The sequence below is a fragment of the Rhizobium sp. AG855 genome, from assembly GCF_003610655.1.
Taxonomy (GTDB): domain Bacteria; phylum Pseudomonadota; class Alphaproteobacteria; order Rhizobiales; family Rhizobiaceae; genus Allorhizobium; species Allorhizobium wuzhouense.
Genome location: NZ_RAQG01000004.1, coordinates 459617 through 517159 on the forward strand (window position 1 = coordinate 459617; position 57543 = coordinate 517159).

Sequence of the window (57543 nt, forward strand, 5' to 3'; positions counted from 1 at the left end):
CGACCCCCTCACTTGCGATTTCCGATGTTTAGCCGTGGCTTGCTCTCGCCTAATTCCTCTCAGAGCCTTCGCGCGGCGTCGCGCTCAGGCCTCCGTTCGCTGAAATCGATTCACTGGATCGATTTCTGGCCTTCGGCCACCGCTCCGAAGTCTCCCCCACCAAGGGGGGCATGGAGCCCGAGATTGGCTTGTGTCTGGATCCTCGGGTCAAGCCCGAGGATGACGACCTCTCGGGGAGATAGGGGTATCCTCCGCAGACGTTATCCGCAGACGTATCCGGTGAAGACAGTAGCGGAGGATACCAGTCGCTCCCCCACACTCCGTCATCCTCGGGCTTGACCCGAGGATCCAGACACAAGCCTTCCGAGGCCAGACGGTCACGCCAGACAGCGCCATTCCCCGGAAAAAAAAGGGGGATGAATTCCAAACATTTCCCAACAAAATCAAACCCCGGCACATTTTTTCATCCCCCACCCTTTTTCCTGTTTTAGACTCAACCCCGTCCCGCCCTCGGATACACCTGACGATGCGATGTCAGGCGAGGCGGGGCCGGCGCCGGGGGCGAGTGCTGTCGCAGGCACAGACCCCCGGCCCGCTGCAACGGTCTCCCTCCGGACGAAGGGCTTGACGAGGGTGATGGGGTCGGATGCCCCAAAGCCTGGATACCCTGATCGGAAGGACGTGCCTCAGAGGCACACAGACAAGGCGCCCGCGCTGTCGCGAACACCCAGACAGCGGGGCGGAGAAAACGGCGGGGATGACGGCCTGAGCCGCAAATGGCCAGACGATCATCCCCCGGGCGAGGGTCCCGGTCGGAATGGTGCACCATCCGGCGGGAACCTCCCGGGCCACCGGCCAGGCTGAAGCGTCATCTCGTGTGATGCCGCAGCCGGACCCGCGCCCGGTCATCCTCGGTCCTCGGGTCAAGCCCGAGGATGACGAGGACCGTCGCCGCCTTGCCAGAGAGACGCATGCAGCGGGAATAGACGCCGAACGGGGCGCCGGAAGGAGCCACATATACTACTTAGACAGGTTGCTTCTGGCGCCTCGTCCGAGACAAGCATGCCCACACCCGGAGGGAGAGATCCCGACCGGCGGCGAAGCTTGGGTTTTTTGACATTGAGATATCCCCTCACCCTGAGGTGCCGGGCAACGCCCGGCCTCGAAGGGCGAGGCTACCAGCGCCACCCCTCATGCTGAGGTGGGAGCGAAGCGACATCAGAAGCACGAGGCCACCAGTGCAGGATGCTTCGAGGCCCGCGCTTGACGCGGGCACCTCAGCATGAGGGAGCCGAGACACAAGCGCGGAGCCCATCTCCCCGCAAGCGCGGAGATACCTCGCCGCCTACCTATTCTTCCCCGGCACCCACAAGATATCCGCCTTCCCGCCATCATTGGCATGCCGCGCCGCGACAAACAGAAAATCCGAGAGACGGTTCACATATTTCAGCGCCGGCTCGCCCACCTCCTCGCCGTCGAAGCGGGAGAGTTCGACCATGATGCGTTCGGCACGCCGCGCCGTGGTGCGGGCGAGGTGCAGATAGGCGGCGGCCGGCGTGCCGCCGGGCAGGATGAAGGATTTCAAGGGATCGAGATCGGCGTTGAGCTGGTCGATTTCCTTCTCGATCCGGTCGACCTGCGCCTCGATCACGCGCAGCGGTTCATAGGTCAGCACTTCCCCGGTTTCGGGGGCGGCCAGATCGGCGCCGAGGTCGAAGAGGTCGTTCTGGATGCGCAACAGCATGGCGTCCAGCTCCGGCATGTCAGCCGTGTGCAACCGGGCGATGCCGATTGCCGAATTGGTCTCGTCGATCGTGCCATAGGCGTCGACGCGCAGGTCGTGCTTCAGTCGGCGCGGGCCGGTGACCAGTGCCGTGGTGCCGTCGTCGCCGGTACGGGTGTAGATCTTGTTGAGCTTGACCATGGGGTCAGCGTCCTCCGCCGGTCAGCCAGAGCGTCAGCATGATCAGCGCAATCGCGATCGCCTGCAGCACGATGCGGGCTTGCATCAGCTTGTTGGAGGTGTTGCCGTCGCCGCCCTTCATCATGTTGAAGAGGCCTCTGACGAGGACGAGGGCGACAAGCCCCATGACGATGATGGCGAGGACATAGGTGAATGTGGACATGAGTTCGGATGAGCCTTTGTTCGTCGCCGGTCAGTCCAGCGAGCGCATCAGTCGATAGAAGAGATCTGCCGGCAGCCAGCGCTTGATGAGCGCGCCCTGTTTCGCCGGCTTGGTCACGAGATAATGTGGGCGGGCACGCTTGGCGGTCAAGGCGTGGATGAGGACTTTGTAGACGGCCTCTGGCCCCAGTTTGTGGCGGTTGATCGGCCCTGTGCCATCAAGTCGCGCCAGTTGCCGACGGTAGTCCACGGCATGGACGGAGTTTTCCAGGTCGATCGCCTCACGGATATGGGCGAGCGCATTGGCGGTGAAGCGGCTTTCGATCGGGCCGGGTTCGATCAGGCTCACCTGGACGCCCGACCCTTCGAGCTCCATCCGGAGCGTCAGCGACAGCCCTTCCAGCGCGAATTTCGATGCCGTATAGGCGCCGCGCCAGCGATAGGGCACGATCCCGAGGATCGAGGAACATTGCACGATGCGGCCTTCTCCTTGTGCCCGCATGGCCGGGATCACCCGACGCGTCAGATCATGCCAGCCGAACAGATTCGTCTCGAACTGGGCGCGGAGCGCCTCGGTCGGCAGGTCTTCGACAGCACCCGGCTGGCCATAGGCGCCGTTGTTGAACAGCGCATCGAGCCTTCCGCCGGTGCGCTCGAAGACGGTTGCGACCAGGGCCTCGATGCTGGCAGGATCGGTGTAATCCATGATCAGGGTTTCGATGCCCTGATCGGCCAAGGGCGCGACATGCTCCGCCTTGCGCACCGTCGCAAAGACCCGCCAGCCGTCGTGCTTCAAGGCTTGGGCACAATAGGCGCCAATGCCGGAGGAGCAGCCCGTGACGATGATGCTTTTCACCTTCGACCTCGTCTTTCCCTATACAAACGGGGATGGGTTTCCCATATTCGCCCGCAGCTTACAATCGGACTTGTCGCAATCGCACTTGTTCGTCAGAGGAGACTGGATGCCGTCATTCTTTCGCAGGCTCTACAAGGTCACATTCGACGCCCTCTGGCATTTCACGCTGGATGACGGCTGGGCCATGGCAAGCCATGTGGCGCTCTCGGCGATCCTGGCGCTCTTTCCCTTCCTGATCTTCGGCACGGCGCTGGCGAGTTTTCTCGGCGCCGACCAGTTTGCCGAGACCGCCGTGCACCTGATCTTCGACACCTGGCCGGAGACCATTGCCAAGCCGCTATCCGACCAGGTCGTGCAGGTCTTGACCATCCCGCGTGGCGGGCTGTTGACGGTATCGGTTCTCGCGGCTGCCTATTTCGCCTCGAACGGCGTCGAGGCGCTCAGGATCTCGCTCAACCGGGCCTATCGCGTCGTCGAGACGCGGCCCTGGTACGTCACCCGGCTGGTCAGCTTCGGCTTCGTGCTGGGGGCGGTCATCGTGCTGGCATTGATCAGCCTGCTTCTCGTCGCGGTTCCCGTGGCGCTTGCCTTTGCCGAGCGCTATTTCCCGCTTCTCAAGAATTTCCTGCTGACGGTGGCAAACTGGCGCATCTATGGCACCGTTGCTTTCCTGGTGGTCGGCCTGATGGTGTTTCATCTCGGCCTGCCGGATGGTCGCCGGCGGGTCATCGACGTTTTGCCCGGCGTGCTGCTGACCCTGGTTCTGTGGCTCGTCGGCGCGCTGGTATTCGGTTACTACCTCGGCACATTTGCCAATTATGCCGCCACCTATGCCGGTCTCGCCTCGATCATGGTTGTGCTGGTCTTCCTCTACATGGTCAGCGCCATCTTCATCATCGGAGCCGAGTTCAATGCGGCGCTGATGAAGTTCCAGGTGGTGCCGGTGAAGGGCCAGCCGAATATCGGGATCTCAAATCCCGACCAGGGCGCGGATATCTGAAGGCGTCTTGCCCTCGGCGCGAAGGGCTGCCAGCGCCGTGTCGCCGGCGCTCTTCGACAGCTTGCGGCCGTCGGCTCCAAGGATCAGTCGGTGGTGATGGTAGACAGGCTGCGGCAGGCCGAGAAGGTGCTGCAGCAGGCGATGCACCGAGGTCGCGTGGAAGAGGTCGAGACCGCGCACCACGTGGGTTACGCCCTGCGCCGCGTCATCCACGGTGACAGCCAGGTGGTAGCTCGCAGGCGCGTCCGAGCGCCACAGCACCACATCGCCCCAGGCGGCGGGATCGGCTGATATTTCGCCCCGGTCCCCGTCGCCGGTTTCCGTCCAGGTGAGCGGATGCCCGGCCGCAGCCAGCGCCTTTGCCATGTCGAGCCGAAGCGCGTGGCGCTCGGTGGTCGCCAGTTTTTCCGCCCGCTCTTCGGATGACAGGCCACGCTCTTCGGTTGGATAGAGCGGCGCACCATCGGGATCGCGGGGCCATCTGCCGCCGTTTTCCTCGGCTGCTGCGACCCTCGCCTTCACCTCGCCGCGCGTGAGGAATGAGGGATAGACGAGACCCCTGGCGATCAACGTGTCGAGAGCGGTACGATATTGGTCGAAATGCTCCGACTGGCGGCGCACGGGGCGTTCGTAGGCCAGGCCCAGCCAATCGAGATCGTCGTAGATCGCCTGCTCCAGCGCCTGATTGCAGCGGGTGAGATCGATATCCTCGATGCGCAGCAGCAGCCGGCCCTTCGCCTCCGCTGCCATCTCGGCATTCACCAGGGCCGAGAGGGCATGGCCGAGATGCAGCCGGCCGTTCGGGCTCGGTGCAAAGCGGAAGACGGGGGTTTGACGGGGCGGTGCGGTCATGATTTTCCTTCGCATGAGACGCAGACGAGGAAAAGGGGAGGGGCGCCGATGATCATCCGCAACGAGGCGGATCTGGCCGAGGGGCTCGCCCAGCTTCTGGAGCGCGACCCGCGACTGTCCGCGATCGCCGACGGCTGTGGCCCGCTGCCGCTCCGACTCTCGCCGCCGGGCTTTGCCGGGCTCGCCTCGATCATCGTGTCGCAGATGGTATCGCGAGCGAGCGCCGATGCGATCTGGCGGCGGATGACGGCGGTGCTGGGCCTGCGACCGACGGCCGAGGACTTCCTCGGCCTGCCGCCCGAGGTGGTCGCGACCTTCGGCCTGTCGCGCGGCAAGCTGGTGGCGCTCGAAGCGGCGGCGAAAGCGGATCTCGGGGGCCCCTTCCGTCTCGATGAACTGGCTTTTCTCCCGGCGGACCAGGCGATGGCGGCGCTCACGGCGTTGAAGGGGGTCGGTCCCTGGACCGCAGAGGTCTACCTGATGTTCTGCGGCGGCCATCCGGACATTTTTCCGGTGGGCGACGTGGCCCTCAGGATTGCCGTCGGGGCCGTGTTCTTTGGCGGTGCGCGGCCGCAGCCTGAAGCCGTTGCCGCCGTTGCAGAGGGCTGGTCCCCGGTGCGCTCGGTCGCGGCGCGGCTGTTCTGGGCGCATTATGCGGGGCTGACGGGCAGGGTTGCCCTGCCGCGATGATATGTCGCCGGACATGACTTTCGGCATGTGCAAAGCCCGGAAAACAAGGGGGTTCGGCCGCATAAACGGCCGCGATAAAGCGACGCGGCGCGTCCTGAAAATTCAGGCTTCACAATGCTGTAACAACGGACCTAATATAGAAGGGCAGATGCCGAATCGATCAGGAGTACGCCTTGACGATTGCAGTTTCTCCCCAGGCCCTGCCGGCGCTCGTCCTGAATGCCGACTACAGGCCACTGAGTTATTATCCCTTGTCGCTCTGGTCCTGGCAGGACGCGATCAAGGCGGTCTTCCTCGACCGTGTGAACATCATCGCCGAGTATGAACATTCCGTCTGCTCGCCGAGTTTCTCGATGCGGCTGCCGAGCGTGGTCAGCCTCAAGACCTATGTTCAGCCGACCCGGAACCCGGCCTTCACCCGCTTCAACGTCTTCCTGCGCGACAAGTTCGAATGCCAGTATTGCGGCTCGCCCGACGACCTGACCTTCGACCACGTCATCCCGCGCGCCCATGGCGGCGAGACGACCTGGGAAAATGTCGTGGCGGCCTGCTCGCCCTGCAATCTGCGAAAAGGGTCCAAGCTGCCGAAACAGGCGCAGATGTTCCCGCATCAGAAGCCTTACCGGCCGACGGTGCAGGACCTGCACAACAATGGCCGGCTGTTCCCGCCGAACTACCTGCATGAAAGCTGGGTCGACTATCTGTACTGGGATACCGAACTGCAGCCGTAAGCAAGGGGCAGGCGGGGCCGTGCTTAGGCTTGTCCCGTGAACGACCGGCGGCTTGTCCTGCCGGCCTTCGTTTGCTGCTTATGCAGCCCGCTTGCGGACAACGCCCCAGATCGCGAGGGCGGCCAATGCCGCGCTCGTCAGCACGTTCCAGCCCGCGAAAGACAGGCCGAGGACCCTGAGCGTCGCTTCCGTGCAGGAGGGCGCCTTGGTGGCGTTCAGCGCATCCAGCACATTGACCGGCGTGTCGCCGCCGGTGGCGCCGATGGTGCAGCTCGCGGGTCCCTCCCAGAATTTCCACTCGACACCCGAATGATAGATGCCGAGCCCCATGCCGACCAGCATCAGGGCTGCGATGGCCAGAAACAGCAGTTTCGTGACAACAGGCGGCAGGCGCAGGATCGAGGAGAGCACGGCCGCCAGACCGACGCCGATGCCGATGTAATAGGGATTGCGCTGCATCAGGCAGAGCGCACAGGGAATATAGCCGCCGATATGCTCAAAGCCGAGGGCCGAGCCGACGACCAGAGCCATGCCAAAGGTCAGCAGGATCGCAAGGGCTGTATCGGAACGCAGGAATGCGGGATGGGTGTTCATCGCGATGACTTTCAGAGGATGACCTTGACCAGGTAGAAGCCGCCCAGGAGCAGCACCATGAAGAGGGTGAAAAGAAGGCCGAGATATTTTTCGATGAAGAGCCGGATCGGTTCGCCGTAGAGCTTCAGCAGGAAGGCGACGAGCACAAAGCGCGCGGCGCGGCCGATGATGCTGACGATGGTGAAGACGAGAAAGTTGAGGCCGGTGGCACCCGAAAAGATTGTCAGGACCTTGTACGGAAAGGGTGTGACGGCGGCAAACAGGACACCCCAGCCGCCCCAGCTGTTGTACCACTGCGCCACCTGGTCGAAGGCGTCTTCCTTGCCGTAGAGGGCGAGGATCGGCCGGCCGATGGCTTCGAAGAGAAACATGCCGATGGCATAGCCGAGAAAGGCGCCGAGCACGGACGAAACCGTGCAGACCACGGCAAGCCGTAACCAATGGTCGCGCCTTGCGAGCACCATCGGGATCAACAGGACATCGGGCGGGATCGGAAAGAACGAACTTTCGATAAAGGAGACGCCGGCCAGTGCTTTTTCGGCATGACGGGTGCCGGCCAGTGACATGGTCCAGTCGTAGATGCGACGCAGCATGAGATATTCCGTGGCGAGATGTTCGGGCGTTTTATGGGACCGCGCCGCGCCTGTAAATGCTCCCGCTGTTTCCCGGTCCGGAGCCCCGGAACATTTGCGTGATGGACCTCGACCAAAAAGGCTGTTGACCGGAGCCCAAGCCTTCGTATAGTCCGGCGCTGTCATCCGATGCTCATGTGCCCCGTTGGCGGAATTGGTAGACGCGCCTGACTCAAAATCAGGTTCCGAGAGGAGTGCTGGTTCGATTCCGGCACGGGGCACCACTTTGCGACGCAGCTCCGCAATCCAGTGAAGTATAATATGCTGTTTTTCTGATTGATTTTCAGTGAATTATTGGAGAACGTATTCGCTGTTTCTATGCGATTATGTATTGCGCATTCTATCTAAAAAAATATCTGAATTGATCAGTGACTAAATTTGTATACCAGTGCAAATGCCGGAGTGTTTTTTCAAGTCCCTCAAATCCGTATTTCAGTTGCAATACAACGGAAGCCTCAAAATTGAATTCCCCGGCTGCTGAATGGACTGGCTTATTTGTTTTGTGTTCTATGACCACAGTTCCTATTGCTAGAGGGCCAAGATAAACTGTGATGTCGGGCGGGACATTGGACGAAGCGTCTTCTTCTGAAAAAAATTCAACTCGACTAGATAAATTTATGGACTCAGATGGAATTATTGTTGGAAATATGGGTATGCGATGTTTGTCATTGTTGCTTAAATCTCTAAGCAATACAAGGGGATCTGTATTTGGATTTCCTTCCACGTCTGGTTTGAGTCGTTGAAACGGCTGTAATTTTTCAATTAATATAACTGCATCTAAAGGTAATTGTTGCAGATATTTTTTGGCTTGTTTGGAGAACTCTTCATGAGTTTCGCAAATAGGAAATTGAATTGAATTCCTCTTTGCGGGTGGGTCTAGAACTATTCTGGCTAAAGCATATACTAGATTGTCCAATGCAGTTCGCAAATTGTGTATGCATTCTCCTGTTATCAGTCCAAATTTCTCCAAATATTCTATGTTCGATATATTCTCAATAACTAATCTTGTTCCTAATCTGCCTTCGCGCATTTCTAAGCGTGCTTTTATAGGTTTTGCATCACCCCATTCTGATATTAATTTTGATAGTTCATTTATCTTCTCTTCAGCTCGCCGAATTTTCAGTTCAACTGGCGATATGAAGTTTTGCATATTTTTGCCTGTTTCGACTATTGCTGGCTTAGCTTGTTGCGTTCAATAAAGATAAATAATCCAGCCCTGATTTTTGAAATCCAGTGCTGGCTTTTATCGTCACGAAACAAATGTGTAGCCCAAAATTTCGTCCTCTACGACACTCCAATTCTGCTCTTACATTCTGACATGCTTGAAATGGGGGATTGCTTCGCAGCGCACCCCTTCACCGGTCTCACCCTTCACTTACAAAGACCGCCCGGCTCTTTCGGTTCACACCAGCGTGGTGTCCTCAACGACGAAGTCGAGATAGGTCATCGCGAGGTTCTTCGAGATGGTGGCGAACTGGATGGCGGCTGCGCCGCCGGCGCCGTCGGCATCGTAGAGCAATATGCCGGAGGTCTTGTTGTAGATGATGTGGTCGTTGGCATCGAGTGCCTGGGTGCCGGTGACGAATTCCGCCGCTGACAGCTGGCCCGTTGACAGGGCGGAGAAGATCGCCTTGTCGAGCACGATCGTGTCGTCCACCACCTTGAAGTCCTTGATGGCATCGACATTCGCGGCAGAAAGCGCCGTGGAGAAGACGAAGCTGTCCTTGCCGTTGCCGCCGGTCAGCGAATCCTTGCCAAGCCCGCCGTCGAGGCGGTCGTCGCCATTGTTGCCGGTCAAGGTGTTGGAGGCGGCATTGCCGATCAGCACGTTGTTGAACTCGTTGCCCTTGAGCGAGACCGAGGATGTGCCGGTGGCCTTGACATATTCCACTTCGGAACCGGCCTGCAGCGTATAGGACGCGGTGGTGATGACGCGGTCGTAACCCTCGCCGACAACTTCGATCACCTTGTCGCCCGAGGCATCGACATAATAGGTGTCGTTGCCGGCATGGCCATACATGGTGTCGGAGCTCTTCAGTCCGTCGATCGTGTCATCGCCAGCGCCGCCATGCAGGATATTGCTGCTGTTGGTGCCGGTGATGACCTGGCCGGTCGAAGGCGGCGTGACGGAAATGGTGAAGCTCTGGGCGGCACTGGCCGCTCCAAGCGGATCGACCACCTTGTATTGGAAGGTGAAATCGCCGGTGGCGCCCGAAGCCGGTGTGTAGGAGAAGCTGCCATTGGGATTGAGCGTCAGGCCGCTCAGCCCGCTGACGAGGGCATAACTGATGGCATCCCCATCAATATCCGCGCCGGTCGGGAGGTTTCCGGTGATCACGGTGTTGGTCTGGCCGCTGGCTGCATTGCCGGCGACGGCGGCTGTCGGCGCGTCATTGACCGGGACCACGGTGATGGTGAAGGCCTGCGCGGCACTCTGGGCGCCGGAGGGATCGCGGACGGCATAGTTGAAGGTGACAGGGCCGTTGGCATTGGCGGCGGGCACGTAGGAGAAGGTGCCGTTTGCGTTCAGGGTCAGACCCGCCACAGTGCCGACCTGGACATAGGTGAGTGCATCCCCGTCGATATCACTGCCCGTGGGCACCGAGCCCGTGATCGTCGTGTCCTCGTTGCCCGAGGCCGTGTTGCCGGAGGAAGCGGCTGTCGGGGCGTCGTTCACGGCGTTGACCGTGATGGTGAAGGCCTGCGCGGCACTCTGGGCGCCGGAGGGATCACGGACGGCATAGTTGAAGGTGACAGGGCCATTGGCATTGGCGTCGGGCACGTAGGAGAAGGTGCCGTTTGCGTTCAGCGTCAGACCCGCCACAGTGCCGACCTGGACATAGGTGAGCGCATCCCCGTCGATATCACTGCCTGTGGGCACCGAGCCCGTGATCGTCGTGTCTTCGTTGCCGGAAGCCGTGTTGCCGGCAGACGCGGCGGTCGGGGCGTCGTTGACCGGATTGACCGTGATGGTGAAGGTCTGGGCTGCGCTCTGCGCGCCCTTTGCATCGACCACCATGTAGGAAAAATTGACCGGGCCCGTGGCATTGGCCGGCGGCTGGTAGGAAAAGCTGCCATTGGCGTTCAGCGTCAGGCCCGATACGGAGCCGACCTGGACATAGGTGAGGGCGTCGTTTTCGGCATCGCTGCCAGCCGGTACGGATCCTGATATCAGCGTGTCCTCGTCGCCGCTCGCGCTGTTGCCGGTGGCAGATGCCGTGGGCGCCGTGTTCTGCGGAATGACCACGTCGGTGCCGAAACCGTAGTCCTGTGCGGAGAACGCAACTTCGCCGACCGGCGTCTTGATGCGGAAGGTCTCGGTATAACTGCCGTCCTGGACCATCCAGTTGCCGCTGCCGAGATCGACCAGTACGGCGGCCGAGGAGAAGCCGGTGAAGACGATCGAATCCCCCAGCGCAGCCCCCTTGCCGGTGAAGTCCTCGATGACATCGCCGGCGAATTCGCCCTTGCGCAGAATGAAGGTATCATTGCCGGCATCGCCATACAGCTGGTCCGCGCCAAGCCCGCCTTCGATGACGTCGTCGCCGTCCATGCCGTGGATCTTGTTGACCCCGTCATTGCCCTTGATCACGTTGGACAACTCGTTGCCGGTTGCGTCGCGGTTGAGCGTGCCGGTCAGCGTCAGGTTTTCGAGATTGGCGCCGAGTACATAGGTGAGCGAGCTGACGACGGTGTCGATGCCTTCATCGGCAAGTTCGATCACGGTGTCGCCGGTGTGGTCGATGACGTAGGTGTCGTTGCCCTTGCCGCCGGTCATGCTGTCGGCGCCGGCCTTGCCGTCGAGCACGTTGTTGCCGTCATTGCCGATCAGCGCATTGGCGGACGCATTGCCGGTGCCGTCGAGATTGCCGGTGCCGAGCAGCACGAGTTTTTCCACTTCGGTGGCCAGCGTGTAGCTGACCGTGCTGTAGACGGTGTCGTAGCCGCCCGCGCCGAGATTGTCCTTCTCGACGATGGTGTCGCCGACATTGTCGACGAAATAGGTGTCGTTGCCATCCCCGCCCTGCATCAGATCGGCGCCAAGGCCGCCATCCAGGATATCGGCGCCGCCGAGGCCCTCCAGTTCGTTGGCGAGTGCGTTGCCGACGATCTCGTTTGCCAGCGCATTGCCGGTGCCGCGAATTGCCGTGCCGGTGAGGAAAAGATCCTCGACATTGGCCGACAGGGTGTGGTTCAGCGAGGCGATGACGGTGTCGTGGCCGGCATTGAGCTGCTCGGTCACCACGTCGAGCGAATGGTTGACGATGTAGATGTCGTCACCGCCGAGACCGGCAAAATTGTCGCCGCTCGCGGTGCCGTAGAAGATGTCGGCGCCTTCGGTGGCGGAATGGGGCGGGATGAAGATGTCGCCGCTGACTTCGCCGGTCACCGTGTTGCCGTAGACGACGGTGCCGGACGGGTTGTCGGCGGTCGAATTGGTCGTTTCCTCGCGAATGCCATAGCGGGCCCGGACGGCGCCGTCGGCATAGATGATGTTGTCGTAGATCTGGGTGTTTTCGGAATAATAGGTGCGCGACGGGCTGACGGCCGTATCGACCCGCAGGCGGATGTTGATCTCGTCATAGACGCCGTTGGCTTCCTGCGAGTTGTTGTAGACGGTGTTGTCGTGGATCACCGTGTTGGTGGCGCCCTCGATGCGGATGCCCTGGCGCTTGTTGTCGTGAATGTCGGCACCGGTGACCGTGACGTGGTCGGAGAGCTTGATCAGGATGCCTTCGCGGGCGTTGGCGTAATATTCGCCACCGATGACCATGATGTTCGCGGGCCAGGGAATGGTGTCCTGCCCCTCCGGGAAGATGTCGCTGCGCTGGGTGACGAGGCCGGCACCGCCGTTCTGATAGGCGGTGTTGTTCTCCAGCACGAGATCGTTGCTGCTCGTGGTGATGTTGAAGCCGTGACGAACATTGTTGTAGGCAATGTTGTTGCGGTAGATGCCGCCCTCGACATAGTCGGCGACGAAGCCGTCCTTGCCGTTGTCGTGCGAGATGCAGTTCTCGACCAGGAGATCATAGGTGATCTCGTGCGGATTGACGCCATAGGCATTGCAATTCATCACCTCGACGCCACGGATGGTGATGTCCTGATGGATGAGGCCATTGCCTTCCTTCACCCCGGTGATGATGCCCGCCTGATGTTCGATATTGTTGGCGCGGTTGCCGTCGATCGTCAGGTTCTCGATCACGACATTGCTGGCGTTCTGGTCGACCGGCGTGCGGATCATGCCGTTGATGCGGGCATCGAAGTGATCGACGAGCTTGAGCACGGTTTCGCCGATACCGGCGCCGGTCAGCGTCACGTTCGAGCGGACTTCGATGCAGCCATCCGAGGAGTTTGCCGGGTTGCCGGTCATCAGGAAGGTGCCGGCCGGGATGTAGACGGTGCCGCCGCCGGCGGCATAGGCCGCATCGATGGCCGCCTGGATGGCTGCACTGTCGACGGTGTCGTCATTCGGGGTTGCGCCATACTCCAAGACGTTGAAAATTGCCATGTTTTCCCCATCGCCCCCAGGGCCGTTTCCTCAATTCCTCCGAGTTTAAGAGGGGCGCAAAGGAAAGGATATAAACGCAGATCAACGATGGGAGGTTTTATTTGAGTGGAGAAAACTAATATTTGAATGAGTTGAAAATCAGAAGTTTTTTACGTCGCCGGTCGTGCCCATGTCCTCAAGGCGTGGCGGAACAAGCGCAATGACTTCGAGATGGCGCGGGGAGGGCGTGCGCTGCTCAAGCCCCGTGCGCCGCGCGAAGTCGCGGGCGCTGGCCTCTCCGCGCGAGATCAGGCGATAGAGGCGGTCAAGCCGGTCCTCGCAGGGGAGCGGTCTCGATCCCGAGGCCGAAAGGCGGATGGCGAGGCGCGCGAGCGCGCCATAGGCATACAGGTGATACTCATAGGCGCGATCGGCGCGTGCGAGTTCAAGGGGCAGGTAACCGAGGGTGTCGACCTGGCAGGCGCCGATGGCGAAGGCGTCCTTCGACCATTCCCGCATGGGCTTTTCGCCGAGGATTTCGGCAATCTCGGCGACGGCGATGCCGGCGAGATAACGGTGATTGTTGCGGCGTGCGGTCGGCCCGGCCTCGCCATCATAATAGGCCATGGTCTGGCGAGCGAGTGTGGCAAGCCAGGCGCGGATCTCGCCTTCGCCTCGCAGGTCCTGGCCGCGGGCCTGCAGCGTCATGACGATGCCGGCGATATCGGAGGTGAAACGGTCGCGGCTCAGATTGGCGTCCGAGGTCGCCATGTCGGTGAGCGCGCCTGTCGCGGCCCAGTGGCGCAGGGTGGCGATGGTGCAGGCGGTGGATTGGGGGGTGCCATTGCGGCGCGCCTCCTGCGCGAGGTTGCGGATCGCGTTGGTGACCGGCGCCAGCTGGTCTTCCCGGCGTTGCCGGGCCGCCGGATCAATCACCGATTTCGAGGCGATCGACTGGTCGTATTTGGATGCGGTCGCCAATCGGCGGGGTAGATCTGGCAAAGATCGGCAGGCATCAACCGACGGTATCGTCCGTGTGCGCAGCGCGATCTCGACCGGCTGCGCGGCGGCTTCCGAGGTCACCTCTGCGGATTGGCCGCTCGACGGCCCCGCCATGAGCAGCGCGGCGCCGAGAAACAGACAGAAACGGCGGGCGATCTGCGTTGCCAACACGAAACTCCGGAACGAATTTCATGTCGGTATAAAGATGAAGGCTTACCCCGCACTTAATCTCAGACTGAAAATACAGTGTAAGATCATCATTTCCGCTCTGAAACAGGTCAGTTTCTTGCCGTTTCGACAATCTCGCGAGCATCGGCAACGGTCAGCGGGCCGAATTGCTTGGCGGCCTGGGCGGCGAGTTTGTTGCCGCCTGCGGCAGACAGGACCAGATAGGCGCGCGCGAGATCGTGCTGCTTGCTGTCGCTGGCATCGCCAAGCAGGATGAGCGCCAGCCGATACTGGGTTTCCGGGTCTCCGGCCCTGGCGGCCGCTTCGAGATGGGCCATACCCTTTTCGCGCATCTCGCCGGTCGCCGTCGCGCCGAAGAGGTAATGGGTGCCGAGCGCCAGATTGGCGGATGCGACGCCGGCCTGCGCCTTGTCCTCCAGGAAGGTCATGATGCGATCCGAAAGCGGCGGCTGGGTGACGGTCAGCAGGCGGCCGAGACCCTCATAGGCATCCGGATCGGCGGCGGCTGCTGCCTGGAAATAGAGATCGGCGGCCTTTACCCGCGCGGGTTCGGTGCCGCTTTCCTCGTAGTGGCGGGCGAGGAAGATCGTGGCGCGGACATTACCCTTTTCGGCCAGCGGCTGCAGCCATTCGAGCAGTTTCTCGTCGCCGTTCTCCATGGAGCCGGCCAGTTTTCGATAGGCGCCAGCAGCATTCAGCTGGCCGTTCTTGTCGAGCGAAACGGCACGTTCCAGCCAGTAGAGGGCGAGTTCCGGCTCTTCGCGTCCGGGATGCATCAAGGCCTTGCTGATTTCCAGCATCTTGCGGCTGCGCTGATCGGACGGCACCTTGGCGAGCAGTTGATTGGCGCGCTTGGTGTTGCGCTGGACACCCCAGCCCAGGGCATAGGCGAGAGCTGCATTCTTCGAGGCGCTGAGATTGCCGCTGGCGCCGCCCTTGGCATACCAGCTTGCCGCTTCCTTCGGGTTCTTGGGGCCGCCGATCCCGTATTGCAGCAGGATTCCATAGGCATTGGCCGCAGCGCTTGATCCCTGCAGGGCCTCGCTGCGCAGCAGCGGACGCATCTGGGCCGCAGCCTTGAATGAGCGCGGGCCGATGCGGACGATGGCGCGAGCGACTTCGCGAACCGCAACGCGATCACCGCGCAAGGCGGCGGGAAGGTTCTGCCGCAGCATGGTTTCGGCGCCGGCCGCCAAAGCCGGGGGTGTCACCGGTATTGTGAGGGCGATGGCCAAACCGAGGCCAAAGGCGAAGGCAGTGCGGACGAGGGTGGAGGCTGCACCGCGCAGGCGCTGCGAGAGCATCGGTGGTGCAGCCTGAAACTTACTGAACGAAACCATTTTCAAGTGCCTTCTGATGCCAGGTTTTTGCGGATTTCGGATCGGACTCGACGCCAAAGCCGAGGTCGAGGGCGATGGCGTATTGGAACATGGCTTCCGGATCGCCCTGTTCGGCGGCCATGCGGGTCCAGCTGGTGCTCTTGGCCGCCGAAACCTGGCCATCGATGCCGGAGGCATGGAAGCGCGCCAGGATCTTCATGGCGGCCACATCCTTGCGGGCGGCGGCTTCTTCCAGCAGGTGGATGCCTTCATCACGGTCTGCACCGCTTTGGGTGGCCAGCAGCATGCCGAGGCTGCGCAAGGCCGTGACATTGCCGGCCTCCGCTACCGATTTCAGGGCCTTCAGGGCTTCGGCATCGGCGCCGCCATTCGACAGACGCGCGAGTTCCGGCACGGCCGTCTGTTCGTCGGCCATGGCTGCGCGACGATACCAGTCGATGGCCTCGGCGTGGCGGTTTCCAAGCTTGCCGCCGTCATAGAGCCGGGCGAGCGCCAGCGTCGCCTTGCCATAGCCGGCCTCGGCGCTCTTGAGCAAAAGGCGGGCGGCCCGTTCGGCATCGTCGGGGGCTGCCGGAGAGAGACCGAGCACCGCCTGGGCGAGCGCGAAGATCTGGCGAGGCGCACGGGCGGTTGCGACGTGCTCGGCGGTGGTCAGCACGGCTGCCGCCGTCTTCTCATCGCCAAGCAGGCGATGCAGCCGTGCCTTCTGCGCCAGCGTGTCGATATCGCAGAGCAGGACGGTCTCAAGGCCGGTCGTGACCCGGTTCAGCACTGCCGGATCGGTCGGCAGGGCGGATAGAGCCTCCGCATTGCCGCGCTCGGCGGCACGGACGAGCCATTCGGCGGCTTCTGCTGCCGCTGCCTCGTCGGTCGCGGGCAGGTGCGCGAGCATCACCATGGCGTCCGTATTGCCGGCATTTGCGGCGCGTTGCAGCCGCTCGCGCGTCTCCCCGTCGATCGGCGAACCATTGCCGGATTTCAGACGGAGACGGGCAAGTTCGACATCAGCCGCCGGATCGAGGCTGGCCGACAGGGATTGCAACAGATCCGCGCTGCGCCCTGCATCTTCCCCAAGGCGGCCGTTGCGCAGGGCCTGGGCCAGAGCCAGACGCCCTGCGACCATGCCGTCGCCCGGCGCGCCGGCAGCCTCGATCAGGTTTGCCGCCGCCTTGGCACCGCTCTTGCCGGCATCCTTTCCGTCGCCGAGGATGGCAGCGGCACGTTCGACCATGGCGATGCGGTCGCCAAGGCTGGCTGCCTGTTCGAACAGCGTGGCCGCCTGCGCCTTGTCCCCGGCATCCATCGCCAGCCTGGCCAGCTTGCGCAGGGCCAGCGGATTGCCAACCGAGGCGGCCTTGCGCAGCAGTGCCGGTTGGTCGAGGCCGGTATCCGGCCGGCAGGCCGCGATGTCCGCGAGGGTCGTGGTGACCAGCGTCGAGCCGGCTGTCTCGGCCTTTTGCAGATGGGCGATCGCAGGTTCGACACCCCCACCCGACTTCAGGAGATAGCGGCCATAAATGGCTTCGGCATCGGGTGTGCCGGCAGCCAGGACGCGCTCGTACACGGCCTTTGCCTTTTGCGGGTCGGGTTTCGTTCCCTGCCCGGAGAGCATGGCATTGCCGAGGATGTCGAGCGTGAAGATCGAAACATCCGGCCGGGTGGCTGCCTGTTGCAGCACTTCCTGCAGGGCGGTGAAATCGGCCGTTGCGTTGAAATCACCGCGATGCAGGCGCGCGGCAATCAGGAAGGCATTGGGCTCGCCATTGGCCATGCCGAGCTGAAGCCGGCGACGGACGTCGTCGGTATCAAGGCCTGATGTCAGATCCTGTTCGGCGAGGGCCGCGAGCCCCGTTACCGAGCCGGCGTCGACCGCCTGGGCCCAGTATCTGCGTGCGGCGGCCGGATCGGCTTCAACGCCGCGTCCAGCGGAATAGGCGCGGGCCAGTTTTTCCAGGGCGTTGCGATGGCCCGCCTTGGCCGCGACCTCGAACCAGGCTATGGCGCGGGCCGGCCCGTCCGGCAGTTTTTTGTCGAGCAGGAACTGGCCGACCTCGGCTGCCACGGCGCAATTGCCCGAGGCAAGCGCGGTCTGCAGGTTGATCGTCGCGAGATTGGCGAAATGGGCTGCGGCTCCCTCGAACGGGGCGGGCAGGGCGCCCGACGCGTAGAGCGTGGACAGCTCAAGAGCTGCCATGGGTTCGCCAAAACCGGCGGCGATGCCGAGGTAACGCGGTGCATCCGACAGCGGCAGGTCGGGAAGTTCGCCGCGAGCAATCAACCGCCCGAGCGAGAGGGCGGCGTCTGTCTCCTGGGATGCCGTCGCTTCAACGAGCAGGCTCGCCGCGCGTTTCGGATCTTCCGGGCCCGCCCGGTCGTCGAGCAGGAGCAGGGCCAGCCGGCGCCGCGCTTCCAGGGTGCCGCCGGTGCCCTGGGACACCAGCATCTCCAGCATGCGCCGGGCCAAGGGCATGTCGCGCGCGACTTCGCTGCCGCCGTCGATGAAGCGGATGGCATCGGCGAAGACCTGCTGCTGCGACACGGGAACCGGGCCGCCGGTCCAGCCATACCATTCGAAGGAGAGCGGGGCCGGGGTCTCCGGCTTGCGGCAGATCCGGCCATAATCCAGCGCCGGGGGCGAAACCGGATAGGGAAGCGCTTCCAGCGCCGCCGTTGCGGCATGGCTGCGGTCGCCAAGGCCGGCGGTCGCAAGGACCACGGTCGCGAGCATCAGTCCGAAGCGGCGGATACGAAACCCTTGCATGTGCTGTCCTCCAGTCGCGTTGCTTGCGTGCATTGTTCTCGGTGTGGCGGCCATCGGCCCAGGCTTCAGTCTGCGGTGTCGGACACGATCGCAGCCTCCTTGGCCGTGATGCCGTCGCGAACCGCCTTCAGGGTGCGGGCAGCGAGAAGATTTCCGGAGCGCGCCGAGCGCTCGAACCACACCGAGGCCTGGGTCACGTCCTTGTCGACCCATTCCCCGGTCAGATAGGCAAGGCCGAGCTGATAGGCGGCATTGGGATGATTGCGCTCGGCCGCCTTCTGCAGCCAGGCAATGGCCTGACGCGTGTCGCTTTCCGCCTCCGGCCGAAGGGCGAAGACACGGGAGAGCTCATACATGGCGGCCGTGTTGCCGGCATTGGCGGCACGCTCCAGCCAGCCGAGGCCAGCCTCACGCGACTGGTTGAGACCGTAGCCGTTCAACAGCATGTGGCCGAGGGCCGCCATCGCTTCCTTGTCGCCGGCATTTGCCGCCTCATACATGCGGGTGGCGGCGGCATCGGGCCGGATCGCGGGGCCGAAGCCGTTCAGGTAATACTCGCCGAGAGCCCGCTCGGCTGCCGAGGAACCACGGGCGGCCTGGGCATCGAGGAGTGCGACGGCCTTTGCGGGGTTGCGGCCGGCAGACGAAAAGGCAAGCCAATCGGCCTCCAGCAAGGTGGCTTTCGGCATGCGCATGCCGTTTTCGCTGCGCACATCGGCGACCAGAGATGCCGCCTTGCGGGCATCCCGCTCCACCCCGATGCCGAGCATGTAGGCGCGGGCAAGCAAGAGGCGGCTTTCCGGATCCTTCGGATTGTCCACGAGCACCTGCTGCAGCATGGCAATGGCGGCCGGGACCTTGTCGCGCTGCATGACCGACGACAGGTAGCTTGCGGCGAGGGCGGTGCGGGCAACCTGCGAACCGCTTTCCGCCGCCTTTTCGAGCATGGAAAAGGCCATGGCGGTTTGCTCCGGCGTGACCGCCATGGCGGACTTCAGCCGGCCGAGAGACACCAGATCGCCAGGTTCCAGCTCATCCTGGCGGAGACCGGAGAGAAGGGCTGCGGCTTCCTGGACGTAACCGGGCGTTCCGGTGGAAAAAAGCAGGGATGCAAGAGCGATCGTGTCCGTCGGGGTCTGAATGACGGATTTCGCCCGTTCCAGCACGATCCCGTCCAGTGTTCCCTGACGCAGGCGGGCCGCGACGATGGCCAGACCGCCGCGTGGGTCTCCGGCATCGATCTGGGTGAGATAGAAGCGGTCTGCTTCGTCGCGTTCGGCCTGATCGCGCGAGCCGGCCTGCATTTCTGCCAGCTCCCAATTGGCACGTTCGACGGCGCGCTCGCCCGCCCGGATGAACCAGCGTTTGGCAAAGCTGTCGCTGCGCGCCAGCTGATCGCCCTGACGATAGAGCTGGCCGAGCCGAAGCATGGCCTGGCCGACATTGTCGTCGGCTGCCTTGAACAGCAGGCGGATCGCCTGATTGCGGCTGAGCACGGCTTCCGACATTCGGCCATCAAGGGCCAGGCCGGCGACGGTGAAATTGGAATAGCCGACGCTGACGAAGGGGGTCTTGCGCAGGCTTTCGATGAGGGCGCGGGCGACCGCATCAGGCAGGGGCCTGCCATTGGCTTCCAGCCAGGCATTGTAGGCGAGTGCCGCGACGGTCCGGCCGTCCAGAGCCTGTTTCTCCAGAAGGGGCAGCAGAACCTTGCCAATCACCTCGGACTGGGCCGAGCGCCAATTCTGGTTGGCAAGATTGGCGAGGGCATCCGGATCGTCGGCGATCGGTTCGAGCGCCGCCATGATCAACTTCTGTCGTTCCTCCGGCGCTCCATCGAAGGCCAAGGCGATCTTCAGATCGAGGTTCGACAATTCCACCGATGCGGTACGCACATCGGCTTCGCTCGCCCGCTGCAGCCACCAGCGGGCCTCGGCGCTCGAAACGGGCATGCCGGTTTCGGCGATGGCTGCGCGACCAAGGGCGAGTGCGGCATTGCGCCCGCCGGCGCGGGCGGCCTGACGGAAGAGATCTGCGGCGCGGGCTGGATCGGGCTCGACATTGAGGCCGGTCAGATACTGGTCCCCCAGCTGTTCGACGGCCGTGACAGGATCGTTCTGCGCCGCACGCTCCAGCCATTGCATGGCCTTTTGCGGGTCGCGTTCGGTCAGGAGGCCGTCGGCATAGATCTGGAAAAGAGCAAGCGCAGCGGGCGCCTGACCCGCTTCGGCGCGCTCCGTCAGGCGGGCAAGAACGGCCTGCCTGAGCGTGTCGCCGACCGAGACCCCGGCGGCGAGCAGATCGTTGACGGCGGCTGCACTGCCGAGCATGGCGGCCGCTTCGAGCCGGGGGATCGCCTGTTCCAACGGTACGTGACGGTTTTCCATCGCATCGACGGCGAGCAGATAGGTCGCATCGCCATTGCCCTGGAGTGCCAGGGCCTGAAGGGCCTGCTCGATTTCGGCAAAGCCTTCGCCGCCCGATTGGCGCATCAGCAGGCGTCCGAGCGAGACGGTGACGGAGGGCGAGTTGTCACCCAGTTCGATTGCGCGGCGATAGGCGGAAATCGCGGCGTCGCGGTCGGCCTTGCGGATCGGGTTGTCGGCGCTGAAGATCAGGCCGTCGCGATAGAGATCGCCCAGCTGGCGCTGATCACGCGGCGTGGTGCTGCGGGAGAGGGTCTCGACCAGCGCCTGCTCCTTGGCGAAACGCGCGGCGAGATCCGTGTCCTCGGCTGCGGATGCGGACGGAAGCAGACCGAAGAGCACGAGGCCGACGGCAAGAATATGTGCAAGGCCTCTCATGGCTGCCCCCAGAAACATGTCGAATTTCCACCAATGAATTCATCGATCAGCGGTCGCCGCGCCACGACCTGGCGCGCAAAGAGACCCTTCAGCCGATCGAAGGCGAGGCCGTGGCCGGACAGGATGGCGGCTTCCGCCCAGCCCATGTAGTGGCGGCCGTGACCACGGGTTTCGAGAAAACCGAGCTCCAGCTGGCGGAAGTCCTTTTCCGGCCCGGGAATGTGGTTTTCTGCGGCGTAAACCGCGACCAGAATGGGGGAGGAAATGCCGTTCAGCAGTGCGCCGAGCAAGGTGGCGTAGGAGCGGCCCTCGGGCGAGGTCTGGCTGTAGAAGTCCCAGCCATGGCCGCGCGCCGTCTCCGCCATCACCGTGAGGCTCGACAGTGTCTGGCGCTGGTACCAGAGGGCACGCGCGCCGCGTCTTGCCTCCAGGGCCAGTGTTCCGTCGGACCTGGTTTCGTCGAGGACGGTTTCATAGCGGGCAAGGCCCTTTTCCATCATGGCCTTGTCGCCGGTCTCCGCGCCCCAGACGGCGAGCACGCTGTCGGCCAGCACACGGTGATTGTTTTGGTCCACGTCGCCGTCGAAGGTGTGATCGATCTTTCGGACCAGGCCATCGATCCAGGAACGCAGGCGACCGGATCGTTCGGCGTCAAGGCCGGGTTCGAGAATGGCATAGGCGACACTCAGCGGCAGCAGCTGGCGCTTGAGGGCATAATAGGCGTCGTTGATCTCTTCCGTCTCGGTGAAGGCTCCGGCAGCGGCCCATTGATCGAGCAGATCGGACAGGCGGCGGCGGGCATCGGCGTCGCCGGCGAGAGCCCGGCCGGAGAGCACCATGACGGCCCAGGAAAAATCCTCGGCAGAGGTGTCGGAGCCATAGCCTTCTGTCGTTGCCAGCCTGCGGATCGGCTTCAGTTTGGTCCAGGCGGGATCGATGGCGACGGCGAGGCAAAGCGCGCGAATGTCGCGATAGGCGTCGGTCTTGAGCGTTGCGGCACGGCTCTCGACATCGAAGAGGCCCGCCCAGCCTGACGCCGCTGCCGGAAGGGCAAGTCCCAGCGACAGAGTGGCGGCAATCGCAAGGGAGGTGAGGCTAGCCATCCCGCGCCGCCTCGCTGGTTGCGGCCGGAGCCGGGCTCAGCATCATGCCGGTGCAGATGTTGCGCTTGCGGGGTGGATGGGGCCAGCCGCCGAAATTGCAGCTTTGTACGGCCTCCTCCGGTTCGCAGCTGTCATCGGTGAGCAAGGCGGATGTCTCGCGCAGGCGGAGCAGGAAGGGAGAGAGCTGGCGCAGGTCGCCGGCAAAGATATTGTCGCGCTGGCGGCGATACATGTTGCCGTCGAGCTGCAGCTGCGCCGCACCCGCCACATTGATGGCGTCGGCATTCTCCGAGAAGAGATTGCCGCTGATCACGGCGGTGACCAGCATCTGGTAGGGATCGAGCTCGAAGTTGCGGGTATGGCCCTCGGGCGACTGGCGCAGGTCGGCGACATAGATGTCGGCTCCACTCTGCGTGTTGGCGTCGACGCGGTTGTCGTACATGCCGACATCGGCGCTGTTGCGGATCTTGAAGCCGGCGCGGCGGTTGCGGCTCAGATCATTGGCTGCAGCAATGTTGCAGCCGCTTTCGTAGAAGGTGAGGCCGTCGCCATCATTGGCCACCGCCGTGTTGGCATAGACGATGTTTCGCACGCTGGTGCGGTCGAGCATGATGCCCGAGCCCTTGTTGTGCAGGGAGACATTGCCGACGATGAAACTGTCGTCGACTTCGCGCGAGACGATGATGCCGTGTTTCTTCTGGGAGCCATAGGCCGTGTTGAGCGCGATCAGCAGGTGGCGGGAGCGGTCATGCGGGTCGATGCCGTAGATGATGTTGTCGCGATATTCGTTGCCGATGACCCGGACATGGTCCACTTCGTAGCTGTAATAGCCATAACGCAGATTTTCGAAGCTGTTGTCGACGATGTTGCCGGTCGGGCGGTTGTCGTCGAAGGCATAGAGCGACTGGACGGCGGCCCCGCTGGACTGGGTGAGACCGAAGGCCTTGCTGCTGTCGTAGCCCAGCATGGCAAGCCGGCTGCCGGCGATCTGGATGTCGCTGCCGCCCCAGGCGGTGATGAAGGGGCGGAAATTCGCCCGTGTCTTGTCTGACCCGACCGCAGGGCGGCCGGCAATCTCGTCGTAACCGACGATTTCGGCATCCTGGACGACGAGGCGTCCGGCAACGGCGATGAAGGCACCCGACTGGACGCCGAGCTTGTACTGGCTGAATTCGGTGCCGGACATCAAGAGCGTCGCGCCGGGCAGGACGATGATGGGAACGCGGACGAGAAGGTCATCGCCGTCGACCACCAGCAGGCGGCGCGCCGAGGTTTCCGGCAGGTCGCGCAGGAGCGTACCGAGCGTTACGACGCCCTTTTCGACGGCGATATAACGCGGCCAGGTCATCTGCTGGGAGAGCTGGACCTGGTGGATGGCAGCTTCGCCGCCGGTGCTGAGCTTGAAGGCCTCGAGGCTGAACGGGCTGAAGCCGAGAATGGCGAGGTGGCCGACGCCAGCGTCAGGCGCTGGAACGCGGCCTCGCAGCATGGCTGCGTCGTGTTCGAAGATGTCGGGCATGCTCACGCCGGGCAGGGCCCGGGTGGATGGAGCCGGTGCGAGGATCTGATGCCGGCCGATGGTGAAATCGGCCGGCTGGCCCGCTGCCGCTGGTGTGGTCGACGCCAAGGGATCGATCTGCGGATCGTTCAGCCATCCCTTGACGTCGAGCGCTTTCGCCCGGGCCTCCGCCATGCGGCGCAGGGCCGGGACGCGCGCCTGCCAGGGGAGAGCGGCGACGCTGGTGACGAAGCTCTCGATCTCCCCGGTCTTCTCGAAGGATGCATAGGCGAGATCCGCGCGCAGGGTTGCGGCGAGATCGGCCGGCAGGCGCCCCAGCCGGCCTTCTGCCGGCGCCAGGGCGCCCTGCTTGACGAGCAGATCGGCGATTTCGCTTTCGGCGTCGCGGCGCGCACCCTCATCGGTCAAGCTGTCGAGCAGGCTGTCGGCGCGGGCGAGTTCGCCAATGCGGGCAAAGGCGATCGCGATCTCGGCACGGCTGTCGTCGACATCCTTTTCGTTGGCGAGCAGGGCCAGGGCCTCGTCGAGGATCTCGCGGGCCGATGCCTTGCCCTGCGTTGCAAGCGCGATCTCGATCAGGATGCGGCAGCGGCTTTCCTTGCCGGTGGCCTGAGCCAGATAATCGCGGGCAAGCCCCAAATCGCCTTTCTCGACGGCGTGATCGGCAAGCGCTTCGAGGACGCGGTCGCGATTTGCCCCGGCGCCGATCTCGGCGAGACTTGCGGTCGCCGCCTGCGTGTCGCCACGCTTGACCAGGGCACGGGCAATGCCGGATCGGGCATAGTCCTGATCTTCCTCACGCGAGATCTCGGAGAGCAGCTTGGTTGCCTCATCCAGTAGGTCGTCGTCGGCCAGGCCCTTTACCAGACGGGCCATGGCAAAGGATCGCTCGTCGCCGGCCGGCAATGCGCGGGCAAGGGTTTGCGCCGGCCCGAATTCCGCGAAGGTGGCAAGCGCCGAGACGAGATTGGCCGTGGCATTGGGATCGTCGAGCTTCAGCTTGGCATTCTGCAGCAGGATCTCGCGGCCGGCCTCGACATAACCCTGACGGCGGAGATCCTTGGCGATGGCGATATCGGCATCGATGCGGGCCTTGGCTGTCAGCAACAGGGGGACGATCTCTCGGGCGCGCAGTGCCTTGCTGCGGTCGATGCGGGCGTCGATCACCTGGCGGAGCGCCTTGTTCTGGTCGCGGTCGCGGGACATGGACTTTGCCGCCCGGAGTGCCAAAAGGTCTTCCCCCTTGTCGAGCGCCATGTGGAGGATGCCGTCGAGGAATTCGGCGCGGACGTCCTCGTCGCGGTCGAGTGCCTGGGCAAGGACGAGGGCACGTGCGGGGTCCTTCGCGGCAAGGGCCGCCTTGGCGAGTGTCGTCAGCGTCTCGGGGGCCGGATCGGCCATGCCCTCGGCGGCCAGCGCATCAAGAGCGACCGTCTGGTACATCTCGGCACGCGTCCGGGCGAGAACGACGGAATTGGTGGCAATCTCCAGAATACCCTCCGGGAGCTTGCCGCGCGGGAAAACGAGCACGGCGGCATTCAGCGCGCCGTCTCGCGTTGCATCCCGCTCGATCGCGCGTGCTTCCTCGATGGCCAAGGTCGCCAGACGTTCGGCTTCGGCCTCCTGGCCGGCGCGGACATGGGCGGCGGCCAGTGCCGACCAGCCGGCAGAACGGTAGGCAGGGTCCCGGATCGTTTCCATCGCGGCCTTGGCATCGAGATCGGCCTGCAGGCCGGCATCGCCGGGGCCGATCAGCGCGGTCAGGGCCTCGACGAGGCTCAGGCGAAGGACATCGGGCGTGATCGCCTGGGCCGCCAGATCCTGCAAGGCCTTCTGCGCACCGTCATCGGCCTGATCGTTGCGTCCAAGCCCTTCCAGGACGCCGATCGCATCCACGGCCTCGTCCAGCAGGCGGACACGTGCATGAGGATCCCGCTCCGCATCCAGCTTTACGGTGCTTTCGGTCACGATGGTGCGGGCCATGTCGACCTCGCTCTCGATGGATGCCGAGGCCGGCACGGCCCAGGCGAGACAGGCCGAGAGCAGGGCCATTCGTAGCCGGGGTCCGGCGGAGGGGGGCAACAACGCGGCCATCAGCCCACCTTTCGCTGCTGGCCGAGGCTGCCGACCTCTTCCGCCGTGCGTGTGACGCTCAGCATGAGGATCGCGGTCTGATCGCCGGGATTGCTGAAGGTCAGCTTCTGGCGTGAGCGGAGATCCAGCCCGAAGCCTTGGGTCAGGACCGTTTCTCCGTCCGGCTGGCCGAGCATCGCTTCGCCCGACAGCACAACGATGCTCACCGAGGCCGGCACATCGTCCTGATCGAGTTCGAGCGTTGCGCCGGGCAGAATGTCGATGCGTTCGACCCGGAAACCCGGACCTTCTTCGAGCAGGCGGCGACTTCCGCCCGACTGCTGGCGCAGGAGGTGGCGATCGGCTGCGGGATGACCGGTCTTCGCCAGATGCTGGGCAATGAACTTCACGTCCTGGGACTGGGCGCGGGACGCGACCAGCAGGACATCATCGGTATCGACCACGACGATGTTGGAGAGGCCGATGACCGAAATCAGACGGCGCGAACCGCTGATATAGCTGCGGCGAACGTCCCGCAGCAGCACATCGCCCTTAAGGACGTTTTCCTCGCCATTGTGCTGGCCGGTTTCCCACAGGGCTTCGAAGGAACCCAGATCGTTCCATTCCGGCGAGACCGGCAACACGCCGAGCCTTGACGAATGCTCCATGACGGCATGGTCGATGGAGATTTCCGGCGCGGTGGAGAAGCTTTGCGACAGGCGCAGGCTGTTCTGCGTTCGGCCTGCCTCCGCGATCCCGGCGTCGACTGCGGACAGGACGTGCGGCGCGTGGTCGGCGAGCTCGGCGAGAATGGTATCGGCGCGGAACATGAAGATGCCGCTGTTCCAGGTGTGGCGGCCATCGGCGACGAGGCGGGAGGCGTGATCGAAGTTTGGCTTTTCGACAAAGCTCAGGACCTTCAACACCTCGCCTTCGCCTGCCGGTTCGGCCTCGATATAGCCGAAACCGGTTTCCGGTGCCGTCGGCCGAATGCCGAAGAGCGCGATGCCGCCTTTCTCGACGAAGGCAAGAGCAGCACGATAGGCATCCTGCAGCCGGTCGGGCCGGCCGATCCGGTGGTCGCTCGGCACCACCAGCATGACGGCGTCTGGATCTTCGGCGGCGAGAATACGGGCAGCGGCGGCAATGGCCGGTGCGGTGGAGCGCATCGCCGGTTCGATGAGCACGAGCGGGGCCCCGGCCGGATGGTCGATCTGCTGCAATTCATATTGAACGCGGGGTTCCTGCAGCGTGTTGACCAATACCGTGGCGCGTCCGAACTCGCCATCGCGGAAGCGGGCGAGGGTACCCTGGAAGAGGGAGTGCTCGCCGCCCAGCGTCTGGAACTGTTTGGGCTCCAGGCGCCGGGACAGCGGCCAGAGGCGGGTGCCCGAGCCGCCGCAGAGAATGACGGGACGGATCCGGGTCATGGCTTGATCTCCTGCGCGGCCGTTTCCGTGCCGAATACGCCAGCGACCGTGTGGACGAGGCGACCGATCGCGCTTTCGCCGAAGAGATCGAAGCGAACCTCGACCGGCTGGCCGATCATGTCCGTGGACAGCGTCTTGTTCGGGGCGATCAGCACGGTCAGGGGATCACGCGGCAGATCCGACTGCGATCCGCCCTTGCCAGGCAGCCAGAGGATCTCGGCATTGCTGACATGGGTGCCATCGGGATAGACGAGCGACGCGCTCTTCACGCCGTAAAGGCTCATCAGCTTGTTGTCGCTGACGGCGGCCGAGACCACGATCGGGGCGTCGGCGCGCATCAGCCGGACGATGGGATCGCCGGTGCGGACGAAATCGCCGCTGGCGAAGCGCTGTTCGGTCTGGACGCAGTCGCAGGGGGATTCCACCGTGATGGGATCGCCGACAGCCGGATTGACCGTGATCAGCGGTTCGCCGAAGGCGAGTTGCGCCTTTTCGTTGAGGAAGGTGATACGTCCGACGGCCGGGGAGGCGACATTGACCGTCTTGGCGGCAATGCTCGCGCTTTCCGGGCGCACCACATAGAGTTCGTCATAGACATTCGCCGAGAGGAAGGCGACGAGCGCTGCACCGATGGCGGCAACACCGGCGGTGGCCGCCACGCGGCGACCCAATTGGGCGATGCGGCCTCCGGTCGACAGGCGCGGCGGCGGCGGCACCTGCTTGGAGCGGACCATGTCCGTGCGACGGGCGACATCGAGCACGTCACCGGCTCTGACGACCTCGCCGGAAATGATGGCGTCGGTCATGTATCGCAACAGGCTGATCTGGCTGTCTTCCAGGGCGGTGAAAACGAGGCTGGTGCGCCCCTCGCTATCCGTTGCGTACAAAACCTCGGAGGGCACATGGGTCAGGCTGAAATGATAGCCGCTGAAGGGAATGGTGAGGTGGGCCATCACCTTCTTGCCGGCGGAGAAACCCTTGGCGTTGATGGCAAAGCCATTCATCGACCAATCGTGCACGTCATATTCCCGTCCGTCGATCGTGGCCTTCATGGGCAATGGATATCGGGGGTGCTGACGCTGGAGTTCAGCTTCGTAAGATATGCCTCTCATGATCGAGACTCCGGTTCGTGTTCACAGGCGGGGAATGGTGGTGATGCCGATCATCAAGCTGCAGGCGGTGATCAGTGCCAGGATGCTGACCGACTGGTAGAGCTTGGATTCGTATTTGCGGTAGGTGGCGAGCCAGTTGCGGTCTGCCTTGGCAAGCGTCGTGTTCTGGCGTGTCCATTTCTGGCGATCGAGATGGAAGAAGATGAACACCTTCATCGCCGAGCCGAAGATCTGGTTGAAGTAGAGCAGCAGGGGTGCCACGATCGAGACCTGGCGCCGGGCGGTCAGCAGCGAAAGCGTGATCGCGTAGCGTGAGGCGAGGATCCAGACGCCATAGACCAGAAGGGTGAAGGGCGAGACCAGCAGTGTGGCCAGGATGGCGCTGGTGACGCCGACCAGGCAAGTCCACATCGACAAACGCTGATCGAGGATGGCCCACCAGACGAAGTATCCGATCCGGCGCGGTCCGAGCGCCAGGGCACGCCTGTTGGTGCGCAGCATGTTGCCGTACCAGCGGACCATCAGCATGGCGGCGGAGCCGAAGAAGCTCTTGGATGGCGGATCCTCGATGGTCTTCACCATCACGTCCGGCAGATAAAGCATCTGGTAGCCGTTGCGCAGCAGCCAGAACCAACTCGACTTGTCATCCCCCGTCAGAAACTTGAAGCGGCCAAGCCTCGGGTGGTCGATGAAGTCGACCTCGACCTGGGCGACGAAATCGGGATTGCAGATGATCGAAGCGCGGAACATCGACATGCGGCCGGTGAGCGTCAGGACGCGGCGCGAGAGGCCCATGGAGGACATGAGGATATGGCGCTGGGCGAAGCGCAGGGCCCACCATTGCTGGAAGATCCACTTCCCATGCACTTCGGCGATTTCGTCCGTGGTCAGAGCGCCAACATTCGGATCATGGAAGAAGGGCGCGCATTGTTCGACAAGGTCTTCGGGAACCATGCTGTCGCCGTCGATCACCGCCACCATGGCATCCGGGGCGGGAAAGAGACGGGCAATGGCGCGGAAGCCGGAGGCCAGCGCATCGCGCTTGCCGCTGCCGTCGATCCGGACGATGACGAGGTCGACGGGATCGGTATCCGCCACCATCGCGGCATAGAGTTTCTTGATGATCCGCAGGTCCGAGAGATCGACGATCGAGGCCACCACCGTGGCCGGACCTGGCGCCTTCAATGCGGCGGCAAAGGCGGCACGGTAGACTTCGATCGTCGTTTCCGTCGGGATCCGAAAGCTGGTGACCAGGAGATAGGAGGCAAAGCCTTCTCTCTTCTTGGCCATCGCTGCGCGTTTCATGCGCGGATACATATAGCTGCGATACACAACGCCGCGCAGGAAATGCAGGATGCCCCAGCCATAGCGCCATGCGCCGATCAGGCCGATCGCCAGCCCGGTCTTGCTGTCGATGATGGCATAGGCCTGGCTGGGCAGCGATGTCGCTGCCACAGCGATGCCCAGCACCATCAGGACGTGCGCGGCCGGGCTGTAGGTGAAGTCACCAGCAGATGCCATGATAATTGCCTTCGCTGCGCAGCGTCTTGTCGACGCGGACCAGGTCGATGATGTGGGTCTCGGGTTTGACCCGCTTCAGCGACCCGTTCATTTCGGCCCGGTTGCCGACCACGATCACATCGGAGTCCGAAAGCACGGAATCGATGTCTTCGTTGAGCAGTTCGGCCAGGTGCGGCAGGCGGGCACTGACGAAGCTCGCATTGGCACCGGTGAGGCGGTTCATCCGGATGTTCGGATCGAAGATCTTGATCTGGTAACCGCGGCCATAGAGGCGTTCGGCCAGCTCGACCAGGGGGCTTTCGCGCAGGTCGTCGGTGTCGGGCTTGAAGCTCAGGCCGACGATGCCGACCTTGCGGCTGCCCTGGTTGGCAATCAGGCTGTAGGCGCGGTTGATCTGCACTTCGTTGGCCGAGAGCGTCGCCTCGAGCAGCGGGGCCGGCGTGCCCTGGCGGCGCGACATGCTGATGAGCGCACGCAGGTCCTTGGGCAGGCAGGAGCCGCCGAAGGCGAAGCCGGGGGTGAGATAGGCCTTGGAGATGTTCAGCCGATCGTCCGCGCACAGAATGTCGAGGGCGACGTGGCTGTCGATGCCGGCCTTGCTCAGAATGTTGCCGATCTCGTTGGAGAAGCTGATCTTCAGGGCGTGCCAGGCATTGTTGGTGTATTTGATGCCTTCGGCCGTCTTGATGTCGACGACGAATTTCGGCCGGTTGATCGGGGCATGGATCGATTCCAGCCGATCGAGCGTGAACTTGTCGGAGGCACCGAAGACGATGACGCCGGGGTCGTAATAGTCCTTGATCGCCGTGCTTTCGCGCAGAAATTCCGGCAGGTAGGCGATGCCGAAATCTTCCGCGGCCTTCATGCCGGAGGCGGCTTCCAAGGCCGGGACGACGATGCTTTCGGTGGTGCCGGGCAGGCAGGTCGAGCGCACGACGACGGAGTGGAAGGTGTTCTTCAGCTTGATGGCAGCACCGATATCCTCGGCGACGCGCTTCAGATATTCCGTGTTGAGGCTGCCGTCCGGCAGGGAGGGCGTGCCGACACAGATGAGCGACAGATCCGTCGCGGCAATCGCCGCTGCGGCATCATGGGTTGCGGTGAGCCTGCCCGAGGCGACGCCGTCGCGGATGATCTCCTCGAGGCCGGGCTCGATGATGGGCGATTTTCCGGCCATCAACGGGCCGATCTTGTTGGGATCCGGATCGACCGCCGTGACGTGGTGGCCTTCCTTCACGAGGCATGCGGCTGACACTGCGCCGACATAGCCGGCACCGAATATACTGATCTTCATGCTCAGCTCCTTTGTATAGAGCCTCACTGAAACAAATAAAAGCGGCCACTACATCAACATTGGTTAACCAAAACGCAATTAAAATGTGAATTTTTTCAAATAAAAATGCGGCAGGCGAGACCGTCAGTCTCCCCCGCCGCCAAGGGCGACTTTTCGACGTTTTTATATATCTACAATCCGCCTGACGATATTTGCGACGTTTCTCAGGAGCGACCGGATTCGTCCGCCCGGAGGTCAGGCGGCGACGATCAGATCCTCGCCCAGTTTTTCCAGCATCGAGATGCTGTTCACCAGGATGCCGCCGCGGCTGGTGGCAATGACGCCGCGCCTGCCCATGTCGCCGATGATGCGGTTGAAGTGGATGTGGGTGACGCCGATGGCATCGGCGAGCAGCGACTGCGTGACCGGAATGAAGACAGGCCCGACCTGCCCGGCCGCTGCGGAAAGCCGGAGCGACAGTTCCTTCAGCAGCATGATCACGCGGGCCCGGGCATCCCCGCGCCCGAGGCTGGTGATGTGATTGCGCATGATCGCGTTCTGCTCTTCGGCCAGTGTCCAGAGGGCCTGGTTCAGGCCGACGACGCTGTTGCTGAGGCCGATCAGGCTCTCGCAGTCGAAACGGTCGATGCGAACCGGGGTCACGGCGGCGATGCCGTGATCGATCACTGTCGGGTAGATATGTGGATTGCAGATGTCCCCGGCGGTGAGGAACATGATGACCTGGCGGCTGCCGTCCGGCAGCAGGCGGTACCGCATCGCGAGGCCATGTCCGATCGTCAGCACATGGCGTACGCTGGTGCCCGCACCCAGGATTTCGCTGCCCTTTTCAAGACAGGTTGAGCGAAAACCGACAGAATCCAGGATCGGACTTGAGCGTCCGGACGACGGCAGCAGCTGTGCCACGCGCCGCATGAAAGGTGATACATGGTGCATTTTCCGACGTCCCCAACGCCAACATGTCAGACTGAAAATGGCTGCACTTCTCACTATGGCCGTTCGCCGCTGATCTCGACGCACGGAAAATCCCAGGTACAAGACGTGCCCAGACATGAGCCGTCTCTGTCCTGTTCTCTTGACTGTTTCCCCTGAGTTTCTTGTCGCGTTTTCCGATCGCGGGACCGGAACTCCGCATTATATTGCGATAAGTAAGTACGTGCCAGGCATCTGCACTGCTTATGACTGGATGATACTAAATCTGAGCATATGAACAAGTGTGTAAATAGATTTTTTAGGAATTGTTTTTTGGGTTTCATTAATCCATGTAAACGACGGACCGATTAATTGATTGGTAACGATAAGCTCCTTCCGAATGGGTGGAGTGAGAGCATGCGCACCAATGCAGTCTCGAATAGATTCAATCTTGGTTCCGATAGCAATTTTACACTGACTCTCGAAGACGCCGGTATGCAATTTCGGCGGATGCTTTTTGAAGATATACTCCCTCTCTGGTCGACTGTCGGCATAGATCGCGTTCGAGGCGGGTTTTGCGAAAGTATTTCCCGCGAGGGACGCATTCCGACATCGGCCCGGCGTGTGCGGGTGACTGCGCGGCAGGTCTACAGCTTCTGCGAGGCGGCGCGGCTGGGCTGGAACAAGACAGCGGCGGCAGCGTGTTTGCGGCACGGCTATCGCTTCCTTCTCAACTACAGTGCACCGGACGGGTTGCTGTTTCATGGGCTCAGCGACGACGACGCACTGGTCGATCAGGACCATCACCTCTACGATCAGGCGTTTCTGCTGTTTGCCTATGCGCATTCCTTCGCCCATCTCCAGGACGAGGATTATCGGCGGCGGGCAATGCTGACCTTGGCGAGCCTGCGCGAACGGCTCGGGCACCACGCTGGCGGCTTCAAGGACCACACGTCGACACCCTATCCGCTGCGCTCGAACCCGCACATGCATCTGCTCGAGGCAGCGCTGGCCTGGATGGCTGTCGATGCCAATCCGGTGTGGCGGATGCTCGCCGACGAGATCGTGGCTCTGTTCAAGAGCCGTTTCTATGATCCCGAGCACGGGGTCGTCCGGGAGTATTTCACCGCCGATTGGGATCCGATCGACGAGGACGGGCGGTCACGCATCGAGCCCGGGCACAATTTCGAATGGGCCTGGCTGCTGATCCGCTGGTCACAGGCGACCGGCGGCAAGATTGGTGACCGGGCGGAACGGATGGCCGCTTTCGCCGAGCAGCACGGCGTCGATCCCGGCCGCAGGGTTGCCGTGAACGAAGTCTGGTCGGACGGGCTGATCGCCGATGGTACGGCGCGGCTCTGGCCACAGACGGAGCGGCTGAAGGCCTGGCTTGCGCTGGCCGAAATCCGCGAGGGGGAAGAGCGGTGGCTCGCCGAGCAGAATGCGCTGGAGGCCTGCCATGGCCTGCTCGCCTATCTCGACGTCGATGCGCGCGGCACCTGGCATGACGTGATGCTGGAGGACGGAAGCTTCAAGACGGGCCCGGCCCCGGCCAGCTCGCTCTACCACATCATCTGTGCACTTGGCGAACTCGCGCGCTACCTGCAGCGGCAGTCCGGCCTCGGCGTGCTGGATCGGGATCTCGACCGCGGCGAGGTGCAGCCGCAGATGCCGGCGGGCATCGTGATGGGGATGTCGTGATGGATGCCGCTTCTTCGCTTGCTCATCCGTCGTCAACCTCCGCCTATCCCGCCCAGGGGGCCAGTTCCACGGCCCTTCCGGAGGGGCTGAAATTCGGAACCTCCGGCCTCAGGGGGCTTGTGACCGAGCTGGTCGGTCTGCCGTCACGCGCCTATGCAATCGGGTTCGTTCGCCATGCGCTGTTGCTCGCGCCGCAGACCCGGCAGGTGTTGGTTGGCCGTGATCTCAGGTCCAGCAGCCCTGCGATTTCGCAGGATTGCCGTGCGGCGATCCAGCATGCGGGGCTGATGGCGGTGGATTGCGGCGCCGTGCCGACACCCGCGCTGGCGCTGGAAGCGATCCGGCGTGGTTGCCCGGCAATCATGGTGACGGGAAGCCATATCCCCGATGATCGCAATGGGCTGAAATTCTATCTGCCGCAGGGCGAGATCTCCAAGGTGGACGAGATGGCGATCGCGGCGCAAGTGGCGTTGCTCGACGATCCGGCGCTTGAAAACCTGGCGCAGGCCGAGGTCATTGGCGACAGGCAGGCCGCTTCGATCAATGCGGCCTATATCGGCCGTTATGTCGACGTGTTCGGGTCGCGGAGCCTGAAGGGCCGGCGCGTTGCCGTCTATCAGCACAGTTCGGTGGCGCGCGACCTGCTCGTCGACCTCCTGCGCGCCCTCGGTGCCGAGGTGGAGCCGGTCGGCCGGGCCGCGCGCTTCATCCCGGTCGATACGGAAGCGCATGAGCCGGAGCTGGTGGCCTATATCGCGGAAGTGGCCCTGGCCGGGCGGTTCGACGCCGTGGTCTCGACGGACGGCGATGCGGATCGCCCCCTTGTTGCCGACGAAACGGGCGCGATCCTGCGTGGTGACGTCGTCGGTCTTCTGGCGGCCAAGCTTCTCGGTTTTCAGACCATCGTTACACCGGTGACCTCCGGCAGCGTGATCGAGCGCTCCGGTATCACCGCTGACGTGGTGCGGACACGTGTCGGCTCGCCTTTCGTCATCGCCGCGATGGAGGCAGCCGCCCTCTCCGGCAAGACCGGGATCATCGGCTTCGAGGCGAATGGCGGCACGCTGCTCGGCTCGGACGGCATCTGGCAGGGCCGCGCGCTCAGCCGGCTGCCCACGCGCGATGCGGTGCTGCCGATTTTGGCCGGGCTGCTGCTTGTCGCGCAATCGGCGCGGCCGCTTTCGGCCATTGTCGGCGATCTGCCGGTGGGACATGCGATGGCCGACCGGCTGAAGGATGTTGCCTCCGCCCAGTCGCAGGACTTTCTCGGCCGTCTCTCGCAGGACGAAGCCTTTGCGCAGACCTATTTCGACCCCGTGGGCAGCATACGCTCGGTCGACCGGCTGGACGGCATCCGTTTCGACCTGAAAGACGGTGCCGTCGTGCATTACCGGGCCTCCGGCAATGCACCGGAATTGCGATGCTATGTCGAAGCCCAGACCAAGGCGCGTGCATCCGACCTGCTCGCCTGGGGCCTCGAAGCCGCGCGTATCCAGCTCGACAGCAAGCGACACTTGCCCATTCAACGCTAATTCCGGGGCGGCAGAAATGCTGTGCGACAATGCAAAGAGACCTACTGCCGGAGGAGCCTCCTGAGGGAGCGACCGACGATATTTCCCCGGAAAGTGCCGTTGCGCTGACCGTCAATCTGGTGCGGGCCTATGTGGCCAATCACATCGTGCCGCCCACACAGCTGGCCAGCCTTCTGGAGCAGACGCACAGGACGGTCTTGAGCCTGTCCAATCTCAGGCCGGAGCCACCGGAGGGCAGCGTTCCTTTCGTTGCGCCGGGCGCGGAGCGGCTGGTCTGCCTGGAATGCGGCAAGGCGTTCCGGGCGCTCAAACGGCATCTGTCTGCGCAACACCAGCTGACGCCCGAGGAGTATCGCATGCGGTGGAACCTGCCGCCGGATCATCCGGTCACGTCGCCGGCCTATGCGGCCCAGCGCTCGAACATGGCCAAGGCGACAGGGCTCGGCAAACGCCAGCGGGGGCGGCCGCGCAAGGCCCGCCTGCAGGACGGGGAGGGGCAGGCATGAGCCGGCCTTTGTCGTCGACCGTTTCCCTGCCCCCATCCAAGGGGTCTCAGCGTCTCTGGCTTCGGGAAGCGCTTTCCCGGTGCCGCAGTGCGCTTGTCGGTGTCGCTCTGATCAGTGCCCTGATCAATGTGCTCTTCCTCAGCGGTCCGCTGTTCATGCTGGAAGTCTATGACAGGGTGCTGCCCAGCCGCAGTGTCCCGACACTGGTTTCTCTGTTGGTGATCCTGGTCGGTCTCTATGCCTGTCAGGGTTTGCTGGACCTGCTGCGCAACCGGATCCTCGCCCGTGTCGGCGCCTATGTCGACAGCATGGCCAGCGAAGCCTGTTTCGCCATGACGGCGGCAGGTCCGCTCAAATCGCGCACGAGCGCGGAGGGGCTGCAGCCGCTGCGCGACATGGACCAGATCCGCGCCTTCCTGGGCGGACCAGGTCCCAGCGCGCTCTTCGACCTGCCGTGGATCCCGCTTTATATGCTGATCTGCTTCGTCTTCCATTTCTGGATCGGCATGGCGGCGCTGACCGGCGCGCTTGTCCTGCTCTGCCTGACGCTGGCGACCGATCTGTCGTCGCGCCGAACCTCGCTTACGGCGACCGTGCTGTCGATGCAGAAATCGAGCATGGCGGAGGCGACATCGCGCAATGCGGAGGCGGTGCGGGTTCTCGGCATGGTGCCGCATCTGTCGGCCCGCTGGTCCGGGCTCAACGGCGCCTTCGTCGATACCCAGCTTTCTCTGAGCGACGTCGCATCGGGTTTCGGCGCCATGTCGAAGGCGTTCCGGATGTTCCTGCAGTCGGCGATCCTGGCGCTTAGCGCCTTCCTGTTCATCAAGGGCGAAGTGAGCTCGGGCATGATCGTGGCCAGCGGTATTCTGGTGTCGCGGGCGCTGGCGCCGGTCGAGGTGTCGATCGCGCATTGGCGCACCTTCATCGCGGCAAGCCAGAGCTGGCGTCGTCTGAGCAAGACCTTTGGCGGGCAGGCGCCGGCCGAACGGCTGGCCCTGCCGGCGCCGGTTGCGCGGCTCGATGTCGACAGTCTGGCGGTCGCGGCTCCCGGAAGCTCCAGCCTGATCCTGCAGAAGGCTGGCTTCAGCCTGCAGGCGGGATCGGCGCTGGCGGTGGTCGGGCCGAGTGCGGCAGGCAAGTCGACCCTGGCGCGCGTCCTGGTCGGCGCATGGCCGGCAACGCGGGGCTCGATCCGGCTCGACGGAACGCTACTCGACCATTTCGACCCGCAGATGCTCTCCCGGCATATCGGATACCTGCCGCAGGACCTGGAACTTCTGTCCGGCAGCGTTGCGGAAAATATTGGCCGCTTCGACGGCGCGGCAACGAGCGAGGCGATCATCGCTGCGGCGCGCACAGCGGGTGTGCACGAGATGATCCTGCGCCTGCCCGATGGTTATGACACGCAGATCGGGGAAGGCGGCAATGTGCTCTCAACCGGCCAGCGGCAGCGCATCGGTCTGGCGCGGGCGCTTTATGGAGATCCCTTCCTTGTCGTGCTGGACGAGCCGAATTCCAACCTCGACCAGGCGGGCGAGGCGGCGCTGACATCGGCCATCCGCCATGTGCGTGCCCGGGGCGGGATCGCCATCGTCATCGCCCATCGGGCCAGCGCGCTTGATGCCTGCGATCAGGTCATGCTGGTAAGCGAAGGGCAGACGCAGATGCTGGAGCGCAAGCGCGACCTGATCCGTCCGGTGCCGGCTTCGCCGCATCCGGCTGCCGCTGCGGCAGATAGCGCGGAGAGGCATGATGAAACCGGTGATGCGGGAACACGAGACGCGGGCGCCATTGCCATCGGCTCGACCGGAGATCGACGTCTCGTGATGGGAGAACGGGCATGAGTTCGGAACGCTCCCGCCTGCTCGCGCGCTCCATCCGCAGCAATCTCTTGCTGGCGACCGCAGCGCTTGCCTTGCTGACGACGGGGGGCGGCGTTGCGGCTACCGTCGAGATATCAGGGGCGGTCATTGCCGGCGGAACGGTGGTGGTCAATTCCGAGGTGAAGAAGGTCCAGCATCCGGCGGGTGGAACGGTCGCCGAAATCCTGGTGTCGAACGGGCAGCGGGTGCGGGCCGGCGATGTCGTGGCACGGCTCGACGCGACGGTGGCCGCGGCCAATCTCGCGATCGTCAGCAATTCGCTGGACGAGCTGGTGGCGAAACGGGCGCGGCTGCTGGCGGAGCGAGACGGGCAGGCGACCATCACATTCGATGCCGAATTGCTGGGGCGCAGCCAGGATGAGGGCGTCCAGCATATCCTGACGAACGAGACACGGGCCTTTGCCCTGCGTCGAGAGGCGCGCGAAGGGCAGAAGGCCCAGCTGCAGGAACGCATCGTGCAGCTCAGCGAACAGGTGACCGGTCTCGAAGAGCAGGCGACGGCGATGGACGTGCAGGTCGATCTCGCCCGCAAGGATCTCGCGCTTGCCCAGAAGATGTGGACGCAGAAGCTGGTGCAGTATTCCCGCCTCAACACGGCGCAGCGGGAAAAGGCCGACCTCGATGGCGAACTGGCCGGGATCCGGGCGAGCATCGCCCAGGCGAAAGCGCGAATTTCCGAAACCAATCTGGAAATCTTCCAGATCGATCAGCAATTGCGCGGCGATGTGGCGAAAGAGCTGAACGACGTCAGTTCGTCGCTGTCGGAGCTGAAGGAGCGCAAGGTCGCTGCGGAAGACCAGTTGCGGCGGCTGGATATCCGGGCGCCACAGGACGGGACGATCCATCAACTCAGCATTCACACGATCGGCGGGGTCATTCTGGCGCAGGAAACGCTGATGCTGATCGTGCCGCAATCGGACCTGCTGGTGGCGGATGTGCGAATTTCGCCGCAGGACATCGATCAGGTGCATATGGGGCAAAGCGCCTTCCTGCGTTTCTCCGCCTTCAACCAGCGCCTGACACCGGAGTTGAAGGGCACGGTCGAGCGGATCTCCCCGGACCTTATTGTCGATCCGCAGAGCCGCGCCGCTTATTACGAGGCGCGGCTGACGCTGGAGCATGACGGCAAGGATCTGGCATTGAAACCGGGCATGCCGGTCGAGGCCTTCCTGCGCACCACGGATCGGACCGTCGGCTCCTATCTCACCAAGCCCTTTACCGACTTCTTCTCGAAGGCCTTTCGGTCGGAATGAGGCGTCGATTGGGACCGGATACGGGCTGTCCGAGCCGGGGCCGTCAGCGGTTGGCAGGTGCGGTTTTGCGGGAGAGAGCATGCTGTTGCGCCTCCGTCGCTGGGCAGGTTCCGATGCGTTGGGCGGGTTTGTATTCGGGGGGCTGGGGCTGAGCGGCAGCGCGTACGGGGGATGATGCGTGAGCTGGAGTTCGGCTGAGGTTCCGGTCGGACGCGGCGCACAGGTTTGGCCAGGTTTGGCCAAGGATCTGGAAATCGGGAGGGGCGGCTCGTCGGCATTTTGCCTTCCGGTTGAAGGGATGGTGGCAAGCTGCTAGAGACGGCGACAGTGCGGCTTTGCGGTTTTGCAGCGCGTGGCCGCCTTCGGTGCTGTGACGCCGAAACACCCGATTTCAACGGAAGGCACTGGCATGACGACGTCCGGCAAGAAAATCCGTATCCCGCAGCCCGTCCTGCAGGTGAGCGTGGATGCGGCGTTGCTGCCGAAATCCCCGGTGAAGCCGGCAGGGGCCGTGGCTGCTCCCGGCTCGGACGGCAAGGCCCGCATCAATATTGTTGCTCCGATCGCGCCCAAGGCCGTGGCCTTGCGCCAGAACCTGCGGCAGCAATCGGTCAAGGCTGCCGTTGCCCGTGTGGACGCGGCCATCGAAGCCAATACGGTTTCGCCGACCGAGGCCAAGGCTCTGGTGCTGGCTCTGGCGGCGAAGATCGTCGGTCCTGGTGCTGCTGCCGAAAAGTGGTATCGCAGCCATCACCTTGCTGCGTTTGGCGGTCGCACACCGGCCCAGATGGTGCGCGCGGGCGAGCTGCCGGCGCTGGTTGCTCACATGAAGGGTGATGCGGCCAAGCCGAAGGGCTGAGGTTGCGATCACCGATCCGGATGCCGGCGCGGCAACAGGCGGCGATCTCCAGGCCGACTGGTCGTTGGGCGTTGATTGCAGTGTCCCTTGCCCCCTCATGTTCCCGCACCCCGTTTACGCTGTTGCGGGACAAACATTGTGCAGGTGCGAGATGGATGTTAGCACAGCCGGCATGAGGACACGGACCCCTTGCCATGCTGCTGACGCCTCGCGATAGCTTTGACGATCTTCGCCGCGATTTCCGTTGGGAAATCCCTGCCGATTTCAACATCGGGCGGGTGGTGGCCGATGACTGGGCGGCGCGCGTGCCGGATCAGGTCTGCCTTGAGCATTTTTCCCCGGATGGCCGTCATCTGTCGATGACCTATGGTGTGCTATCGGCGCAATCGTCGCGGTTTGCCCATGCGCTGACCGGGCTCGGAGTGCGGCGCGGTGACCGCGTGGCGCTTCTCCTGCCGCAATGTTTCGAGACGGTCATTGCCCATGTGGCCATCTACAAGATGGGAGCGATCGCGCTGCCGCTGGCGCTCTTGTTTGGCGAAGAGGCGCTGGAATATCGGCTGAAGGATGCGGGTGCCAGCGTTGTCGTCACCAACACGTTCGGCCTGTCGCGGCTCCAGCCGATCCGGACTCAGCTCACGGACTTGCGCGAGATCGTGTCGATTGACGGGCAAGGCGATGGTGTGCTCGGCTTTGCCGAACTTCTCGACGGCCGGCCTTCGGTCTTCGATGTGGTCGAGAGCGGACCGGATGAGCCTGCCTTGATGATCTATACCTCGGGCACCACGGGGCCGCCGAAGGGTGCGCTGCATGGGCACCGGGTGCTGGCGGGGCATATTCCCGGTTTCCAGCTGGCGCATGAATTCCTGCCACAGCCGGGCGACAAGATCTGGACGCCGTCCGACTGGGCCTGGGCGGGCGGGTTGCTCAATGCGTTGTTGCCGGCGCTGATGCTCGGCGTGCCGGTCGTCTCGTCGCCGGCGCAGAAGTTCGATCCGCAGATGGCCTTCCGGATCATGGCCGAGATGAAGGTGAAAAACGCCTTCATTCCGCCGACGGCGCTGAGGCTCTTGAAGGCGGTGGAGAACCCGCGGGCGCAGTATGATCTTGTCCTGTGCAGCATCGGATCCGCCGGTGAGTCGCTCGGGCGCGAAACCTATGAATGGGTGAAATCGGCGCTCGGCATCGTGCCCAACGAGTTTTACGGCCAGACGGAATGCAATTTCGTGCTGTCTTCGGCGGCGCATCTGGGTGTCACGAAGGGCGGCTTCATCGGCAAGGCCGTGCCGGGGCATGAGGTCGCGATCATTGATGACGCCGGTCGCGTGCTGCCGGCTGGCGAGACGGGGCAGGTCGCGGTACGCCGGCCGGATCCGGTGATGTTCCTCGGCTACTGGAACAATCCCGAGGCGACCGAGGGAAAGTTCGTCGGCGACTGGATGAAGACCGGGGATCTCGGGCGGCAGGACGAGGAGGGCTATGTGCAGTTCTTCGGCCGCGACGACGATGTGATCACCTCGTCCGGTTACCGCATCGGGCCGGCGGAAATCGAGGATTGCCTGAGCGGCCATCCGGCGGTTCGGCTGGCGGCGGTGATCGGCAAGCCGGATCCGCTCCGGACCGAAATCGTCAAGGCCTTCGTCGTGTTGCAGCCGGGTTTCGTGCCGGGCGAGGCGCTCGCTTCCGAGATCCGCGATTGGGTGAAACACAGGCTGTCGATGCATGAATATCCGCGCGAGATCGATTTCGTCGGAGAGTTGCCGCTGACCACCAGCGGCAAGGTGATCCGACGGTTTCTGCGGGATGGCGAGATCGCCAAGGCTACGGCAGAGCCGGCAAACATGGGTGTCGATTCCGTGCCCGCATCCGCGCGCAGAGGCTGAAACCGACGGTCTTCGGCAGCAATCTCTTGACCTTTAGAAGCCATGCCTGGATCGGCGATCAGCCGCCGAAGCGTCTGTTCAGCACCTTGTCGCGCAGGATGCGGGCGATGTTGCGGGTGTTGCGGTACATGTGCAGCTGCGCGCCGACCTGACGGACGTCGCGGTCGGTATTGGTGCGCAGGCCGATGACCAGTGTGCCCATCGGTTCGCGCTCCTTCCAGAAACGCGCCATGATCGGATGGTCGGGCATGGCGCAACTGTCCGTGCGCTGGATGTTGGCGTCGTCGAGATGCCATTCCGTGAGGTCTGCGACCAGCAGCTTGCCCGGCGAATAGCGGGCATAGGTTTCGTCGAAGGCGGTCTTCCAGGTATAGGCTTCGCCCGCCATGATGAAGACGACCATCGAGGCGATCGCACGACCGTTGAGATCAAGCGTGTGGATGCGGACCTGGTCGGCTTCGGCGAGATTGGTGATCGCTTCGCGGGCAAAGGCGGCGCGCAGGCGGTCATTGACCATGGCCGAGCGCTTGCGACCCTTCCAGCCGCTCGCTTCCAGGGCCAGGAATTCCTCCATGCGCAGGCGGATTTCCTCGGGCTGGCGGGCAACGTTGTAGATCACGGGGCCGAGTTCGGAGAGCAGGCGGAACTGGCGCCGCATCTCGCGCAGGTGGTTCTTGTTGAGCGTGCCGCGCAGATAGGTCTCGCCGTCCTCCAGGCTTTCCAGCATGGGGCGCTCGTAAGCATTGGTCACCGTCAGCGGCAGATCACGACCGATGGCGACGGCGCGGGCGAGCTGGGCAAAGCGGCCTTCCAGCCGCAGATCCGGGAGCACGATGACCCCGGGCAGCTTTGTTTCCGCGCGGCCAATCACCTCCAGAAGATTGTCAAACGTTTCGGCGGCACCCTCGGCGTCGACCAGCGGCGTGCCAAGCGGACCAAAGGGGTTCGACCAGACCCGTAGGATCGAGGGGCCGACGGAGAAGCCTGGCTTCTCGATCGAATAGGGAAAGAGCATACGCAGGCGCGAACGGCGCTCGTCCTCGTCCCTGATGACGGCAAGCCGGATCTGGCGCTCTTCCAGCCGCGGCATGGCCGGTGCCAGGAAGCGCGGGGCGAAGAAGACATTGGCTTCCATCACCCGATAGGTCAGGTGGTCCAGCTCGTCCTGCAGGTCATAACCCATCTGGCCGGGATAGATGCTGAGGCGGCGGCCGGGGCGGCCCACCGCATATTCGGCTTCAGCGCCATGGCGCATGTCGCCGCCCGTCAGGCTGCCGATCAGGCGGTTCGCGCCGCTGTTCATGCTTTCTGTGTAAACGCGATCGGTCATGCGGCTTTCGCCTCCATCCTGCGCATCAGGGCGAGCGGGTCGGCGAAGGCAAAGACGACGACGCCGAGGGCGCGACGCACGGCGAGGTGCAGCAGCAGGGCTTCGACGGCCATGGCCGATGCCGTGGCCGTTGCGGCGCCGGCGAGGCCGAGATGGGGTATCAGCGTCACGTTGAGGCCGATATTCGTGGCGAGTGCCAGGAAATAGACCCCGACGCAGAGTTTCTGCCGTCCGGCCATGGTGAGCAACATTTCAGCCGGGCCCACCATGGCTTTCGCCATGTTGCCGGCAAAGAGGATGACCATCAGCATGTAACCGGCCGTGAAGGCGGGACCGAACATGGCGAGCAGGAACTCTCCTGATAGAAGCACGACCGCGCCAACAGCAAGAGAGGGCCAGAAGGTCCAGCGGGCGGCCGTGCCGGCAAAGGCCGCGAGCCCCGTCCGGTCGCCTTCCGCCATCAGGGCGGAGAAGCGCGGCGTGGCGCCAGCCTTGACGGCGAAGAAGACGAACTGGACGAGCGCCATGGTCTTGGCGGCTGCGAAATAGACGGCGACCTGATCGGGGGGAAGGTAAAAACCGACGACGATGACATCGGAATTGGTCAGCAGGAAGCCGAAACCTTCAATCAGGAAGATCGGAAAGGCGACCCGGAACCAGGCAAGGAAATCGATCTTTCGCGCACCCTTTTCGTAGCGGCGCACCAGGCGGCGGTCGATGGTGAGAAACTGGCCGAGCGTGGTGACGTAAGTGGCAGCCAGAGCGGCCTGGAGGGCTGTGGTGGCCGTTGCCGGCGCGCCGAGGCTAACGGCCGTCAGCATGAAGACGAGGATCAGCGTCGGACGGATGATGTAGGTCGGGCTCATGGCCACCACCGGCCAGCGATTGGCACGTGCGGTGCCGTCGAGCACGTCGCCGAGCGCAATCATCGGCAGGGCGAAAAGGGCGAGGAAGAGGGGGACGAGGTAGTAGGCCTCGATCTTGTCGCCGAAGACATGCAGGGCAGCCAGACCGATGAGCACGAAGGTGCTGGCGCTCAGCATGGCAAAGACGCGGGCGGTCATGGTCAGGCCGCGGATCTCCGCTTCGGCCTTATCGAGATCGTATTGCGGCAGGAAGCGGATGAGAGCGGTGGGGAAACCGAGGCAGGAGAAATTGCCGGCGAGCACGACCAGCACCCAGACGAAGACGAAGATGCCATATTCGAACTCGCCCATCAGGCGGGCCTGGATGATCTGCGAGACGAAGGCTATGGCGGCGCTGAAGATGCGGATGGCGAAGGCGACCATGGCCATCAGCCGGGCACGGGACTGGTCGTCTTCAGCACGGAGCGCGCGGGCCAGAACCTGACCTGCGGGCAACCATTTCTCCGCTGCTTCCAGAACAGTCATCGTGACAAACGCAATACTTCTCACAGGGACGGGCGTGATCTGAGTGTTGACACATCAGGGTTAACGAAGTGTGCCCTCAACGGGGGTAGCCGATGCCGTCGTGGTGGTTCCGGGCCGCAGCGGGAGGCCGTTGAACAGGAAGAGTGCCAGGCGACTTTTGCGCAGAATCCTGTGCGCACCGTAGGACAGGCTGAGTGTCAGCAGGCAGACGATCGCGAACTCCAGCACGGGTGGCCAGGGGGCCAGCAGAAAGAGCGTGACCAGGGCATAGATCAGCGGATGATGCAGGAGGTAGATGGTGAAGGAGGCATCGACAATGCGGTCGACCGAGCGGTTCGGCCGGTTCCAGAAGCGGCTGGTACAGCCGATCAGAACGGCGCTCATCAGGATGGCGGCGAGCCCGTCGGCGGCATTGTAGAGGATTTCGAGGACCAGACCCGTTCTGCCCCGAAGCAGGGAGGCGGCGATGGCGGCAGCCGTTGCGGTGAGAGGCAAGATCCAGCCACCCTGCCAGACGAGGGTCGGACGCAGTTCCGGCACGGCGCGCAGGGCGACGCCCAGCAGAAAGAAGGGCAGATATCGCAGATAGGGATCGACCCCATGGGCCAGCAGGAAGGCAAGGCCCGATGGCTTTGCGAGGAAATAGGAATGCGACAGGGCGATCGCGATTTCCCAGGTCATGGCGAAGGCGAGGACTGCCGGAAGAAGAAGCATGCGGCGCTGGGCCAAAGCGCCTCCTGCCTGGCGAAGATGCCGGATTGAGCCGTTTGCCTGGACCAATGCCAGGGCGAGTGCAACCAGCGTGCTATAGGCCAGAAGTGCGGGCAGGAACCAAAGATGCATGATCCAGCCGAAGCCCGGATGGGTGACGTCGTAAGCTGCCTGGTGCATGGCCTGAGGCATGGACAGGGCGCCGTTCAGGGCATCCTTCAGGTCGACGAAAAAGAGTTGCGGCGGAGCGAGCAGGACGAGGCCGGTGAGGAAGGGGACGCCGAGGCGGACGAAACGGCCACGCAGCCACTGCAAAGGCGGGCGACGGGCGAGCAGCATGGCGGCGAAATAGCCGGCGACCATGAAGAAAGCCGGCATACGGAAGGTGACGAGGAAGCCGCTGAGAAAGGTCAGGGTCTCGCTTTTGTCGAGCGACTGCACATCCCAGAGAACCCGCGTGTTGTAGGCCATGGCCGCGTGATAGGGGATGCCGAGCAGCATCAGAAGCGCCCGCAGGGAATCCCAGTGATGCTCGCGTTCCGCCATACCTGACATGGCTTCGCTCCCGTAGGGGACCGCACTGGAGAGCCAGTCGCCCCGATCTCGGGCGGCACTCTTGCAGGTAAAGGTTTAGAAACCATCAAGCGGGAGATCACGTGGCCGCTGAGGGCGCCGAGGCCCTTTCCCGCTCAGGCCTCGTTTCGTCACCCATCTCAAATGCGAAACGCCCGCGCTGGCAGGCACGGGCGTTCCGAAATCGGGTTGAAACCGTTGAAACGGCCTTTCTCGATCAGGCGCTTTCGAAGGCGCCGTGGCAGTGCTTGTACTTCTTGCCGGAACCACAGGGGCAGGCCTCGTTGCGACCGACGGTGCCCCAGGTCGTGGGATCCTGCGGATTACGGTCCTGCGGCGGAACCTGGGCGCCTTCGGCAAAGTCGTCCTCGCCGGTGGTGGCATCAAGGTGGTGGCCTTCCATGACCGGCGGCGGGGTCGGGGCAGGCGGGGCTTCACGGACCAGCTCCACACGCGACATCTGCGTGGTCACGGCGTCGCGCAGGTTGGCGAGCAGGGCCTGGAAGAGTTCGAAGGCTTCGGCCTTGTATTCCTGCAATGGATCGCGCTGGGCATAGCCGCGGAAGCCGACGACCGAGCGCAGATGGTCGAGGTTGACGATGTGCTCGCGCCACAGGTTGTCGATGGTCTGCAGGACGACGGAGCGCTCGACATAGGCCATCAGCTCGGCGCCGAAGCGCTCTGCCTTGTCGGCATAGGCCTTGTCGGCGGCTTCCATGATGCGGTTGTAGATGTCGTCCTCGGCGATGCCTTCTTCGGCCGCCCAGGCCTCGATCGGCAGGTCGAGGTTGAGGGTCACGGCGACCTTCTGCTTCAGGCCGGCGACGTCCCACTGCTCGACATAAGCCGTTTCGGGGATATGGATGCCGACCATGGTCTCGATGACTTCGTGGCGCATGTCGGTCACGGTCGCGGATACGTCAGGCGCATCCATCAGCTCGATGCGCTGCTCGAAGATGACCTTGCGCTGGTCGTTGATGACGTCGTCATACTTCAAGAGGTTCTTGCGGATGTCGAAGTTGCGGGCTTCGACCTTCTTCTGGGCGCGTTCGAGTGCCTTGTTGATCCAGGGGTGAACGATGGCTTCGCCATCCTTCAGGCCGAGCTTCTGCAGCATGCCGTCCATGCGGTCGGAGCCGAAGATGCGCATCAGGTCGTCCTGGAGCGACAGGTAGAACTTCGAGCGGCCGGGGTCGCCCTGACGGCCGGAGCGGCCGCGCAGCTGGTTGTCGATGCGGCGGCTTTCGTGGCGTTCGGTGGCGATGACATAGAGGCCGCCGGCTTCGAGCGACTTCTGCTTCAGGGCGGCGATTTCAGCCTTGATGGCTTCGGCCTTGGCATCGCGCTCCGGACCCGGCTCTATTTCGGCCAGTTCATGCTCGAGGCGCATTTCGAGGTTGCCGCCGAGCTGGATGTCGGTACCGCGACCGGCCATGTTGGTGGCGATCGTGACGGCACCGGGCACACCGGCCTGGGAGACGATATAGGCTTCCTGCTCGTGGTAGCGGGCGTTCAGGACCTTGAAGTCCTTGAAGCCGGACTGGCTGAGCATGGTGGCGAGCAGTTCGGACTTTTCGATCGAGGTGGTGCCGACGAGAACCGGCTGGTTGCGCTCGTTGGCGGCCTTGATCTCTTCGATGATCGCCTTGAACTTTTCTTCGAAGGTCCGGTAGACCTCGTCGTCCTCGTCGATACGCTTGATCGGCAGGTTGGTCGGGACTTCGACCACTTCGAGGCCGTAGATATTGGCGAATTCTTCGGCTTCCGTTGCCGCCGTCCCGGTCATGCCGGCCAGCTTCTTGTACATGCGGAAGTAGTTCTGGAAGGTGATCGAGGCGAGCGTCTGGTTCTCGGGCTGGATCTGGACCTTTTCCTTGGCTTCGAGCGCCTGGTGCTGGCCTTCCGAATAACGGCGACCCGGCATCATGCGGCCAGTGAATTCGTCGATGATGACGATTTCGTCGTTGCGGACGATGTAGTCCTTGTCGCGCTGGAAGAGCTTGTGGGCCTTCAGTGCGTTGTTGATGTGGTGGACGATCGCGACGTTCTCCACGTCATAAAGGCTTTCGCCCTTGAGCAGGCCGGCTGCGCGCAGAAGGTTTTCGAGCTTTTCGGTGCCGACCTCGGAGAAGTTGGCCGAGCGCTGCTTCTCGTCGATCTCGTAGTCTTCTTCCGACAGAACCGGGATGAAGGCGTCGATGGTGTTGTAGAGTTCCGAACGGTCGTCGAGCGGGCCGGAGATGATCAGCGGCGTGCGGGCTTCGTCGACGAGGATCGAGTCCACTTCGTCGACGATCGCGAAGTTATGGCCACGCTGCACCATCTGGGCGCGCTCGTACTTCATGTTGTCGCGCAGATAGTCGAAGCCGAGTTCGTTGTTGGTCGCGTAGGTGATGTCGCAGGCATAGGCTGCGCGGCGTTCGTCGTCGGACAGGCCATGGACGATGACGCCGGTGGTCAGGCCGAGGAAACCGTACATCTTGGCCATGGTGGCGGCGTCGCGGCGGGCGAGGTAGTCGTTGACGGTCACGACATGCACGCCCTTGCCGGCGAGCGCGTTGAGGTAGACGGCCAGTGTGGCGACCAGCGTCTTGCCTTCGCCCGTCTTCATTTCGGCGATGGAGTTGTCGTTGAGGATCATCGCGCCGATCAGCTGTACGTCAAAAGGACGCATGCCGAGCGCGCGGCGGGAGCCTTCACGGGCCACGGCGAAGGCCGGAACAAGGATGTCGTCAAGCGTCTTGCCGGCGGCGAGCTGAGCACGGAATTCCACCGTCTTTGCTGCCAGTTCTTCGTCGGAGAGCGCCTTCATCTTCTCCTCGAGGGCGGCGATTGCGGCCACCTGAGGCTGATAGGAGCGAACCCGGCGTTCGTTTGACGAGCCGAAAATCTTTCGCGCAAGTCCACCAAGACTGACCATATCGATGGTCCTTTCTGACCTTCGTCATAACGTTGACCCACACTTCCGGCCCTTATGAGCACAGAGGAATAGGCGCAATGCGTCCCGAAACTACTCTGGACGCGAGGTTGCGTGACAGATAAGAGGGGGGTCGAATGATGTCAACGGCGCAGGGCGATTGGAAAGACCTGCATTTGTCGGGCGTCTGACAATTTTTTGCCTGATTCGAACGGTCTTCAAACGGTTCACCATCCGAAAGGTCTTTCATGCTTCGCCTCAATAAATTCGTGCTTGCCGCCTGCGTATCGCTCATCGCCTTCCAGGGTGTCGTCGCTGCTGACGATGCCGTGGTCGCCAAGGTCGGCTCCCTGGAGATCAAGCAGTCCGAGCTCGACCTCGCCATCGCCAATCTGGACCCGCAGCTTGCCCAGCTGCCCGATGAGCAGAAAAAGGTTGCCGCCCTGTCCGGCGCCATCGACGTGAAGCTGCTGGCGGCCAATGCCGAGGCTGCCGGTCTGAAGGATGATCCGGACTATCAGCGTCGCATGGCCTACATCGCCGAGCGCGAACTGCACAACGCCTTCTTCAAGAAGAACGTGGTCGATGCCGTCACCACCGAAGAGGTCAAGGCGCGCTACGACAAGGAAGTGGCAGCCCTTCCGAAGCAGGAAGAGATCCGCGCCCGCCACATCCTGGTGAAGACGGAAGAGGAAGCCAAGGCGATCATCGCCGAACTCGACGCCGGCAAGAGCTTCGTTGATCTGGCCAAGGAAAAGTCCACCGACCCGAACAAGTCGGAAGGCGGCGATCTCGGCTACTTCACCAAGGGCCGCATGGTTCCGGAATTCGAAGAAGCAGCCTTTGCTCTCGAAAAGGGTGCCTACACCAAGACCCCGGTCAAGACCCAGTTCGGCTTCCACGTGATCCTGCTCGAAGACAAGCGCGAAGCCGCTCCGCCGGCATTCGAAGCCGTCGAGCAGCAGGTTCGTCAGCTCGTCATGCGTGACAAGTATCTTGCCCTGATCGAGAAGGCCAAGACCGAACAGAAGGTCGAGATCGTCGACGAAACCCTGCGCAAGGGTTATGAAGAGGCGAACAAGCAGGAACAGCAGCAGTAAGCTGCTGCCGCCTTCGATACATTATCTTTAGAAAAAGGCCCGCAGTTTGCGGGCCTTCCATTACAGGCCAGGCACCATGTCTTCCAGCATTTCTCCGCTCGCTCCGAAATCCTATGCCGACATGCCTGTCATCCGCGGTGTGCGGATGGCGACGGCGGCAGCGGGTATCAAGTACAAGAACCGCACCGATGTGCTGCTGATGGCTTTCGATACGCCGGCTACGGTCGCAGGCGTCTTCACCAAGTCGAAGTGCCCTTCGGCGCCTGTGGATTTCTGCCGGCAGAATCTCGGCCATGGGGTTGCCCGTGGCGTGGTGGTGAATTCCGGCAATGCCAATGCCTTTACCGGCATCAAGGGAAAGGCTGCGACGGACCTCACGGCAAAGTCTGCGGCATCCGCACTCAGCTGCGGCGAGAACGAGATCTATCTGGCTTCGACCGGCGTGATCGGCGAGCCGCTGGATGCCACCAAGTTTGCCGGCGTGCTGGACCAGATGGCCACGGATGCCAAGGGCGATTTCTGGCTGGAAGCGGCCAAGGCAATCATGACGACGGATACCTATCCGAAGGTTGCGACGCGTTCGGCTCAGATTGACGGCGTGACGGTCACGATCAACGGGATCGCCAAGGGGGCCGGCATGATCGCGCCCGACATGGCGACCATGCTGTCCTTCGTTGTCACCGATGCCGCCATTTCCTCGTCTGCCCTGCAGGCGCTGCTTTCGGCCGGCGTCGAGCCGAGCTTCAATTCGATCACCGTCGACAGTGATACCTCGACCTCCGACACGCTGCTGCTGTTTGCGACGGGCGCTGCAGCGGCTGATGGCCAGGCGACCGTCGAAAACGCGGATGATGCGCGTCTTGGTGAGTTCCGGCAGGCGCTGAACGATCTGCTCAAGGATCTGGCGTTGCAGGTGGTCCGCGACGGCGAAGGTGCGCGCAAGATGGTGGAGATCACCGTCAAGGGGGCGGAGAGCGATCTGGCGGCGAAGAAGATCGCGCTGTCGATTGCCAATTCGCCGCTGGTCAAGACGGCGGTTGCCGGTGAGGACGCAAACTGGGGCCGTATCGTCATGGCCGTCGGCAAGTCCGGCGAGATGGCGGACCGCGACCGGCTGGCGATCTGGTTCGGCGACGTGCGCGTTGCCGTCAATGGCGAGCGGGACCCGGATTATTCCGAGGCTGCAACCACGGCGGTAATGGAGAAGGAAGACATTCCTGTGACCGTCGATATCGGGTTGGGCTCGGGCACGGCGACCGTCTGGACCTGTGACCTGACCAAGGAATATGTCGCCATCAACGGCGATTACCGGAGCTGATGGCCGGAATGCAGGTAAACGTTTCCGATCCGAACCTGCCGCTGGTGCGGCGCCTGGAAGCCGTCGGCTTTCGCGCCTGGCCGGCGAGCAGCGTGGTCTATGACGGCAGCTGGCAGGTGCGGCTGACGGGGAGCCATCCGTCGAAGCGGCTGAACTGTGTTGTTGCGCTCGATCCGTCCGACCATCGCGACATCCCGTTGCGGATCGAGAAGGCCAAGCGGCGGTTCGAGGCGCATGGGCGGCCGCTGATGATCCGGCAGACACCCCTGTCGCCGAAGCAATTGATCGATCATCTGGCGGCGGAGGGCTGGGAGTGCTTCGAGGAGGTCGTGACGATGACCTGCGATCTGACGACGCTCGAGCTTCCCGATACCATGGATCATCTGCCGACGCATGACATCGGTCGCTACGTCGATGCCGATATCGCCGTGCATGGGACGGACCCTGCCTTGAAGCCGGCGCTGGCCGAGATCATTACCAGCATCAAGCCGCCAAGTGGCCTCTTTGTCATCGAGGACCCCGAGAGTGGGCCCGTGGCTGCGACGCTCTGCGTGCAGGACAATGATCTCGCGGGGGTCATGTCGCTTGCGGTGCGCTCCGACAAGCGTGGGCAGGGGCTGGGCGTCGAGATCCTGAGCACGGCGCTGCGCTGGGCCAGGATGCGCGGTGCACGCACCGCCTGGCTGCAGGTCGTCGCGAACAACGAAGCGGCCCTTTCGCTCTATACCAAGATGGGTTTCAGCGAAGCCTATCGCTATCACTATTGGCGGAAGGCTTGAGCATGAGCGACGAGAAGAGGCCGATCCTGCTGGTGGCCGCCTGCGCGCTTGTCGATACCGACAACCGCATTCTTCTGGCGCAACGGCCCGAGGGCAAGTCGCTGGCCGGATTGTGGGAGTTTCCCGGCGGCAAGGTCGAGGCTGGCGAGACGCCCGAGGAAACGCTGGTGCGTGAACTCAACGAAGAGCTGGGTATCGTCACCAAGGTTGCGTGCCTGGCGCCGCTCACATTCGCCAGCCACACCTATGAGCGCTTTCACCTGCTGATGCCGCTCTATATCTGCCGACGTTACGAGGGGATTCCCCAAGGGCGCGAAGGCCAGGCGATCAAGTGGGTTCGAGCCAAGGCGTTGCGCGACTATCCGATGCCGCCGGCCGACGAGCCGCTGATCCCGTTTCTCCAGGACCTTCTGTGAGCGGTCGCGAATTCTTCGGGCGTCGTTAACACAAAGTTTATACCCCGCACCGCAATATACGCTCTGTTCATGCGTCGTAAACGTGTGTGGAGCGTATCATGGTAAACGAGGATTTCTGGAAGGCCGCACGGTCAAGAGAGCGGTCTTCGATCAAATCAGGCCGGACCGGTGTTCTGAATATCGCCCTGCTTTTCGGCACGGCTGCGATCGCCCTTTCGCTCGTCCTGACGCCGATGCTTGCTTCCAAGACCGACCGCAAGACCCTGGCTTTCCAGCCTGATGACTACGACATGATCACCACAGGTTCCATCCCGAAGGGCGATCCCGGCAAGCGCTACACGATCCGTCGTAGCGTGCTTCAGGAAACGCCCGGCTCCGTCTGTATCATCGACGGTTATGTTTCCGGCCAGGCCTGTTAACCACCACCGTGCCGGGAGCGCTGCGCGGCAGGCTCCGGGTCGATCGCCAGGAGACCGCATGCGTCTATTGCGTCAGATGATCGCCGACCAGAGCGGCGCGACCGCGATCGAATACGGATTGATTGCCGCAATCATGAGCGTTGCCCTGATCAGCGGCTTCGGCGTCCTGAGCGGGCGTGTGCAAAACGTCTTCGAAACCGTGACGGCGACGATCACGGCCGCCTGGAGTTAATCTTTACTTTGCTTGGCTGATGGCACTGACCTGTTCGGGTTCAGCGCATCGGCAAGCCGCATCTTGGCGGAGCCAGGCTTCAGCGGCTTCTGCTGGCTTTCATGCGGCGCCCAGCCCGAAACGAAGACGATCGAGAAGGTGGCACGGATGCGGCCATCCGGATCGCCATGCCGTTCGGCATAGAGTTCGGCGGCGCGCATGAAGAAGCGGCGGGAGACCGGGCGGCGGCTTCGGCCGATCAGCGGATTGCCCATGCCCATGGCTTTCAGATCGCGCATCAGCGCGAAGATGTGGTCGTAGCGGACCGTAAAACTCTCCTCATCGATGACAGGCAGAGCGAAACCCGATCGCTGCATGAGCGCACCGATGTCGCGGATGTCGGCAAAGGGCACGACGCGGGGGCTGGCGCCGCCATAGATTTCGGTTTCGGCCGCCAGCAGCACATCGCGCAGTTCGGCAAGTGTTCCGGCACCCGGGATGGCGGCGAGCAGCAGGCCATCGGGCTTCAGGGCGCGGCGCATCTGGATCAGCATGCCGGGCGTGTCGTTGGTCAGATGCAGGGAGAGCGGCGAGAGGATCAGGTTGACCGACTGGGGCGCGAGCGGGACGCTCTCGAAATTGGTCACGCTTCCGGCTGTGCCTGCCAGCAGGGCCGCATCGGTTTCGACACGTTCCAGATCTGCAATCTTGCCGGTGGCAAGCGCCGCCTCTGCCGTCAGCCCCGTGCCGCCGAAGAGTTCGACCGCCTTGTCGAAGCGCCGTTCGACGATGGACAGGCGGTCGGCCAGTTCGCGCGCTGTCAGCTCCAGCAGGAAATCGGCCCCTTGCGCTCTCTGTGCCCAGGCGCGGCTGCGGTTGCGGGCGATGAGAGCTTCGTCGAAAATTTCATTCATGGCGGTCTTCCCTGGCTGACGCGGATTGGCTCTCTGCCCCGGCAGGCGTAAAGTCATCGCATGCTCGCTCACTTAGTGCAGAAATCGCTGTTCGTCAGCCTGGATCGTTCCGGGACGATGCTGCGCGGGCTTTTTCATCTGGTTTATCCGCCGACCTGTGCGCATTGCCATGTGCAGACCCTGACGCACAATGCGCTGTGCAGCGACTGCTGGTCGACATTGCGGCTGATCGAGCGGCCGTTCTGCGAGGTGCTTGGCCTGCCCTTTGCGCATGATCCAGGCGAGGGCATGCTGTCGCCCGAGGCGATCACGCATCCGCCGGTCTTCGACCGGCTGCGGTCCGTTGCGCTGCATGAGGGGGTGGCGCGGCATCTGGTGCATGGGCTGAAATATCGCGACCGGACCGATCTCGCGCCGATGATGGCGGCCTGGATGGTGCGGGCGGCATCAGCCGAGATCGTGGCGGCTGACGGCATCGTTGCGGTGCCGCTGCACCGGATGCGGATGTTCCGGCGGATGTTCAACCAGTCGGCGGAGCTGGCGCGGCATGTCGGGCGGCAGGCAGGGAAACCGTTTTTCGCCGAGGCGCTTGTCAGGCGCAAGCGCACGCAGCAACAGGTGGGGCTGACAGTCAACCAGCGGGCGCTCAACGTGCGCGGTGCCTTCGTGGTACCGGACGGGCGGGAAGACCTGGTGTTCGGGCGGCGTCTGGTGCTGATCGACGACGTCTATACGACCGGGGCGACGGTCGGTGCCGCGACCGCTGCCCTGAAAAAGGCAGGGGCTGCGGATGTCACTGTTTTGACCTTTGCAAGGGCTTTGTCCGGGCCTATATGAGGGGTCCGGTCCTCTCCAGCACAGTCCCGTGCCCATCTTCTGCGGAGTTCTTCATGGCGGATGTCATTGTCTATACGCGTCAGTTCTGCGGCTATTGCGCCAGCGCCAAGGCGCTGCTCGACAAGAAGGGCGTGAGCTATGTCGAGCATGACGCGACCGGCAAGCCGGAGCTGCGCGAAGAGATGATCTCCAAGTCCGGCCGCAACACCTTCCCGCAGATCTTCATCGATGGCCAGCATGTCGGTGGCTGTGATGACCTGCATGCGCTTGATCGGGCCGGCAAGCTCGATCCGCTTCTCGCTTTGTAAGGAACAGAGACCCATGGTGTTCAAGGCCGCTGCCGTCCAGATGTGTTCCGGGGTCGATCCGGAGAAGAATGCGCAAGCCATGGCGCGCCTCGTGCGCGACGCGGCCGCCAAAGGCGCGATCTATGTGCAGACGCCGGAGATGACCGGGGCCGTGCAGAAGGACCGCGCGGGTCTCGCCGCTGTTCTGCGCGACGAGGAAAACGACCTGATCGTCAAGGCAGCGTCGGATCTGGCGAAAGAGCTGAAGATCCACCTGCATGTCGGCTCGACCGCGATCAAGCTTGCCGATGGCAAGATCGCCAACCGGGCCTTCCTGTTCGGACCTGATGGCGCGAAGATCACCTCCTATGACAAGATCCACATGTTCGACGTCGATCTCGACAATGGCGAGAGCTGGCGGGAAAGCGCCGTCTATCGGCCGGGCGACCGGGCAGTCGTGGCGGATCTGCCGTTTGCCAAGCTCGGCTTCGGTGTGTGTTACGATGTGCGGTTTCCGCACCTGTTCCGGACCGAGGCGATGGCCGGTGCCGAGATCCTGACGACACCGGCGGCCTTCACCAAGCAGACCGGCGAGGCGCATTGGGAGATCCTGCTGCGCGCGCGCGCCATTGAGAACGGCGCCTATGTAATTTCGGCGGCGCAGGCCGGCGTGCATGAAGATGGTCGCGAGACTTTCGGGCACTCGATGATCGTCGGCCCCTGGGGCAAGGTTTTGGCGTCGGCCGGCGGGTCGGGCGAGGCTGTCGTTATCGCAGATATTGATCTTGAAGCGGTCAAGGCCTGCCGTGCAAAAATCCCGAACCTGAAGAACGGCCGCGACTTCCAGCTCGATATCGCGCCGCAGCTTGCCAAGGGAGGCGTGACGGTTTGATCCGCTATTCCCTCAGCTGCGAAAAGGCCCATGAATTCGAAGGCTGGTTTTCGGAAAGCGCCGAGTTCGACCGGCAGAAGGCAAGCGGCTTTCTGACCTGTCCCGTCTGCGGATCGGGCGAGGTGTCGAAGGTGTTGATGGCGCCGTCGGTAACAACCGCGCGGCAGAAGGAAGGCACGCAGGCGCTGGCCGTTTCTGCAGCGCAAAAGCTGGCGATGAGCAAGCTGAAGGAAGCCATCCAGGAAATCCGCGCCTCCAGCGAGGATGTCGGCGAGAAGTTTCCCGAGGAGGCGCGCAAGATCCATTACGGCGAGGCGGAAGCCCGCGGTATCATCGGCCAGGCCTCGCCGGTCGAGGTGAAGTCGTTGATCGAGGAAGGTATCGAGATCGCGCCGCTGCCGGTCTTGCCGGACGAGGCGAATTGACGTCGGCGGACCATCACCTTGCGATCTACAATTTCGGCATCCATGTCGATGCCGCCGAAAGTGCTGCGGTGCGGGGATTTGCTCTCAGAGAGCCGATGAACTTTGCGGCGGCAGAGCGGGCACCGGGGTTTGTCGCACGGTCCGGCTACAAGGGCGTCCCGGGACCTCGGAGCTGGGGACCGCTCATCTTTCCGCGCTTCCTGACCGAGCAATCCGGCGGTGCCGCGGTGTCGTCGCTCTCGCTCTGGCACGACCTCGAGAGCTTGATGGCCTTTACCTATACCGGCGTTCATGCCGATGCCATCAAGCACGCGCGCCACTGGAATGTGGTGCAGAAATGGCCGCCGATGGTACTGTTCTGGGTGCCTGCCGGCAGGAGGCCGGATTGGCAGGAAGGGGCAAAACGGCTCGAAATGCTTTTCGACAACGGCAGCGGGCCGCAGTGCTTCACCTTCAAGGAACCCTATGATCCGAATGGGCGGCCCGCCGAGATTGATCGCGCCTTGGTCAAGCAATTGGCGGCGGAAAATTTGGCCGCTCAGGGCGCGCTTCTCGACGCCGTCCTCAAGCTGCCTGTCTGACCTTCACCCCTTGAAGCCATCATTGTCGAGATAGGCCTGTTCCTCGGCTGTCGTCTCACGCCCCAAGGCGGCGTTTCTGTGGGGGAAGCGGCCGAAGCGTTCGATCAAGTCCAGATGCACGACCGCCCATTTCAGCGTCTCAGCGTCCCCCGTTTCGTCCCGGTGCTTTTCGAACAGCGACACGCTGTAGCGCTGGTCCTCGATGTCTTCCGAATGCTCGAAGGGCAGATAGAAGAAGGGGCGCAGGATTGGCTCGACCTTCTTGTCGAAGCCTTTGGCGAGCGCAAGGCGGGCCGTGGTCCGGGCGAGCGGATCGGTGGCGTAGGAATGGCCGCTACCGCGGAAGAGATTGCGCGGGAACTGGTCGAGCAGAAGCAGCAGCGCGAGCGTGCCAGTCGGGGTCTCTTCCCAATGGCTCAGGGCGCAACGGGATGCCTGGAAATGGAGATCGGCATAGTCAGCCTCGATCTCCGCATCCAAGGCTTCGTTGCGCGAAAACCAGGCTTCGGGACCGTGGCGCAGCCAGCACTCGATGACGGCCTCAGGGGAACTCATGCCGCCACTCCGGGGCGGCTTGCCAGCACCATGTAGTTCACGTCGATGTCGGACGAGAGGTTCCACTGGTTCTGCAGCGGATTGAAGAAGACACCCTTCATCTCGACGACGCCCATGCCGCTCAGGGCGAGCGGGCCTTCGATCTCTTCCGGGCGGACCAGCTTCTCATACTGGTGCGTGCCGCGCGGCAGCCAGCGCAGGACATATTCGGCGCCGACGATGGCAAGGGCGGCCGCCTTCAT

The 57543-nt window shown here is 63.2% G+C and carries 47 protein-coding genes and 1 tRNA gene (1 of these 48 running past the window's edge); 22 read left to right on the forward strand and 26 right to left on the reverse strand.

The genetic code is table 11. The features are described 5' to 3' along the window. Positions 1-1345: 1345 nt before the first annotated feature. Genes DFO46_RS19020 through DFO46_RS19030 form a run of 3 tightly spaced genes read right to left on the reverse strand, consistent with a single transcriptional unit; the run spans position 1346 to position 2981 of the window. Positions 1346-1924, reverse strand: coding sequence for a cob(I)yrinic acid a,c-diamide adenosyltransferase (locus tag DFO46_RS19020; RefSeq protein WP_110791083.1), 579 nt, complete (start codon positions 1922-1924; stop codon positions 1346-1348). Positions 1925-1928: 4 nt separating this feature from the next. Then, the gene (locus DFO46_RS19025; protein ID WP_110791082.1) at positions 1929-2126 is read right to left on the reverse strand and encodes a twin transmembrane helix small protein; all 198 of its coding nucleotides are present in this window, start codon (positions 2124-2126) and stop codon (positions 1929-1931) included. A 30-nt stretch (positions 2127-2156) separates the two neighbouring features. Next, a complete protein-coding gene (locus DFO46_RS19030; RefSeq protein ID WP_120278565.1) occupies positions 2157-2981 on the reverse strand; it encodes an SDR family oxidoreductase in 825 nt (274 codons plus the stop codon). 106 nt (positions 2982-3087) lie between these two features. Here DFO46_RS19030 and DFO46_RS19035 point away from each other — a divergent pair, with 106 nt between their 5' ends. Next, positions 3088-3981, forward strand: coding sequence for a YihY/virulence factor BrkB family protein (locus DFO46_RS19035; RefSeq protein WP_110791080.1), 894 nt, complete (start codon positions 3088-3090; stop codon positions 3979-3981). On the opposite strand, the gene gluQRS is transcribed toward DFO46_RS19035, so the two are convergent. Continuing rightward, positions 3952-4848 (reverse strand): tRNA glutamyl-Q(34) synthetase GluQRS, encoded by an 897-nt coding sequence (gene gluQRS, locus DFO46_RS19040; RefSeq protein ID WP_120278566.1) that lies wholly within the window; start codon positions 4846-4848, stop codon positions 3952-3954. The two genes, DFO46_RS19035 and gluQRS, sit on opposite strands and share 30 nt — an antisense overlap. A 33-nt stretch (positions 4849-4881) precedes the next feature. Here gluQRS and DFO46_RS19045 point away from each other — a divergent pair, with 33 nt between their 5' ends. Together DFO46_RS19045 and DFO46_RS19050 are read left to right on the forward strand one after the other, a co-directional pair. Continuing rightward, positions 4882-5523 (forward strand): DNA-3-methyladenine glycosylase, encoded by a 642-nt coding sequence (locus DFO46_RS19045; protein WP_120278567.1) that lies wholly within the window; start codon positions 4882-4884, stop codon positions 5521-5523. Between the two features lie 173 nt (positions 5524-5696). Continuing rightward, the gene (locus tag DFO46_RS19050; RefSeq protein WP_062282563.1) at positions 5697-6254 is read left to right on the forward strand and encodes an HNH endonuclease; all 558 of its coding nucleotides are present in this window, start codon (positions 5697-5699) and stop codon (positions 6252-6254) included. A 78-nt stretch (positions 6255-6332) separates the two neighbouring features. Here DFO46_RS19050 and DFO46_RS19055 read toward each other — a convergent pair whose 3' ends face one another. Together DFO46_RS19055 and DFO46_RS19060 are read right to left on the reverse strand one after the other, a co-directional pair. Beyond that, entirely contained in the window at positions 6333-6848 is a 516-nt protein-coding gene (locus tag DFO46_RS19055) for a disulfide bond formation protein B (RefSeq protein ID WP_110791077.1), read from the reverse strand. 11 nt (positions 6849-6859) lie between these two features. Continuing rightward, the gene (locus DFO46_RS19060; protein ID WP_110791076.1) at positions 6860-7441 is read right to left on the reverse strand and encodes a YqaA family protein; all 582 of its coding nucleotides are present in this window, start codon (positions 7439-7441) and stop codon (positions 6860-6862) included. 178 nt (positions 7442-7619) lie between these two features. On the opposite strand from DFO46_RS19060, the gene DFO46_RS19065 reads away from it, so the two are divergent. Further along, positions 7620-7704 (forward strand) — tRNA-Leu (locus tag DFO46_RS19065). A gap of 116 nt (positions 7705-7820) precedes the next feature. Here DFO46_RS19065 and DFO46_RS23780 read toward each other — a convergent pair. From DFO46_RS23780 to DFO46_RS19125, 13 genes are all read right to left on the reverse strand, one after another. Further along, positions 7821-8630: a hypothetical protein gene (locus DFO46_RS23780; protein WP_147412780.1), complete on the reverse strand. Its 810-nt coding sequence runs from the start codon at positions 8628-8630 to the stop codon at positions 7821-7823. Positions 8631-8882: 252 nt separating this feature from the next. Continuing rightward, a complete protein-coding gene (locus DFO46_RS19070; protein ID WP_120278568.1) occupies positions 8883-12989 on the reverse strand; it encodes a tandem-95 repeat protein in 4107 nt (1368 codons plus the stop codon). A gap of 138 nt (positions 12990-13127) precedes the next feature. Then, on the reverse strand, positions 13128-14138 hold the full coding sequence (locus DFO46_RS19075) for an alginate lyase family protein (protein ID WP_120278569.1): 1011 nt from the start codon (positions 14136-14138) through the stop codon (positions 13128-13130). Positions 14139-14248: 110 nt separating this feature from the next. Next, positions 14249-15499: an SEL1-like repeat protein gene (locus DFO46_RS19080; RefSeq protein WP_120278570.1), complete on the reverse strand. Its 1251-nt coding sequence runs from the start codon at positions 15497-15499 to the stop codon at positions 14249-14251. After that, positions 15483-18260 carry an SEL1-like repeat protein gene (locus tag DFO46_RS19085; protein ID WP_183041957.1) on the reverse strand — a complete coding sequence of 926 codons (2778 nt, stop codon included), beginning with the start codon at positions 18258-18260 and terminating at the stop codon, positions 15483-15485. Before DFO46_RS19085 ends, DFO46_RS19080 begins: the two co-directional genes overlap by 17 nt. Before the next feature lie 65 nt (positions 18261-18325). Further along, a complete protein-coding gene (locus tag DFO46_RS19090; RefSeq protein WP_183041958.1) occupies positions 18326-21064 on the reverse strand; it encodes an SEL1-like repeat protein in 2739 nt (912 codons plus the stop codon). Next, the gene (locus tag DFO46_RS19095) at positions 21061-22167 is read right to left on the reverse strand and encodes an alginate lyase family protein (protein ID WP_120278573.1); all 1107 of its coding nucleotides are present in this window, start codon (positions 22165-22167) and stop codon (positions 21061-21063) included. The genes DFO46_RS19090 and DFO46_RS19095 overlap by 4 nt, the downstream gene beginning before the upstream one ends. Continuing rightward, positions 22160-25738 (reverse strand): NosD domain-containing protein, encoded by a 3579-nt coding sequence (locus tag DFO46_RS19100; protein WP_183041959.1) that lies wholly within the window; start codon positions 25736-25738, stop codon positions 22160-22162. Before DFO46_RS19100 ends, DFO46_RS19095 begins: the two co-directional genes overlap by 8 nt. A 41-nt stretch (positions 25739-25779) precedes the next feature. Further along, on the reverse strand, positions 25780-27189 hold the full coding sequence (locus DFO46_RS19105; RefSeq protein ID WP_120278575.1) for a sugar phosphate nucleotidyltransferase: 1410 nt from the start codon (positions 27187-27189) through the stop codon (positions 25780-25782). After that, positions 27186-28301, reverse strand: a complete 1116-nt coding sequence (locus DFO46_RS19110) for a PilZ domain-containing protein (protein WP_147412781.1) — start codon at positions 28299-28301, stop codon at positions 27186-27188. The genes DFO46_RS19105 and DFO46_RS19110 overlap by 4 nt, the downstream gene beginning before the upstream one ends. A 21-nt stretch (positions 28302-28322) precedes the next feature. Next, complete coding sequence (locus DFO46_RS19115) at positions 28323-29822, reverse strand: glycosyltransferase (RefSeq protein WP_120278576.1); 1500 nt, start codon at positions 29820-29822, stop codon at positions 28323-28325. Continuing rightward, positions 29806-31116, reverse strand: coding sequence for a nucleotide sugar dehydrogenase (locus DFO46_RS19120; RefSeq protein ID WP_120278577.1), 1311 nt, complete (start codon positions 31114-31116; stop codon positions 29806-29808). The genes DFO46_RS19115 and DFO46_RS19120 overlap by 17 nt, the downstream gene beginning before the upstream one ends. Positions 31117-31350: 234 nt before the next feature. Continuing rightward, entirely contained in the window at positions 31351-32049 is a 699-nt protein-coding gene (locus tag DFO46_RS19125) for a Crp/Fnr family transcriptional regulator (RefSeq protein WP_147412782.1), read from the reverse strand. Between the two features lie 486 nt (positions 32050-32535). Here DFO46_RS19125 and DFO46_RS19130 point away from each other — a divergent pair, with 486 nt between their 5' ends. The 7 genes from DFO46_RS19130 (at position 32536) to DFO46_RS19160 (ending at position 41645) form a co-directional block, all read left to right on the forward strand. Further along, positions 32536-33726 (forward strand): AGE family epimerase/isomerase, encoded by a 1191-nt coding sequence (locus tag DFO46_RS19130; protein ID WP_183041960.1) that lies wholly within the window; start codon positions 32536-32538, stop codon positions 33724-33726. Continuing rightward, positions 33726-35258: a phosphomannomutase gene (locus DFO46_RS19135; protein ID WP_120278580.1), complete on the forward strand. Its 1533-nt coding sequence runs from the start codon at positions 33726-33728 to the stop codon at positions 35256-35258. The genes DFO46_RS19130 and DFO46_RS19135 overlap by 1 nt, the downstream gene beginning before the upstream one ends. 29 nt (positions 35259-35287) lie before the next feature. Further along, positions 35288-35764 (forward strand): MucR family transcriptional regulator, encoded by a 477-nt coding sequence (locus tag DFO46_RS19140; RefSeq protein ID WP_110791061.1) that lies wholly within the window; start codon positions 35288-35290, stop codon positions 35762-35764. Continuing rightward, a complete protein-coding gene (locus tag DFO46_RS19145) occupies positions 35761-37611 on the forward strand; it encodes a type I secretion system permease/ATPase (RefSeq protein ID WP_120278581.1) in 1851 nt (616 codons plus the stop codon). Before DFO46_RS19140 ends, DFO46_RS19145 begins: the two co-directional genes overlap by 4 nt. Beyond that, positions 37608-38903 carry an HlyD family type I secretion periplasmic adaptor subunit gene (locus DFO46_RS19150; protein ID WP_120278582.1) on the forward strand — a complete coding sequence of 432 codons (1296 nt, stop codon included), beginning with the start codon at positions 37608-37610 and terminating at the stop codon, positions 38901-38903. The genes DFO46_RS19145 and DFO46_RS19150 overlap by 4 nt, the downstream gene beginning before the upstream one ends. Before the next feature lie 409 nt (positions 38904-39312). Then, positions 39313-39762 carry a hypothetical protein gene (locus DFO46_RS19155; RefSeq protein WP_120278583.1) on the forward strand — a complete coding sequence of 150 codons (450 nt, stop codon included), beginning with the start codon at positions 39313-39315 and terminating at the stop codon, positions 39760-39762. A gap of 194 nt (positions 39763-39956) precedes the next feature. Further along, entirely contained in the window at positions 39957-41645 is a 1689-nt protein-coding gene (locus tag DFO46_RS19160; protein ID WP_120278584.1) for an AMP-binding protein, read from the forward strand. A 58-nt stretch (positions 41646-41703) separates the two neighbouring features. Here the strand turns inward: DFO46_RS19160 and DFO46_RS19165 are convergent, their stop codons facing one another. From DFO46_RS19165 to secA, 4 genes are all read right to left on the reverse strand, one after another. Next, complete coding sequence (locus tag DFO46_RS19165; protein WP_245408895.1) at positions 41704-42948, reverse strand: GNAT family N-acetyltransferase; 1245 nt, start codon at positions 42946-42948, stop codon at positions 41704-41706. 23 nt (positions 42949-42971) lie between these two features. After that, a complete protein-coding gene (locus DFO46_RS19170; RefSeq protein WP_110791055.1) occupies positions 42972-44366 on the reverse strand; it encodes a lipopolysaccharide biosynthesis protein in 1395 nt (464 codons plus the stop codon). A gap of 60 nt (positions 44367-44426) precedes the next feature. After that, on the reverse strand, positions 44427-45632 hold the full coding sequence (locus tag DFO46_RS19175) for an acyltransferase family protein (protein WP_120278585.1): 1206 nt from the start codon (positions 45630-45632) through the stop codon (positions 44427-44429). A 235-nt stretch (positions 45633-45867) separates the two neighbouring features. Beyond that, positions 45868-48570 carry a preprotein translocase subunit SecA gene (secA, locus tag DFO46_RS19180; RefSeq protein ID WP_120278586.1) on the reverse strand — a complete coding sequence of 901 codons (2703 nt, stop codon included), beginning with the start codon at positions 48568-48570 and terminating at the stop codon, positions 45868-45870. A 245-nt stretch (positions 48571-48815) separates the two neighbouring features. Here secA and DFO46_RS19185 point away from each other — a divergent pair, with 245 nt between their 5' ends. The 6 genes from DFO46_RS19185 to DFO46_RS19210 all read left to right on the forward strand — a co-directional run bounded on the left by DFO46_RS19185 (position 48816) and on the right by DFO46_RS19210 (position 52831). Beyond that, on the forward strand, positions 48816-49667 hold the full coding sequence (locus tag DFO46_RS19185; RefSeq protein WP_110791052.1) for a peptidylprolyl isomerase: 852 nt from the start codon (positions 48816-48818) through the stop codon (positions 49665-49667). 76 nt (positions 49668-49743) lie between these two features. Then, on the forward strand, positions 49744-50985 hold the full coding sequence (argJ, locus tag DFO46_RS19190) for a bifunctional glutamate N-acetyltransferase/amino-acid acetyltransferase ArgJ (RefSeq protein ID WP_120278587.1): 1242 nt from the start codon (positions 49744-49746) through the stop codon (positions 50983-50985). Between the two features lie 8 nt (positions 50986-50993). Beyond that, positions 50994-51764 (forward strand): GNAT family N-acetyltransferase, encoded by a 771-nt coding sequence (locus DFO46_RS19195; RefSeq protein ID WP_110791434.1) that lies wholly within the window; start codon positions 50994-50996, stop codon positions 51762-51764. Positions 51765-51766: 2 nt separating this feature from the next. After that, positions 51767-52180: an 8-oxo-dGTP diphosphatase MutT gene (gene mutT, locus DFO46_RS19200; protein ID WP_120278588.1), complete on the forward strand. Its 414-nt coding sequence runs from the start codon at positions 51767-51769 to the stop codon at positions 52178-52180. 98 nt (positions 52181-52278) lie between these two features. Beyond that, positions 52279-52599, forward strand: a complete 321-nt coding sequence (locus tag DFO46_RS19205) for a hypothetical protein (protein ID WP_120278589.1) — start codon at positions 52279-52281, stop codon at positions 52597-52599. Positions 52600-52657: 58 nt separating this feature from the next. Then, complete coding sequence (locus tag DFO46_RS19210; protein WP_120278590.1) at positions 52658-52831, forward strand: Flp family type IVb pilin; 174 nt, start codon at positions 52658-52660, stop codon at positions 52829-52831. On the opposite strand, the gene DFO46_RS19215 is transcribed toward DFO46_RS19210, so the two are convergent. After that, the gene (locus DFO46_RS19215) at positions 52828-53724 is read right to left on the reverse strand and encodes a methyltransferase domain-containing protein (protein WP_120278591.1); all 897 of its coding nucleotides are present in this window, start codon (positions 53722-53724) and stop codon (positions 52828-52830) included. The genes DFO46_RS19210 and DFO46_RS19215 overlap by 4 nt on opposite strands. A 117-nt stretch (positions 53725-53841) precedes the next feature. Between DFO46_RS19215 and DFO46_RS19220 the strand changes: the two genes are divergently transcribed. From DFO46_RS19220 to DFO46_RS19240, 5 genes are read left to right on the forward strand one after another with little or no spacing between them, the layout of a single operon-like run. Continuing rightward, positions 53842-54561 carry a ComF family protein gene (locus DFO46_RS19220; RefSeq protein WP_245422656.1) on the forward strand — a complete coding sequence of 240 codons (720 nt, stop codon included), beginning with the start codon at positions 53842-53844 and terminating at the stop codon, positions 54559-54561. 53 nt (positions 54562-54614) lie between these two features. Continuing rightward, positions 54615-54869, forward strand: coding sequence for a glutaredoxin 3 (gene grxC, locus DFO46_RS19225; RefSeq protein WP_120278593.1), 255 nt, complete (start codon positions 54615-54617; stop codon positions 54867-54869). Between the two features lie 13 nt (positions 54870-54882). Beyond that, positions 54883-55740, forward strand: a complete 858-nt coding sequence (locus DFO46_RS19230; protein ID WP_120278594.1) for a carbon-nitrogen hydrolase family protein — start codon at positions 54883-54885, stop codon at positions 55738-55740. Further along, positions 55737-56165 (forward strand): DUF1178 family protein, encoded by a 429-nt coding sequence (locus DFO46_RS19235; RefSeq protein WP_120278595.1) that lies wholly within the window; start codon positions 55737-55739, stop codon positions 56163-56165. Before DFO46_RS19230 ends, DFO46_RS19235 begins: the two co-directional genes overlap by 4 nt. Then, on the forward strand, positions 56162-56746 hold the full coding sequence (locus DFO46_RS19240; protein WP_120278596.1) for a DUF3291 domain-containing protein: 585 nt from the start codon (positions 56162-56164) through the stop codon (positions 56744-56746). Before DFO46_RS19235 ends, DFO46_RS19240 begins: the two co-directional genes overlap by 4 nt. Before the next feature lie 3 nt (positions 56747-56749). On the opposite strand, the gene DFO46_RS19245 is transcribed toward DFO46_RS19240, so the two are convergent. Next, entirely contained in the window at positions 56750-57301 is a 552-nt protein-coding gene (locus DFO46_RS19245; RefSeq protein WP_120278597.1) for a DUF924 family protein, read from the reverse strand. Further along, positions 57298-57543, reverse strand: partial view of a bifunctional 2-polyprenyl-6-hydroxyphenol methylase/3-demethylubiquinol 3-O-methyltransferase UbiG gene (gene ubiG / locus DFO46_RS19250; protein ID WP_120278598.1) — the 3' end only. The gene runs 510 nt beyond the window's last position; the window shows 246 of its 756 coding nt (coding positions 511-756); its start codon lies off the right edge, out of view; it ends in the stop codon at positions 57298-57300. The genes DFO46_RS19245 and ubiG overlap by 4 nt, the downstream gene beginning before the upstream one ends.

Bases quoted from the DNA above. Each gene is read 5' to 3' on its own strand.
- DFO46_RS19020 (WP_110791083.1), bottom strand. From the start codon at position 1,924: ATGGTCAAGCTCAACAAGATCTACACCCGTACCGGCGACGACGGCACC.
- DFO46_RS19025 (WP_110791082.1), bottom strand. From the start codon at position 2,126: ATGTCCACATTCACCTATGTCCTCGCCATCATCGTCATGGGGCTTGTC.
- DFO46_RS19035 (WP_110791080.1), top strand. From the start codon at position 3,088: ATGCCGTCATTCTTTCGCAGGCTCTACAAGGTCACATTCGACGCCCTC.
- gluQRS (WP_120278566.1), bottom strand. From the start codon at position 4,848: ATGCGAAGGAAAATCATGACCGCACCGCCCCGTCAAACCCCCGTCTTC.
- DFO46_RS19045 (WP_120278567.1), top strand. From the start codon at position 4,882: ATGATCATCCGCAACGAGGCGGATCTGGCCGAGGGGCTCGCCCAGCTT.
- DFO46_RS19055 (WP_110791077.1), bottom strand. From the start codon at position 6,848: ATGAACACCCATCCCGCATTCCTGCGTTCCGATACAGCCCTTGCGATC.
- DFO46_RS19060 (WP_110791076.1), bottom strand. From the start codon at position 7,441: ATGCTGCGTCGCATCTACGACTGGACCATGTCACTGGCCGGCACCCGT.
- DFO46_RS23780 (WP_147412780.1), bottom strand. From the start codon at position 8,630: ATGCAAAACTTCATATCGCCAGTTGAACTGAAAATTCGGCGAGCTGAA.
- DFO46_RS19070 (WP_120278568.1), bottom strand. From the start codon at position 12,989: ATGGCAATTTTCAACGTCTTGGAGTATGGCGCAACCCCGAATGACGAC.
- DFO46_RS19080 (WP_120278570.1), bottom strand. From the start codon at position 15,499: ATGGTTTCGTTCAGTAAGTTTCAGGCTGCACCACCGATGCTCTCGCAG.
- DFO46_RS19085 (WP_183041957.1), bottom strand. From the start codon at position 18,260: ATGCAAGGGTTTCGTATCCGCCGCTTCGGACTGATGCTCGCGACCGTG.
- DFO46_RS19090 (WP_183041958.1), bottom strand. From the start codon at position 21,064: ATGAGAGGCCTTGCACATATTCTTGCCGTCGGCCTCGTGCTCTTCGGT.
- DFO46_RS19095 (WP_120278573.1), bottom strand. From the start codon at position 22,167: ATGGCTAGCCTCACCTCCCTTGCGATTGCCGCCACTCTGTCGCTGGGA.
- DFO46_RS19100 (WP_183041959.1), bottom strand. From the start codon at position 25,738: ATGGCCCTGCTCTCGGCCTGTCTCGCCTGGGCCGTGCCGGCCTCGGCA.
- DFO46_RS19105 (WP_120278575.1), bottom strand. From the start codon at position 27,189: ATGACCCGGATCCGTCCCGTCATTCTCTGCGGCGGCTCGGGCACCCGC.
- DFO46_RS19110 (WP_147412781.1), bottom strand. From the start codon at position 28,301: ATGAGAGGCATATCTTACGAAGCTGAACTCCAGCGTCAGCACCCCCGA.
- DFO46_RS19115 (WP_120278576.1), bottom strand. From the start codon at position 29,822: ATGGCATCTGCTGGTGACTTCACCTACAGCCCGGCCGCGCACGTCCTG.
- DFO46_RS19120 (WP_120278577.1), bottom strand. From the start codon at position 31,116: ATGAAGATCAGTATATTCGGTGCCGGCTATGTCGGCGCAGTGTCAGCC.
- DFO46_RS19125 (WP_147412782.1), bottom strand. From the start codon at position 32,049: ATGCACCATGTATCACCTTTCATGCGGCGCGTGGCACAGCTGCTGCCG.
- DFO46_RS19130 (WP_183041960.1), top strand. From the start codon at position 32,536: ATGCTTTTTGAAGATATACTCCCTCTCTGGTCGACTGTCGGCATAGAT.
- DFO46_RS19135 (WP_120278580.1), top strand. From the start codon at position 33,726: ATGGATGCCGCTTCTTCGCTTGCTCATCCGTCGTCAACCTCCGCCTAT.
- DFO46_RS19140 (WP_110791061.1), top strand. From the start codon at position 35,288: ATGCAAAGAGACCTACTGCCGGAGGAGCCTCCTGAGGGAGCGACCGAC.
- DFO46_RS19145 (WP_120278581.1), top strand. From the start codon at position 35,761: ATGAGCCGGCCTTTGTCGTCGACCGTTTCCCTGCCCCCATCCAAGGGG.
- DFO46_RS19150 (WP_120278582.1), top strand. From the start codon at position 37,608: ATGAGTTCGGAACGCTCCCGCCTGCTCGCGCGCTCCATCCGCAGCAAT.
- DFO46_RS19155 (WP_120278583.1), top strand. From the start codon at position 39,313: ATGACGACGTCCGGCAAGAAAATCCGTATCCCGCAGCCCGTCCTGCAG.
- DFO46_RS19160 (WP_120278584.1), top strand. From the start codon at position 39,957: ATGCTGCTGACGCCTCGCGATAGCTTTGACGATCTTCGCCGCGATTTC.
- DFO46_RS19165 (WP_245408895.1), bottom strand. From the start codon at position 42,948: ATGAACAGCGGCGCGAACCGCCTGATCGGCAGCCTGACGGGCGGCGAC.
- DFO46_RS19170 (WP_110791055.1), bottom strand. From the start codon at position 44,366: ATGACTGTTCTGGAAGCAGCGGAGAAATGGTTGCCCGCAGGTCAGGTT.
- DFO46_RS19175 (WP_120278585.1), bottom strand. From the start codon at position 45,632: ATGTCAGGTATGGCGGAACGCGAGCATCACTGGGATTCCCTGCGGGCG.
- secA (WP_120278586.1), bottom strand. From the start codon at position 48,570: ATGGTCAGTCTTGGTGGACTTGCGCGAAAGATTTTCGGCTCGTCAAAC.
- DFO46_RS19185 (WP_110791052.1), top strand. From the start codon at position 48,816: ATGCTTCGCCTCAATAAATTCGTGCTTGCCGCCTGCGTATCGCTCATC.
- argJ (WP_120278587.1), top strand. From the start codon at position 49,744: ATGTCTTCCAGCATTTCTCCGCTCGCTCCGAAATCCTATGCCGACATG.
- DFO46_RS19195 (WP_110791434.1), top strand. From the start codon at position 50,994: ATGCAGGTAAACGTTTCCGATCCGAACCTGCCGCTGGTGCGGCGCCTG.
- mutT (WP_120278588.1), top strand. From the start codon at position 51,767: ATGAGCGACGAGAAGAGGCCGATCCTGCTGGTGGCCGCCTGCGCGCTT.
- DFO46_RS19205 (WP_120278589.1), top strand. From the start codon at position 52,279: ATGGTAAACGAGGATTTCTGGAAGGCCGCACGGTCAAGAGAGCGGTCT.
- DFO46_RS19210 (WP_120278590.1), top strand. From the start codon at position 52,658: ATGCGTCTATTGCGTCAGATGATCGCCGACCAGAGCGGCGCGACCGCG.
- DFO46_RS19215 (WP_120278591.1), bottom strand. From the start codon at position 53,724: ATGAATGAAATTTTCGACGAAGCTCTCATCGCCCGCAACCGCAGCCGC.
- DFO46_RS19220 (WP_245422656.1), top strand. From the start codon at position 53,842: ATGCTGCGCGGGCTTTTTCATCTGGTTTATCCGCCGACCTGTGCGCAT.
- grxC (WP_120278593.1), top strand. From the start codon at position 54,615: ATGGCGGATGTCATTGTCTATACGCGTCAGTTCTGCGGCTATTGCGCC.
- DFO46_RS19230 (WP_120278594.1), top strand. From the start codon at position 54,883: ATGGTGTTCAAGGCCGCTGCCGTCCAGATGTGTTCCGGGGTCGATCCG.
- DFO46_RS19245 (WP_120278597.1), bottom strand. From the start codon at position 57,301: ATGAGTTCCCCTGAGGCCGTCATCGAGTGCTGGCTGCGCCACGGTCCC.